The sequence below is a fragment of the Modestobacter sp. I12A-02662 genome (assembly GCF_041028325.1).
Taxonomy (GTDB): Bacteria; Actinomycetota; Actinomycetes; order Mycobacteriales; family Geodermatophilaceae; genus Modestobacter.
Map to the genome: position 1 here is coordinate 167280 of NZ_JABGDE010000005.1, position 57671 is coordinate 224950.

Genomic DNA, 57671 nt, shown 5'->3' on the forward strand with positions numbered 1-57671 from the left:
CAGGGTGGCCGCCGCCCGCCACGGCCGCTCCTCCAGGCGCACCATCAGCTCCCCGGTGCGGGCGGTGGCGCGCCAGTGCACCAGCCGCAGGTCGTCGCCGTGCCGGTACTCGCGGGTGCTGACGTCGTCCTCCCCGTGGACGGCGATCGACCGGCGGGCGCCCTCGCCGTCGTTGCCCCCGCTGCCGGCCAGCGGGCCGCTGCCCACCAGCGGCCGCACCCGCGGCACGACCAGGAGGGTGCCGGTGTCGCTGCCGGCCGCGGTCCGCAGCACGAGCCCGAACGGGTCGACCAGCCGCAGCCGCAGCGGGCCCAGGGGGGAGCGCCCGCGCCGGCTGCCGTGCACCCGGTAGCGGAAGGCCGCCGAGGCGCCGGGCGCCAGCCGTTCCACCACGAACCGGGGCCGCACCCCGACGTGCGCGGGCACCTGCTCGCTGAGCAGCCAGAGCCCACCGGACCGGGTGTCGGTGTTGGCGATCTCCAGGAGCACCTCGGCGTCCGCGCCGCGGGGCACCCGGGCCGGGGTGACGGTGCGGCGGGTGGCGATGCGGAAGCGCTGCCGGGCCACGCCGACCGCGGACAGGACGGGCAGCGCCAGCACGAACACCGCCAGCTGGATCAGCGACCGCTCACCGAGCAGCGCGCCGAGCACGCCCAGCGTGAGACCGGCGGCGACGAGGCAGCGGCCGCGGAGGGTGAGCGAGGACGCGGCGTCGGTGAGCCGGTTGTGCGCCATCGGGAGCCTGCCGGGACCGGTCAGCGCCCGCCGTGCACCGGGACGGTGTCGAGCAGGTCGGTGACCACCCGCTGCGCGTCCCGCCGGGCGAGCGTGGCGTCGGGGGTGAGCAGCAGCCGGTGGGCGAGCACCGGGACGGCCATGGCCTGGACGTCGTCGGGCAGCACGTGGTCCCGGCCGGCCAGCGCCGCGGTCGCCCGGGCCGAGCGCAGCAGCTGCAGCCCGGCCCGCGGCGAGGCGCCCAGGCGCAGGTCGGGGGAGCGGCGGGTGGCCTCCACCAGCGAGACGACGTAGCGGCGCAGCGGCTCGGCGACGTGCAGCCGGGCCGTGGCGGCGACCAGGGCGCGCACCCCCGCGGCGTCCAGGACCGGCGACAGGTCGGTGAGCGGGTCGGAGGTCGCCCGCTCGTCGAGCATCGCGAGCTCGGCCTCCCGGTCGGGGTAGCCCATGGAGACCCGCGCGGTGAACCGGTCGCGCTGGGCCTCGGGGAGGGGGTAGGTGCCCTCCATCTCCAACGGGTTCTGCGTCGCGACCACCATGAACGGCCGGGCCAGCTCGTAGGTGACGCCGTCGACGGTGACCTGGCGCTCCTCCATGCACTCCAGCAGCGCCGACTGCGTCTTCGGCGAGGCGCGGTTGATCTCGTCGGCGACCACGACGTTGGCGAACACCGCGCCCGGCTTGAACTCGAAGGCCCGGGTCTCCTGGTCGTAGACGGCCACGCCGGTGACGTCGCTGGGCAGCAGGTCCGGGGTGAACTGGATGCGGCGCACGGTGCCGTCGATCGACCGGGCCAGGGCCTTGGCCAGCGTGGTCTTGCCGACCCCGGGCACGTCCTCGATGAGCAGGTGCCCTTCGGCGAGCAGTACGACCAGGGCGAGCCGGACCACGTCGGGCTTGCCCTCCACCACCCGGCTGATCGCGGCGGCCAGCCGCGCTCCCTCGGCCGCGACGTCGACCTCGCCCGCCGGGTCGCCGGCTCCGCTGACGAGGCCCGACCTCCCGTGCTCCGACCGCAGCTCCGCCGTGCCCTCCGTCACCCGGCCCACGGTACGTGCTGCGCGCCACCTCGCGGTCGGCTCCCGCGCTGGTCACCGCCGCACCGGCCGCACCAGGCCGGAGGCGTGCGGACCGGGCGCCGGGTGCGCCGGTGGGGCGTGGTGGGGACCGGGGACGGGTACGGCGTGGAGTGGTGTCCAGTGGGGGCCGGTGGGTTACTGTGTCGCCCAATGGGGAGGTCGGGGCCACGTCGGGGCCCGGCATAGCCACAGGAGGCGGCCAGGTGCGGGGGGTGATCCGGTGTTCGTCGGGAGCTACCCCCTACGCCTCGACGAGAAGGGCCGGCTCGCGCTCCCCGTCCGCTACCGCGAGCTCGTGGCCGGCGGCATGGTGATCAAGAAGGGCCAGGAGCGCTGCGTCTACGGCCTCACCATGGCCCGGGTCGCCGAGCAGAGCGCCGCGCTGAAGTCCATGGCGCCCGCCGACACCAACGCCGCACGCATGCACGCCCGGATGAGCTTCGGCTCGATGGTCGAGGTCGAGCCGGACAAGACCGGCCGCATCACCATCCCCGCCAACCTGCGCGAGTACGCCGGCCTGGACCGCGACGTCGTCGTGGTCGGGGTCGACACCCGGTTCGAGATCTGGGACGCCGCCACCTGGGACGCCTACGTGGCCGAGCAGGAGGCCGTCTACGCCGCGATGGAGAGCGAGGGGATGCCCACGCTGTCCTGACCCCAGGCAGCCGCCCTCCCAGCCCCCACCGCAGACCTCCGGTCGAGCCGACTTCCCCGCGGCTCGACCAGCACCGGGTCGCGAGCCGACTTCCCCCCGGCTCGGGCCTCCCGCCGCACCCAGGACGGCGAGCCGGCTTCCCCCCGGCTCGGCGACCGCCCGGACGGCGAGCCGACTCCCCCTCGGCTCGGCGCCCACAGCGCGACCGCTCCACCGCCCCGCCCGCCCAGCCGCCCCACCCGGGCTCCTCCTGGTACCGCTTCCCCGGCGCCAGGCGGGCCCGACGGGGCGGCGGGCCGAGGCAGCGCCCCACCGGCGCGCCACCTCGCCCCACGGTCCCCACTGCTCCCCACTTCCCTGGAGCGCCCGACCCCAGAGCCCCGGAGGAGAGTCGATGAGCAGCACCGAGCCCGCCGGGCCCGCGCTGCACGTCCCCGTCCTCCTCGACCGGGTCACCGAGCTGCTCGCCCTCCCGCTGAGCGCTCCCGGCGCCGTCCTCGTCGACTGCACCCTCGGCCTGGCCGGCCACTCGCTGGCCCTGCTCGGCGCCCACCCCCAGGTGCGGCTGATCGGGCTCGACCGCGACCCCGACGCCCGCGCCGAGGCCACCGCCCGGATCGCGGCCGCCGGCCACGCCGACCGGGCCACCGTGGTGCCCGCCGTCTTCGACGAGCTGCCCGACGTCCTGGACCGGCTGGGCGTGGCGGAGGTGCAGGGCGTGCTGTTCGACCTCGGCGTCTCCTCCCTGCAGCTGGACCGCCCCACCCGGGGCTTCAGCTACTCCGCCGACGCCCCCCTGGACATGCGGATGGACCCGTCCGGGCCCCGGACCGCGGCGGACGTGGTGAACACCTACTCGCGCACCGAGCTGGCCCGGGTGCTGCGGGTCTACGGCGAGGAGCGGTTCGCCGCCCGCATCGCCGCCGCCATCGAGCGCGAGCGGACCCGGGAGCCGTTCACCGGCACCGGCCGGCTCGCCGAGGTGGTGCGCGCCGCCATCCCGGCCGCCACCCGGCGCACCGGCGGCCATCCGGCCAAGCGGACGTTCCAGGCGCTCCGGATCGAGGTCAACGACGAGCTCGGGGCCCTCACCCGCGCCCTGCCGGCCGCCATCGACGCGCTGGCCGTCGGCGGGCGGGTCGTGGTGATCACCTTCCACTCGCTCGAGGACCGCATCGTGAAGCAGACCCTGGCCGCCGAGGCGACCGATCGCACCCCACCGGAGATGCCCGTGCCGATGCCCGAGCACGCCCCCGTCCTGCGGTTGGTCACCCGCGGCGGTGAGGCGCCCGGCGAGGACGAGGTCGCGGTGAACCCGAGGGCCGCATCGGCACGGGTGCGGGCCGCCGAGCGCATCCGGCGGGCGGCGTGAGCGCTCCCGCCCGCACCCCCACCCGCCCGCACGGCCGCGGCACCGCGACCGGCCCGGTCCACGTTCCCGTCCGCCGCACGGCCCCGGTGCACGGCAGGCCGCAGCTGCGGCTGGTGCCCGACCGCCCCGGCACCGGCCGCGCCCGCCGGACCCGGCTGCGGTCGCGGCGCGGCCCGTTCGTCGTCCTCGTGGTCGGCCTGCTGGTCGCCACCACCGTGGGCCTGCTGCTGCTCAACACCGCCATCGCCGTCGACTCCCTCGAGGTCACCCGGCAACGCGCCGCCAACGCCGAGCAGGCCGAGGAGGTGGCTCGGCTGGAGCAGCAGGTGGTCGCTGCCGACACTGCGGCTGAGCTCGCCCGCGCCGCCACCGCGGCCGGGCTGGTCCCGCCGGGGGCAGCGGCCCACCTGGTGCTGCAGCCCGACGGCACGTCGGTGCTGCTCGGCACCGCCGTGCCGGCGCCCGCGCCGGGGCCGGCCCCCGCACCACAACCCGCACCGGCACCGGCACCGGCACCCGCACCGGAACCCGCACCCGCACCCGCACCCGCACCGACCGACTCGACCCCGGGGAACTGAACCCGTGCCACCTGCAGGAGACCTCCCGCCGCTCCGCCCGGGCGCGCTGCGCCCCCGGCGCGAGCCGGGACGTCGCCGCCGCGAGCCGCTGGGCCTGGCCCAGCGGGACCTCCGCAACCGCTGGGGCCTGGTCTTCATGGTCCTGCTGCTGGTCGTGGTCGTCGGCCGGCTGGTGTTCCTGCAGGGCGTGGACGGGGCGGCGCTGGCCCAGGCGGCCGAGGACTCCCGGATGCGCACCTACCCGATCGAGGCCGTGCGCGGGCAGATCACCGACCGCAACGGCCAGGTGCTCGCCTACTCCGTCGACGCCGAGCGGGTGGTGGCCGACCCGCAGGTCGTCGAGGACCCCGCCCGCACCGCGCTGGCCCTGACCACGCTGCTGGGCGTGCCGGCCGAGGAGCTGACCGAGAAGCTGTCCCGCGACACCCGGTACGTGATCCTGGCCGAGGAGGTCGCCCCGGACGTCGCCGACCAGGTGCGGGAGCTCGGGCTCGGCGGCCTGGTGTACGAGTACGACCCGGTGCGGCTGTACCCGGCCGGCGCCGTCGGCGGGCAGATCGTCGGCTTCGTCGGCGTCGACGGCCAGGGCCTGGCGGGCATCGAGCAGACCTTCGAGGAGGAGCTCGCCGGCACCGACGGCGAGGAGCGGGTCGAGGTCGACGGCAGCGGCAACCCCATCCCCTCGGGCATCGACGACACCACCGCGGCGACCGACGGCGACTCCGTGCAGCTCACCCTGGACGAGGACCTGCAGTACGTGGTGCAGCAGCGCCTGGACACCGCCTGCGCGGACGGCGCGACGACGTCGGCCTCCGCCGTGGTGCTCGACGTGCAGACCGGCGAGGTCGCCGCGATGGCCGCCTGCCCCGGCTACGACCCGGGCAGCTACTCGCAGACCGACCCGGACCTGCTCGGCAACCCGGTGGTCTCCGACGTCTACGAGCCGGGCTCGGTGATGAAGGCGGTCACCCTGGCCGCCGCCATCGAGGAGGGCAAGGCCACCCCGGAGACCGTGCTCACCGTCAACGGCCACATCCAGGCCGGCGACGCCGTCGTCACCGACGCCCACGACCACGCGCCGATCGACTTCACGGTGACCGGGGTCCTCGCCAAGTCCAGCAACGTCGGCACGATCATGCTGGCCCGCGAGATCGGGGACGGCACGCTGGAGCGGTACCTGCGCGCGTTCGGGCTCGGCTCGAAGACCGGGGTCGAGCTGCCGGGCGAGAGCGCGGGCATCCTGGAGGACTCGACCGAGTGGACGGCCAGCCGCGCGGCCAACGTGCCGATCGGCCAGGGCATCTCGGTGACCACCCTGCAGATGGCCTCGGTCTACCAGGCGCTGGCCAACGACGGCGTCCGCATCCCGCCGCGGGTCGTGTCCTCCGTCACCGCCCCCGACGGCACGGTCACCGATGCGCCGCGCCCGGAGGGCACCCGGGTGGTCAGCGAGTCCACCGCGGAGGCGATGACCCACATGCTCGAGGCCGTGGTCGGCCCCGGCGGCACCGCGCCGCTCGGGGAGGTCGACGGGTTCCGGGTCGTGGGCAAGACCGGCACCGCGCAGCGGGCGAACCCCGAGTGCGGCTGCTACGCCGGCGGCGGCTACTTCACGACCTTCGTCGGGTACGCGCCCGCCGACGATCCCCAGTACGTGGTCGCCGTCGACCTCGAGCGGCCCACCAGCTCGGCGGAGGGCGGCCAGGTCGCCGCCCCGGTGTTCAGCGACGTCATGCGCTACGCCCTGACCGCCGGCGGGGTCGTCCCCTCCGGCGCGCCGCGCCCGGACTTCACCCTGACCGTCCCCTGAGCCCGGACCGTCCCGCGAGCCCTGGCCGTCCCCCGAGCCGCCGGCCCGGGCGGGGCCGGTGGACGGGGAGACGGGTGTGCACAGGCAGCGTCGGCGGGTACCGCCGGTAGATTGGAGCGTCGTGAGCCCGACCGCGTCCGGGGCGGTGCCCCGGCCCTCCGGGACCCGCCCCCTGCCCCTCGCCGACCTCGCCGACCTCGTCGGCCCGCCGGTGCAGGGCGACCCCGGCACCGCGGTCACCGGCGCCAGCCTGGCCTCCGGGGACGTCCGCCCCGGCGACGTGTACGCGGCGCTGCCGGGAGCGCGCACCCACGGCGCCCGGTACGCCGCCGACGCCGCGGCCCGCGGGGCCGTCGCCGTCCTCACCGACGCGGCGGGGGAGGCCCAGGCGCGCGCGACCGGGCTGGCGGTGTGCGTCGTCGAGGACCCGCGCGGCGTGCTCGGCGCGGTCGCCGCGCGGGTGTACGGCCGGCCCAGCGAGCGGCTGACCGTCGTGGGCATCACCGGCACCAACGGCAAGACGACGACGAGCTACCTGGTCGAGGCCGGTCTCGCGGCGGCCGGGCTGCCCAGCGGGCTGATCGGCACCGTGCAGACCCGCACCCGCGGCCGGGACGCCGACGGCAACCCGACGACCACCACCCTGCCCAGCGCCCGCACCACCCCGGAGGCGCCCGACCTGCACGCCCGGCTGGCCACCATGGTCGAGTCCGGGGTGCGCGCGGTGGTCATGGAGGTGTCCAGCCACGCGCTGGTGATGGGCCGGGTCAACGGCGTGCGTTTCGCCGCCGCCGGGTTCACCAACCTCTCCCGCGACCACCTGGACTTCCACGGCGACGTCGAGAGCTACTTCCGGGCCAAGGCCCTGCTCTTCGACGGCCGCGCCGCCGTCGAGGTGGTCGACGTCGACGACCCCGCCGGACGGCGGCTCGTCCGCCCCGGCACGGTCACCGTCTCCACCGCCGACCCGGCCGCCGCCGACTGGTCGGCCACCGAGGTCGTCGCCGAGCCCGCCGGTGGCTCCCGGTTCACCCTGCGGGGCCCGGGCGGGCGGAGCTGGGCGGGCCGGCTGCGCCTGCCCGGCAGCTTCAACGTGGCCAACGCCGTCCTCGCCGTCGCCCTGCTCGACGCGGTCGGCGTGCCGGTCGAAGCGGCCCTCGCCGGGATCGCGGAGACCGTCGTCCCCGGCCGGATGGAGCCGGTGGACGCCGGCCAGCCGTTCGTCGCCGTCGTCGACTACGCCCACACCCCCGACGCGGTGAGCACCGCGCTCACCGCGCTGCGCACGGCCACCCGCGGGCGGTTGGTCACGGTGCTGGGCTGCGGCGGTGACCGGGACGCCGGCAAGCGCCCGGCCATGGGGGCCGCGGCCGCCGCGGGCAGCGACGTGCTGGTGATCACCGACGACAACCCCCGGTCGGAGGACCCGGCGGCGATCCGGGCGGCGGTGCGCGCCGGCGCCGAGGGCGTCCCGGCCGCATCGCGGGCCGAGGTGCTGGAGCTCGGCGACCGGCGGGCCGCGCTGGCGGCGGCGGTCGCCCTGGCCCGGCCGGGTGACACCCTGCTGGTGGCCGGCAAGGGCCACGAGACAGGGCAGGAGGTGGGAGGCGAGGTGCTGCCCTTCGACGACCGCGAGGTGCTGCGCGAGGTCCTCGCCGCCCGGCAGGTCGACGCGTGATCCCCCTGACGCTGGCCGAGGTGGCCGCCGCGGTCGACGGGCAGCTCGTCGGCGACGGGGCGACGGTGGTGAGCGGGGCGGTCGTCGCCGACACCCGGCTGCTCGCCGCCGGCGACCTGTTCGTCGCGCTCCCGGGGGAGCGGGTCGACGGTGCCGACTTCGTCGCCGCGGCCGCGGCGGCCGGGGCCGTCGGGGCGCTGACCACCCGGCCGGACCCGGCGCTGCCCGGCGTCGTCGTGGCCGACCCGGTGGTCGCGCTCGGCCGGCTCGCCGCGGAGGTGCACCGCCGGCTGGTCGCCGGCGGGCTGGTGACCGTCGGCATCACCGGCTCGTCGGGCAAGACCTCCACCAAGGACCTGCTCGGCCAGGTGCTGGCCGCGGCCGGACCGACGGTGAGCCCGCAGGGCTCGTTCAACAACGACATCGGCCTGCCGCTGACCGTGCTCTCCGCGGACGAGGCGACCCGGTACCTGGTGCTGGAGATGGGGTCCCGCGGACCGGGGCACATCGCCCGGCTGTGCCGGGTGGCCAGGCCGCTGGTCGGCGTGGTCCTCAACGTCGGCTCGGCGCACCTGGGCGAGTTCGGCAGCGCCGAGGTCATCGCGACCAGCAAGGGCGAGCTGGTGGAGGCGCTGCCCGCCGAGGGCACCGCGGTGCTCAACGCCGACGACCCCCGGGTGGCCGGCATGGCGCCGCGCACCGCGGCGCGCGTGGTCACCACCGGCGTCGACGCCGCCGCCGACGTGCGCGCCGCCGACGTCGGGTTCGACGACCAGGCGCGCGCCCGGTTCACCCTGCTCGCCGGCGGCGAGGCGCACCCGGTGGCCCTGCAGGTCGTCGGCGCGCACCAGGTGCCGAACGCGCTGTCCGCGGCCGCGGCCGCGCTCGCCGCCGGCATGGCGCCCGCCGACGTCGCCGCGGCGCTGTCCGCGGCCGGGTCGCGCAGCCGCTGGCGGATGGAGGTCGACCGCCGCGCCGACGGCGTCACCGTGGTCAACGACGCCTACAACGCCAACCCCGAGTCGATGCGCGCCGCCCTGGCCGCGCTGGTGCGCCTGCCCGCCCGGCGGCGGATCGCGGTGCTGGGCGCGATGGGGGAGCTGGGCCCCGGCGCGGACGCCGCGCACGCCCGGCTCGGCCGGGACGTCGTGCGGGCCGGCATCGACGTGGTCGTGTCGGTCGGGCCGGACGCCGTGGCGGTACACACAGGAGCCCTCGCCGAACGGTCGGCGGGGAGCGGGGGAGAGCGGGAGGACGGACCCCTGGACAGCCCATCGAACCAGCGGGCGGTGCACGTGCCGGACCGGGAGGCGGCCCGCGAGCTGCTGGCGGGAGAGCTGAGGCCGGGGGACGTCGTCCTGGTGAAGGCCTCGCGCGCCTACGGGCTCGAGCAGCTGGCCGCCGCCCTGCTCGCCGACGGGGCCGCCTCGTGAAGTCGGTCCTCATCGCGGCCGCGTTCGGCCTGGCGATCTCCATCCTGCTGACCCCGCTGGCGATCAAGGCGTTCCGCCGGCACGGGTTCGGGCAGGAGATCCGGGACGACGGGCCCGAGACGCACCTGGCCAAGAAGGGCACGCCCACCATGGGCGGCACGGTCATGGTGCTGGCCACCGTCGGCGGCTACCTCATCGCGCACCTGTTCCTCATCGACCAGGAGGGGCGCGGGGTCACCAAGACCGGGCTGCTGCTGCTCCTGCTGCTCGTCGGCCTGGGCACCGTCGGCTTCCTCGACGACTACCTGAAGATCCGGCACCGCCGCAGCCTCGGGCTGAACAAGACCGCGAAGCTGGTCGGCCAGCTGGTGGTCGGCCTCGCCTTCGCGGTGCTGGCCGTGCTGGAGGAGGACGGCCGCACCCCGGTGGCCACGCCCGTGGTGTCCTTCGTCCGCGACATCGCGCCGTTCGCGCTGCCGACGGTGGCCTTCGTGGCGTTCGCGTACCTGTTCATCGCCGGCTTCTCCAACGCGGTCAACCTCACCGACGGGCTCGACGGCCTGGCCGCCGGCTGCTCGGCGATGGTGTTCGGCTCCTACGTGATCATCTCGTTCTGGCAGTTCGGCCACGACTGCGCCGCGGCGCTCGTCGACGGCTGCTACACCGTGCGCGACCCGCTGGACGTCACCCTGGTCGCCGCCGCCGCGATGGGGGCATGCCTCGGGTTCCTCTGGTGGAACACCTCGCCGGCGCGCATCTTCATGGGCGACACCGGTTCGCTCGCCCTCGGGGGTCTGATGTCCGGCCTCGCGATCGTCACCCGCACCGAGCTGCTGCTCGTCGTCCTCGGCGGGCTGTTCGTCGCGGTCACCCTGTCGGTGGTCATCCAGGTCGGCTTCTTCCGGGCCACCCGCCGGCGGGTGTTCCGGATGGCGCCGCTGCACCACCACTTCGAGCTGGCCGGCTGGGCGGAGAACACGGTCATCGTGCGCTTCTGGCTGGTCACCGGGATGGCGGTCGCCTTCGGGCTCGGGCTGTTCTACGCCGACTGGCTGTCGTTCTCGGGGTTGTGAGGGGTGACGGCGGCGTGAGCCCGATGACCGGGGAGGACGTTCCGCAGCGGGTCCTGGTCGCCGGCCTGGGGGTGTCCGGCGTGGCGGCCGCGCGGGTGCTGCTCGCCCGCGGGCACGACGTCGCCCTCTCCGACGCCGCCGAGCCCGCCGCCGTGGCGGAGCTGGTCGGGGCCGGCGCCCGGTGGCTCGGTGCGCTGGCGACCCCGCCCGACGACGTCGACCTGGTGGTCACCTCCCCGGGGTGGCGGCCGGACCACCCGCTGCTGCTGGCCGCCGCCGGGCAGGGGCTGGAGGTGGTGGGCGAGCCGGAGCTGGCCTGGCGGCTGCGGATCGCCCCCGAGGGCGGCGAGCCCGCCCCCTGGTACGCGGTCACCGGCACCAACGGCAAGACCACGACCGTGACCATGCTGGAGGCGGTCCTGCAGGCCGGTGGACGGCGGGCGGTGGCCGCCGGCAACGTCGGGCGTCCGCTGGTCGAGGTGGTCACCGCCCGGGACGCCGACGGGACGCCGAGCTTCGACGCGCTCGCGGTGGAGCTGTCCAGCTTCCAGCTGCACTGGTCGTCGTCCATCGCGCCGGCCGGCGCGTGCGTGCTCAACGTCGCCGACGACCACGTCGACTGGCACGGCAGCTTCGCCGCGTACCGGGACGCCAAGGCCCGGGTGCTCCGCCGGGCGCCGGTCGCGGTCGCCGACGCCGGGGACCCGGTCGCCGCCGAGCTGGTGGCCCGGCACCGGCACGCGGTCACCGTGACCCTCCAGGAGCCCGGCAGCGGGCAGCTGGGCGTGCGCGCCGGCGCGCTGGTCGACCGGGCCTTCAGCGCCGAGCCCGCCGGCGAGGTGCTGGTGGAGCTCGACTCCCTCCAGGTGCGGGGCCCGCACAACACGGTGAACGCGCTGGCCGCGGCGGCGCTCGGCCGGGTGGCCGGGGTCGACGCGGACGCGATCGGCCGGGGGCTGGCCGGGTTCCGCGGCGGCGCGCACCGCAACGTGCTGATCGGCACCGTCGACGGCGTCGACTACGTCGACGACAGCAAGGCGACCAACCCGCACGCGGCGGCCGCGTCGCTGGCCGCCTACCCGCGGGTGGTGTGGATCGCCGGCGGCCTGCTCAAGGGAGCCGACGTCGAGCCGCTGGTCGCCGCGGTGGCGGCGCGGCTGGCCGGGGTCGTCCTGCTGGGCCGGGACCGGGAGGAGCTGGCCCGATCGCTGGCGCGACACGCCCCGGCGGTCCCACGGATCGTGGTCCCCAGCGGTGATCATGGGGCCGTGGTGAAGGACGGGGACCGTGTGATGAGCGAGGTGGTGGCGGCGGCCCGGCGGCTGGCCCGCCCGGGCGACACGGTGCTGCTCGCCCCCGCGGCCGCCTCCATGGACGTCTTCCGCGACTACGCCCACCGGGGTCGCGCGTTCGCCGACGCCGTGCGCGCGCTCGGATGACCGGGCGGTGAGCACCAGCACCCGGGAGCGCGCCGGGACCCGAGGGCAGTCCGGTGCGCCGCGCGCCCCCCGGGCCCCCGGCGGGCTGCGCGGGCCCGCCTGGCTCGACGGGCCGATGACCAGCTCCCACCTGGTCCTCGGGTCGGCCGGCATGCTGCTGGTCGTCGGCCTGGTGATGGTCTTCTCCGCCTCCTCGATCGAGGCGGCCCTCGACGACCAGCCGGCCTGGCTGCCCGGCGTCCGGCAGATCGTCTTCGCGGCCATCGGCGTGGTCGGCATGGTCGCCGCGATGCGGCTGCCGGTCAGCCGGATCCGCCAGTGGTCGGGCCGGGCGATGCTCGCCGTCTTCCTTCTCCTGCTGCTCGTGCTGGTCCCCGGCCTCGGTGTCGAGCTCAACGGCTCGCGTGCCTGGTTCGACCTGGGCATCACGAACCTCCAGCCCTCCGAGCTGGGCAAGCTGGTGTTCGCGCTGTGGGGCGCGCACGTCATCGCCCTGCGGGAGAAGTACCTGACGACGCAGTCGCTGCTCGTGCCGGTCCTCCCGGTGTTCGTCCTCATGTCGCTGCTGCTGCTGGCCGAGCCGGACATGGGCGCGGTGGTCAGCCTGGGCCTGGTGGTCGCCGGGCTGATGTGGGCCGGCGGGATCGCCTGGCGCCACATCGGCGCCGGCGTGGTCGTCGTCGCCGGCCTGGTCTGGCTGATGATCGCGGTGGCCCCGTACCGGATGGCGCGGATCACCTCGTTCATCGACCCGTGCTCCGACGCCGCCGACGGCGGCTACCAGGCCTGCCACGGCCTGTACGCCCTGGCCACCGGCGGGTTCTGGGGAGTGGGCCTGGGCAACAGCGCGATGAAGTGGAACCTGCTGCCGCACGCGGAGTCCGACTACATCTTCGCGATCATCGGCGAGGAGCTGGGCTTCCTCGGCTGCCTGGTGGTCGTCGCCCTCTACGCGATCCTCACCTACGCCGGGTTCCGGATCGCCCACCGCGCCACCGACCGGTTCATCCAGCTGGCCAGCGTCGCGATCACCGTCTGGCTGATCGGCCAGGCGACGATGAACATGGGCTACGTCGTCGGACTGCTCCCGGTGACCGGCGTCCAGCTGCCGCTGATCTCCGCCGGCGGGACGTCGCTGGTCCTCACCCTCTTCATCGTCGGCCTGCTCGCCCGGTTCGCCCGGGCGGAGCCCGCGGCGATCGCCCACCAGCGCGCCCAGCGGCGCAACCGGCTGCTGCGCCTGCTGCTGCCGGTGCCGGCGGCCTCCGTGGAGCCGGTCCCCTCCCGCCGTCGCCGGTCGAGCACGCGGGAGGCAGCGCCCCGGACGAGGGCGCGCGCCTCCGCCCGCACCGTCACCCGGGTTCCCGGCCGCCTCCGCGTCGACCTCGAGCCCACACCGCAGCGGCGGGCCGGCGGGAGCCCGGCGCGCCGGCCGAACACGGTCGCGCGGCTCGGCCGCGACGCGTGGGACCCCGCCGACGGGCGGTCGGCGCCGACCCCGGACGAGCGCCGTCCCGGGAGTCAGCGGCAGACTGTGCGGAGCCGGCCCAGCGCCGGTGACCGCCCGACCGACCACCCCCGGCGCAGCCCCGTTGCCGGGCCGGCGCCGGTCCGCCACCCCGCGGGCCCCGGAGAGCCGCCCGGTGCCCGGGTCCGGACGGCCCCGCGGTCCCACCTCTCCCGAACGGAACGGCCAGGACGACCGCAGTGACCTCCCCCCAGCCCGCGCCGGGCACCCCCGGAGCGGCTGAGCCGGCCACCGGGGCACCCCCCGCCGCCCCCGTTCCGCGTCCGCCGTCCGTCGTGCTCGCCGGCGGCGGCACCGGCGGCCACATCGAGCCCATGCTCGCGCTGGCCGACGCGCTGGCCCGCCGGGCCACCGGTCCCGCCGGCGCTCCCCGGGTGACGTGCCTGGGCACCTCGCGCGGCATGGAGACGCGGCTGGTGCCCGCCCGCGGGTACGACCTGCGGCTCATCCCGCCGGTCCCGCTGCCGAGGCGGCCGACCCCCGACCTGCTCCGGGTGCCCGGCCGGGTCCGCCGCGCCGTCGCCGAGACCCGCGCCCTGCTGACCGAGCTGGGCGCCGACGTCGTCGTCGGTTTCGGCGGCTACGTCGCGCTGCCGGCCTACCTGGCCGCGCGGCGGGCCGGCATCCCGGTGGTGGTGCACGAGCAGAACGCGCTGCCGGGGCTGGCCAACCGGATCGGCGCGCGGCTGGCCGCCCGGGTCGCGGTGACCGTCCCGGGCACGCCGCTGCACCGCGGCGAGCACGTCGGCATGCCGCTGCGCACCGGGATCTCCGGGCTGGACCGCGCAGCGCGCCGCACCGAGGCGCGCACGCACTTCGGGCTGGACGACGACCGGCCGACGTTGCTGGTCTTCGGCGGCTCGCAGGGCGCGGCCTCGCTCAACCGGGCCGCGATCGCCGCCGCCGACGCGCTGACCGCGGCGGGCGTGCAGGTGCTGCACGCCCGCGGCCCGAAGAACACCGACGTCGCCGTCCCGCCCCGGCCGGCCGGCACCGCGCCCTACGTGGTGGTCGACTACCTGGAGCGGATGGACCTCGCCTACGCGGCGGCGGACCTCGCGCTGTGCCGGTCCGGGGCGGTGACCGTCGCGGAGCTGTCCGCGGTGGGGCTGCCCGCCGTGTTCGTGCCGCTGCCGATCGGCAACGGCGAGCAGCGGCTCAACGCCCTGCCCGTGGTCGAGGCCGGGGGAGGGCTGCTGGTCGCCGACGCCGACCTGTCGCCGTCGTGGATCGCACGGGAGGTCGTCCCCCTGCTCACCGACCCGCGGCGGCTGTCGGACCTGGCCGCGCACGCGGCCGCGGCCGGCGCGCGCGACGCCGACGAGAGGTTGGCCGACATGGTGCTGGAGGTGGCTGCGCAGTGAGCGCCGCGAGGACGACGGGCGAGCGAGCATCGCAGCGAGGAACGAGCGAGGAGCGGAACGAGCCCGGGGTCGAGCAGTGAGCGCCGCGGACGTCGCCGCCTGGCGGGACCCGATCCCGGCCCTGGACTCCCTGGGCGTGGTGCACTTCGTCGGGATCGGCGGCGCCGGGATGAGCGGCATCGCCCGGATCATGCTGGCCCGCGGGCTGCGGGTGTCCGGCACCGACCGGCGGGACTCCCCGGGGCTGCGCGCGCTGGCCGCGCTGGGCGCCCGGGTCGAGGTCGGCCACGAGGCGGGCCACCTCGGGGACGCCGACACGGTCGTCGTCTCGACCGCCATCCGGCCGGAGAACCCCGAGCTCGCCGCCGCCCGCGAGCGTGGCCTGCGGGTGCTGCCGCGGGCCGTGGCGCTGGCGTCGGTGATGGCCGGCCGGCGGAGCGTCGCGGTCGCCGGCACGCACGGCAAGACCTCGACCACCTCGATGCTCACGGTCGCGGTGCAGGCCTGCGGCGCCGACCCGTCCTTCGCGATCGGCGGCACGCTCAACGAGTCGGGCTCCAACGCGCACGCCGGGGAGGGCGACGTCTTCGTCGCCGAGGCCGACGAGAGCGACCGCTCGTTCCTGCTGCTGGACCCGCAGGCGGCGATCGTCACCAACGTCGAGGCCGACCACCTGGACAACTACGGCGACCTGGCCGCGGTCGAGGCGGCGTTCGACACCTTCGTCCGCGCCCTGCCCGCCGAGGGCTTCCTGGTGCTGTGCGTCGACGACCCGGGCGCCGCCCGGCTGGCCACCGTCGGCCCGCCCGCCCGGGTGCGCACCTACGGCACCGCGGAGTCCGCGGACCTGCGGCTGCTGGACCTGCGCGTCGGGCCGGACGGCACCCGGTACCGGGCGGTGCTCGACGGCCGGGACCTCGGTGAGGTGCACATCCGGCTGCCCGGCGAGCACATGGCCCTCAACAGCGCGGCGGCCCTGCTCGCCGGCCTCGAGCTGGGCCTGCCCGCCGCCGACCTGGTCGCGGGCCTCGGCCGCTTCGGCGGCGTGCACCGGCGGTTCGAGCTCAAGGGCACCGCCGCGGGTGTGCGCGTGTACGACGACTACGCCCACCACCCGACCGAGGTCGCCGCGCAGCTGCGCGCGGCCCGGGCGGTCACCGGGTCCGGCCGGCTGCTGGTCCTCTTCCAGCCGCACCTCTACAGCCGGACCGCGGAGTTCGCCGCCGGCTTCGGCGAGGCCCTCGGGCTGGCCGACGAGGTCGTCGTCATGGAGGTCTACGGCGCCCGCGAGGACCCCGTGCCCGGTGTCACCGGCGCCCTGGTGGCCGACGCGGTGCCGCTGCCGGCCGCGCAGGTGGCGTTCGAGCCCTCCTGGTCGGCCGCCGCGCCGGCCCTCGCAGCGCGGGCCCGCCCCGGGGACGTGGTGGTCACCATGGGCGCCGGGGACGTCTCGATGGTGGGACCGGAGGTGCTCAGCGCGCTCGCCGCGCCGGAGGAGCAGGACGAGCCCGACCAGGCGGGGACGGCCGGGGGAGGACCGCTGCAGTGAGCCGCGCCGGGTCGACGACCCGGGACCGGGCGCGCGCCCGCCGTGGCAGCACACCGGACCGGGGCACCGCGGTCACCCCGCTGCGCGCCCGCCGGCGGACCCGGCGGCGGACGCACCCCCGCCGCCGGCTGCTGGCGGTCCTGGGAGCCGTGCTGGTGCTGGCCGGGCTGGTGGCCTGGGCCGTGCTGGGCAGCTCGCTGCTGGCCGTGGGCACCGTGCAGGTCGACGGCACCGAGCTGCTTGCCGAGGAGGCGGTGGTCCAGGCGGCCGGCATCCCGGCCGGGACGCCGCTGGCCAGGGTGGACACGGAGGGGGCGGCGGCCCGCGTCGCCGCGCTGCCGCAGGTCGCCGCCGTGGAGGTCACCCGCGGTTGGCCGGACACGGTGGTGGTCACGGTCACCGAGCGGGTCGCCGTCGCCGTGGTCGAGCGGGACGGCACCCGGCAGCTCATCGACGCCGACGGCGTCCTGTTCGACACCATCACCGGCGACCCGCCCTCCGGTGCGGTCCCGCTCGCGGTGACCGACCCCGGGCCCGAGGACCCCGCCACGGCCGCCGCGCTGGCGGCGCTGACCTCCCTGCCCGCCGACGTGGCCGAGGAGGTCGCCGGAGCGGCCGCGCTGAGCGCCGACGACGTGCGGCTCGCGTTCACCGACGGCCGGGAGGTGGTCTGGGGGAGCGCGGAGCAGGCCGACCGGAAGGCGCGCGTGCTGGAGGCGCTGCTGGAGCAGATCGACGCGGGCACCCTCGAGCCGGCCCGGACGCTGGACGTGAGCACCCCGGATGCCGTCGTCCTGCGCTGACGACGCGCTCGACGCGCGCGACACGCCCGACCTGAGAAACTCCCGAGGAGTTCTCGGCACCGGGCGCGCCGGGGGGCAGCCGCATCGTCTGCAGCGGAGGATGAGACGCTGACCAGGCGGGTCGTCACAACGGGTGAGAGTCCTGTGACTGACGGGTCGGCCGAGACTCGTGTGTCCGGACGTCGTGGACACGCCGACCCCGGAGGGGTGCTTGAAGCACTGATCCAGCCCACCTAGCTTCGTGCCCACTGCCCGAAGTTGACATAACTATAAGGCTTAACCTGAGGATGAGGGTCCAGTTGGGGAGCGCGGCATGACACCTCCGCACAACTACCTCGCGGTCATCAAGGTCGTCGGCATCGGCGGCGGCGGGGTGAACGCGGTCAATCGCATGATCGAGGTCGGCCTCAAGGGGGTCGAGTTCATCGCGATCAACACCGACGCGCAGGCGCTGCTCATGAGCGACGCCGACGTCAAGCTCGACGTCGGCCGCGAGCTCACGCGCGGCCTGGGCGCCGGGGCGCAGCCCGACGTGGGCCGGCAGGCCGCCGAGGACCACCGGGAGGAGATCGAGGAGGTCCTCAAGGGGGCCGACATGGTCTTCGTGACCGCCGGCGAAGGGGGTGGCACCGGGACCGGTGGCGCGCCCGTCGTCGCCTCGATCGCCCGGAAGCTCGGCGCGCTGACCATCGGCGTGGTCACCCGCCCGTTCTCCTTCGAGGGGAAGCGGCGCGCGGTGCAGGCCGAGTCGGGGATCGAGGAGCTGCGCAACGAGTGCGACACGCTCATCGTGATCCCGAACGACCGGCTGCTGCAGCTCGGCGACCGGAACGTCAGCGTCATGGACGCCTTCCGGACCGCCGACCAGGTGCTGCTCTCCGGTGTGCAGGGCATCACCGACCTGATCACCACGCCGGGCCTGATCAACCTGGACTTCGCCGACGTCAAGTCGGTCATGTCCGGTGCCGGGTCGGCGCTGATGGGCATCGGTAGCGCGCGCGGGGACAACCGGGCGCTGCTGGCCGCCGAGCAGGCGATCGCCAGCCCGCTGCTGGAGGCCTCGATGGAAGGCGCCCACGGCGTGCTGCTGTCGATCTCCGGTGGCTCGGACCTGGGCCTGTTCGAGATCAACGAGGCGGCCTCGCTGGTGAGCGACGCGGCGCACCCGGACGCCAACATCATCTTCGGTGCCGTCATCGACGACGCCCTGGGTGACGAGGTGCGGGTCACCGTGATCGCGGCCGGGTTCGACGGCGGCAAGCCCAGCACCCGCAAGGAGCCCGCGGCGACGACCCCCGCGCCGCCGCCCGCGGCGTCCACCGCCCCGCCGGCTGCCGCGCGGCCGAGCGCGCCGCCGCAGACCGGTGAGCGGCTCGTCGCCCAGCCGCCGGTGGCCACCCCGCCGGCCTCGTCGTTCGCCTCGCCGGCCGCGCCGCGTCCCGGGCAGCCGGGCGCCGCGCCGCACGGCGGCGGGATCACCGTCCCGCCGCTGCCGCCGATCCCGAACTCCGGCAACGGCAGCCGTCGTCCGCTGGCGTCCGAGGACTTCGAGGAGGAGCTGGACATCCCCGAGTTCCTCCGTAGTCAGTGAAAGGACCCCACTGCCCCCCGGGACTCGCATGCTCGCCCCGGGTCCCTGCAGTGGGGCCGTTCCAGCAATGACCTGAGAGGTGTCGTTGCGTTGAGTTCCGGCCCCCCGGCCGCTCCGTCGGCGGTGCGCCCGAGACGGGTGGTCACCGACCGGCGGGGCGGCCGTTCCGCGCCCCCGTACGAGTCGTTCAACCTCGGCGGGCACGTCGGCGACGACCCGGCGAGCGTGGCGGCGAACCGGCAGCGGCTGGCCCGGGAGATCGGCGTCCCGGAGGAGCGGCTGGTCTGGATGACGCAGGTCCACGGGACCGGCGTCGCCATCGTCGAGGACGCCGGGGAGAACCCGGTGGCCGACGTGGACGCGCTGGTCACCGCGACGCCGGGGCTGGTGCTCTGCGTGCTCGTTGCCGACTGCGTGCCGGTCCTGCTCACCGACCCGGTGGCCGGGGTCGTGGCGGCCGTGCACGCCGGCCGGGAGGGGGTCCGGCGCGGGGTGGTGCCCGCCGCGCTCGCCGCGATGACCCGGCTGGGCGCGCACCCGCGGGACGTCGAGGCGCTGCTCGGCCCGGCCGTCTGTGGCGCCGACTACGAGGTGCCGCCGGCGATGCAGGCGGAGGTCGCGCAGGTGGCGCCGGCGAGCGCCGTGCGCACCCGTCGGGGGACGACCGGCCTGGACCTGCGTGCGGGGCTGGCCGAGGTGCTCCGCGGCGCCGGTGTCGGCCAGGTGGTGCACGACCCCCGCTGCACCGTGGAGGACCGCCAGCTGTTCAGCCACCGCCGCGACGGCGTGACCGGCCGGCACGCCGGCCTGGTCTGGCTCGGATGATGAAGGACCCCTTCGCCCCCCACCACTCGCAGGCTCGCGGTGGGCCCCTGCGGAGGGGCCGGGCGTGAGCACGCTGGCCGAGAACCTGCGCGCGGTCCGCGCGCGGATCGACGCGGCCGCCCGCGCGGCCGGCCGGCGCCCGGAGGACGTGCGGCTGCTGGCCGTGAGCAAGACCTTCCCCGCGGCCGACGTGCGTGCCCTCGCCGCCCTCGGCCAGCGCGAATTCGCCGAGAACCGGGTCCAGGAGCTCGTCGGCAAGGCGGCCGAGCTGACCGACCTGGACCTGGCCTGGCACCTGGTGGGGCAGCTGCAGCGCAACAAGGCGGCGTCCGTGGTGCGGCTCGGGGCCACCGTGCACTCGGTCGACCGCCCCGCCCTGGTCGACACCCTCGCCGGAGCCGCCGAACGCGCGCAGCGGGTGGTCGACGTCTACGTCCAGGTCGACCTCGGCGGGCCGGAGGGCGAGATCGGCACGCGCGGCGGCGCCGAGCCCGAGGAGGTGCCCGCCCTGGCCGACGCCGTCGCCCGGCGCCCCGAGCTCCGCTTGCGAGGCCTGATGGCGGTGGCGCCCCGGGGCGAGGACCCCGGACCGGCCTTCGCCCGGCTCGCCGCCCTCGCCGCGCGCGTCCGCGACGACCACCCCACCGCATCGGAGCTATCGGCAGGCATGAGCGCGGACCTGGAGGCTGCTGTGACGGCTGGTGCCACAGTGGTGCGTGTCGGTACCGCGTTGTTCGGGACGCGGCCCCTAGCCTCCGGGGGAGGGGGCGGTGCGGCACCCGTGCGCCCGTCCGAGTCCCACCAGCACCACCCGTGACACCCAGCACCACCTGTGACACCCAGCACCACCCGCAGGATCGACAGCAGAGTCAGGCGCCGCGCGCTGCACGAGAGCAAGGGAGTCGCCCGATGGCCGGAGCCATGCGCAGGATGGGGGTCTACCTGGGCCTCGTGGAGGACGACGACGCGCGCACCGGGTACGACCGGTACGACGCGCGGCAGACCGATCTCGAGCAGGACGACCGCCGGTACGACCGCTACCCGCGGGACGACCGCTACGAGGACGGCTACGACCCCGAGGGCGACTACCCGGCCACCGACTACGGCTACGAATACACCGACGCGCCGTACGCCCCGGAGTCCGCGCTGCCGAGCGAGGTCCACGACCCCGCGCCCCAGCCCGAGGTCTCGCTCGGCCGCCGCCCCGCCGTGCGCTCGCTCGGCCTGGCCGGGTCCGCCGGGACGTCGACCGGCAGCACCGCCGTGCGGCACGGTGGTGGACTGAGCTCGGTCGGCGCCGCCCCGGCCGCGTCCGGCCGCAGCGGCGTGTCCGCGGGCGGGTCCGGCTCGGCGGGTGCCGGTCTGCCCGCCGGCTCGGTACGCAGTGGCCTGGTCACCGGGGGGTCCGGTTCCGCCGCCCTGGCGCGCAGCGAGCCGGTCGCGGTCGCCCCCGAGCCCCCGCCGGCGCCCACCCCGGCCCCCGCGCCCGCCCAGAAGCCGTACCGGATTACCACGGTGCACCCCGCGTCCTACAACGAGGCGCGCACCATCGGCGAGCGGTTCCGCGAGGGGATGCCGGTGATCATGAACCTCACGGAGATGGAGCACGCCGACGCCAAGCGGCTCGTCGACTTCGCCATCGGTCTCACCTTCGGGCTGCACGGTAGTATCGAGCGGGTCACGGCGAAGGTCTTCCTGCTCAGCCCGCAGGACGTCGACGTGACCGCGGAGGACAAGGCCCGCATCCGCGAGGGCGGGTTCTTCAACCAGCCCTGACCACCGCACTCCGTGAGGGCCCACGGAGTGTCCTGAACGAGCGAGGACCGTGGCTCTACTCCTGCAGATCGTGTCGTCGGTGCTGCTCGTCTTCCTGATCCTGCTCTTCGCCCGGTTCGTCGTGGACTGGGTGATGGTGCTGGCGCGGGGCTGGCGACCGCAGGGCCTGGTCGCCGCCGGGCTGGAGGTCGTCTACTCGACGACCGACCCGCCCCTGAAGGCGGTGCGCAAGGTCATCCCGCCGCTGAACCTCGGCAGCATCCGCTTGGACCTGGGGTTTATGGTCCTCCTGATCGCGGTGATCCTGCTGCGGAGCGTGCTGAACAGCCTGGCGCTCTCCGTCGCATGACCCCACCTACCTTGCCGGAGCGGGGAGCGGACCGGATCCGGTCAGCCGCCGGTTCGTCTCCGTCCCCGTTCCTCCCGTCCGACCAGAGGTGAGCCGCATGCCACTGACTCCCGCCGACGTCCACAACGTCGTCTTCAAGAAGCCGCCGATCGGCAAGCGCGGCTACGACGAGGACGAGGTGGACGCCTTCCTCGACGTCGTCGAGGCCGAGCTGGCCCGCCTCATCGAGGAGAACAACGACCTGCGCGCCTCCGGCGGGTCGAACGCGCGGGACGACCGGCCCGAGTCGGCTCCGATGACCGTCGCGGCCCCGGCGCCGCCGCCGCAGACCAACCCGCAGATCCGCGAGGACGAGGCCATCCGCGCCTCCCGGATGCTGGCGCTGGCCACCGAGACCGCCGAGAGGCACGTCAACGAGGCCAAGGCCCAGGCCGACCAGATGGTCACCAGCGCCAAGACCAACAGCGAGCGGATGCTGACCGAGGCTCGCACCAAGAGCGAGCAGATGGTCACCGAGGCCAAGCAGCGGGCCGACGCGATGCTCGGCGACGCCCGCACCCGGGCCGACACGATGGAGCGCGAGGCGCGCGCCAAGGCCGCCGCCCTCCAGCAGGACGCCGAGCGCAAGCACGTCGAGGCGATGGGCTCGATCGAGGAGAAGCGCGCCAGCCTCGAGCGGAAGGTCGACGAGCTGCGCACCTTCGAGCGCGAGTACCGCACCCGGCTGCGGTCCTACCTGGAGTCGCACCTGCGCGACCTGGACAGCCGCGGCTCGGCCGAGCCGACGTCCGGCCGGCAGAACCAGCACGTCAGCGCCTGAAGCACCCAGCACGGCCGAGCCTCCTCCGGATCCGTCCGGAGGGGGCTCGTCTGCTTGCCCGGCCTCCTGCCGGTGCTCCGGTCGGCCGATAGCATCCGGCTGTGATCTTCCTGGCGGGGGCCCTCGTGTTCGTCGCTGTCGGCCTCCTCGCCGGCGGCCTGGCGCAGGGGTCGGCGACACTCCAGTGGGGGTCGTTCGCGGCCAGCGCACTGGCCGCGGTCCTGCTGGGCCTGAGCGAGCTCCGGCGGCGGCAGAAGGCGCGGCGAACGGAGCAGCCTGCTCCGGCCGAGCGCCGGCCGGAGGTGCCGCCCCCCGCGCCGGAGCCGGCGTCCTCACCGGCGCAGACCGCGTTCCCGCCCTCGACCGTCCGGCCGGCCACCGGCGGCAGCAGCTCGCTGGGTCGGCTGGCCGAGCCCGCGGACGACGAGGTGGTCCGGCGGGTCGCCCCGCCCCCGGTGCCGCCGAGCTCGCCGGCGCTGCGTCGGGTGACCGGGCCGCAGAGCGTCGCCCCGGCCCGCCTGCCCGAACCCGAACCCGAGCTGCCGCCCGGCGCCGGTGCCGAGCCGCCGGCGGAGGAGGTCGAGTTCACCGACCTGCTGCTGATCATGGACCTCACCGACGAGGTGCTCGTGGTCGACGAGCACCCCCGCTACCACCTGCCGCGGTGCCCGGCCGTCGCGGGACTGCCGACCATCCCGATCCCGCTGGACCAGGCGCGCGCCGACGGGTTCACCCCGTGCGGCATCTGCACCCCCGACCGCAACCTGGCCGAACGCGAGCGGGCCCGCCGGAGCTGATGGGCCCGCAAGGGCGGGTCAGCCGGCCTTCGCGATCCAGACCCGGGCGCCGGCCGGGCCCTCGACGCCCGCACCGGCTCCGGCCTCCCCGCTGTGCACCCGGGTGGCCAGGACCTCACCGGCCAGCTGCTCGGCGTGCTCGGTGAGGGCCTCGGCCACCTGCCCCTCGCCGGTCCACCACAGCTGGATCCGGTCGCTGACCTCCAGGCCGCTGGACTTCCGGGCCTCCTGCACCAGGCGCACCACCTCACGCACCAGGCCGGCCCGCTCCAGCTCCGGGGTGAGCGTGAGGTCCAGGGCCACGGTGAGCCCGCCGGCGGCGGCGACGGTCCAGCCCTCGCGCGGTGTCTCGGTGACGACCAGGTCGCCCTCGAGCAGCGGCACCAGGGCGCCGTCCACCTCGACCGACGCCGTCCCCGCCCGGTAGTCGGCCACCAGCCCGGCGGCGTCCGCCGCGGCGACGGCCCGGGCGACGGCCTGCACCTGCTTGCCCAGCCGCCGGCCGACGGCGCGGAAGTCGACCTTCACCGAGACGTCGACCAGCTCGCTCCCGACGGCGCCGGCCAGCTCCACCAGCTCCAGCACGTTCAGCTCGTCGGCCACCTCGGCCACCAGGTCGCGGGGGAGGGAATCCCAACCCGGGGCCGAGACCAGGGCGCGGGCCAGCGGCTGGCGGGTGCGCACCTTCGACGCCGTCCGCGCCGACCGGCCCAGCTCGACCAAGCGGCGGACCAGCGTGACCGCCTCGACCAGGGCGTCGTCCCGGGCGTCCTCGTCGACCGTCGGCCAGCCCGCCAGGTGCACCGAGTCGACCGCGTCCGACCGGCCCGGCACGACCACGGTCCGCCACACCCGCTCGGTGACGAACGGGGTGAACGGCGCCATGAGCCGGGTCAGCCCGTCGAGCACCTCGTGCAGCGTGCCCAGCGCGGCCGGGTCGCCGTCCCAGAACCGGCGCCGGCTGCGCCGGACGTACCAGTTGGACAGGTCGTCGACGAACTCGGCCAGCAGGCGCCCGGCCGTCTGGGTGTCGAACGCCTCGAGCGCGTCGGTGACCCCGGCGGTGACCGAGGCGAGCTCGGCCAGCGCCCAGCGGTCCAGCAGCGGCCGCTCGGCGGGCGCCGGCGCGGGCCGCTCGGCCGGGTCCCAGCCGTTGGTGTCGGCGTAGAGGGTGAAGAAGCTGGCGGTGTTCCAGTAGGTGAGCAGCACCTTGCGGACGACCTCGGACAGCGTCTCGTGGCCGACCCGGCGGGCCGACCAGGGCGAGCCCCCGGCCAGCATGAACCACCGGACGGCGTCGGCGCCGTGCCGGTCCATCAGCGGCATCGGCTCGAGGATGTTGCCCAGGTGCTTGCTCATCTTCCGGCCGTCCTCGGCAAGGATGTGCCCCAGGCAGAGCACGTTCTCGTAGGAGCTCCTGCCGAACACCAGCGTGCCGACCGCCATCAGCGTGTAGAACCAGCCGCGGGTCTGGTCGATCGCCTCGCAGATGAACTGCGCCGGGTAGGCGGCCTCGAACTCCGGCTGGTTGCGGTGCGGCGCGCCCCACTGGGCGAACGGCATCGACCCGGAGTCGTACCAGGCGTCGATGACCTGGCGGACCCGCCGGTAGGTGCCCTCCTCCCCGGGGACGGTGAAGGTCACCTCGTCGATGAACGGCCGGTGCGGGTCGAGGTCGGACAGGTCGCGCCCGGTCAGCTCCGACAGCTCGGCGAGGGACCCGACGGCGACCAGCCGGGTGGGGTCCGCGTCGTTGCGCCAGATGGGCAGCGGGGTGCCCCAGAAGCGGTCGCGGGACAGCGCCCAGTCGACGTTGTTGTTCAGCCAGTCGCCGTAGCGGCCCCACTGGATGCTCTCCGGGTGCCAGTTGGTCCGCTCGTTCTGGGCGAGCAGCTGGTCCTTGATCGCGCTGGTCCGGATGTACCAGGACGGCTGCGCGTAGTACATGAGCGGCGTGTGGCAGCGCCAGCAGTGCGGGTAGCTGTGCTCGTAGCGCTGCTCCCGGAACAGCACGCCGCGGTCCTGCAGGTCCTGCACCAGCATGGGGTCGGCGGCCTTGAAGAAGTGGCCGCCCACCCGCCCGACGGCGGGGAGGAAGTGCCCCGACGGGTCGATCGGGTTGACCACCGGCAGCCCGTAGGCGCGGCAGACGGCGAGGTCCTCGGCGCCGAACGCGGGGGACTGGTGGACCAGCCCGGTCCCGTCCTCGGTGGTCACGTAGTCGGCGAGGACGACGTAGTGCGCGTCCCCCTCGGGGAACTCGACCAGCTCGAACGGCCGCTGGTAGCGCACCCGCTCCCAGTCGCGCCCGGTGGTGCGCGCGAGCACCTCGGCGTCCTCGCCGAGGGTGGCGGCCAGCAGCGGCTCGGCGACGACGAACGTGCCGGCGTCGGTGCGGGCGACGACGTAGGTCACCTCGGGGTGGACGGCGACCGCGGTGTTGGACGGCAGCGTCCACGGCGTCGTCGTCCAGATCAGGAGGTCGGCCCTGCCCGCCCACTCGCCGCTGGTGACCGGCAGCCGGACGTAGACCGACGGGTCGACCAGGGTCTCGTAGCCCTGGGCGACCTCGTGGTCGGACAGGCCGGTGCCGCACCGCGGGCAGTAGGGGGCGACCCGGTGGTCCTCGACGAGCAGGCCCTTGTCGAACACCTGCTTGAGCGACCACCAGACGCTCTCGATGTAGGCGGGGTCCATCGTCCAGTAGGCGGTGGACATGTCGACCCAGTAGCCCATCCGGTTGGTGAGTTCGCTGAACGCGTCGACGTGCCGCTCCACCGACTCCCGGCAGCGGGCGTTGAACTCGGCGATGCCGTACCGCTCGATGTCCGGCTTTCCGGCGAAGCCCAGCTCCTGCTCGACCGCGATCTCCACCGGCAGGCCGTGGCAGTCCCAGCCGGCGCGGCGGGGCACGTGCCACCCCTGCATGGTCTTGAACCGAGGGAAGACGTCCTTGAAGGCGCGGGCCTCGATGTGGTGCGTGCCCGGTCGGCCGTTGGCCGTGGGCGGGCCCTCGTAGAAGTTCCACTGCGGCCGGCCGGCCGTGTTCTCCATCGAGCGGACGAAGACCTTGTCGGTCTGCCACTGCTCGAGGACCTCGTGCTCGAGGGCCGGCAGGTCGATCTGCGGGGGAAGGGCCCGGAAGGGTCCGGAGGGGGCACTCACGGGACCAGTTTCGCACCTGGCCCGAGGCGCCCTGCCGACGCTGCGGGAACGGTCGGCGGCGCGCCCGGGCCCGTGCGGGAGACTCCCCTCCATGGGGCCGCGCCGATGAACACCACGGTCACGGTCGGGCTGGCCATCGGCGCGCTCGTCGTGCTCGTGGCCGCGGTGGCGCTGCGCGTGGCCGATCGGATCGGCCTGCCCTCGCTGCTGCTGTACCTGGCCCTGGGCGTGGCGCTGGGGGAGGGCGGCCCCGGCGGCGTCCAGTTCGAGGACGTCGGGCTGACCCAGACCCTCGGGGTGGCGGCACTCGTGGTCATCCTGGCCGAGGGCGGGCTCACCACCCGGTGGTCCGACGTCCGCCGCGCGGTCGGCCCGGGCGTGGCGCTGGCCACGGTGGGGGTGGTCGTCAGCGTCGGCGTGGTGGCCGTGGTCGGCGTCTGGCTGCTCGGCTTCTCCTGGGGCTTCGCGCTGCTGGTGGGCGCCGTCGTCAGCTCCACCGACGCCGCCGCCGTCTTCGCCACGCTGCGCCGGCTGCCCCTACCGCGGCGGATGGCTGCCGCCCTGGAGATGGAGTCCGGGCTCAACGACGCGCCGGTGATCTTGCTGGTCCTCGCCATGTCGGAGCAGCTCACCGGTGGCGTGACGCACCCCTGGTACCTCGTGGTGGCCGAGGTGGTCGGCGAGCTGGCCGGCGGCTCGGTCATCGGCCTGGGGATCGGCGTCGCCGGGGCGTGGCTGCTGCGCAGGGCCGCGCTGCCGCTGGTCGGCTTCTACCCGCTGGCCACCCTGGCGCTGTGCGTGCTGGCCTTCGCCACGGCCGACCTCGCGCACACCTCCGGGTTCGTGGCGGTGTACCTGTGCGGGCTGGTGCTGGGCAACTCCGCGCTGCCCCACCGGGCCGGCACCATCGGCTTCGCCGAGGGGATGGCCTCGCTCGCCCAGATCGGGCTGTTCGTGCTGCTCGGCCTGCTCGTGTCGCCGTCCCGGCTGGGCGACGCGGTGCTGCCGGCCCTGCTGATCGGTCTCGCGCTGCTGCTGGTGGCCCGGCCGCTGTCGGTGGTGGCCAGCCTGGCGTGGTTCCGCATGCCCTGGTCCCAGCAGGCGTTCATCTCCTGGGCCGGGCTGCGCGGCGCGGTGCCGATCGTGTTCGCTACGTTCCCGATCGCCGCCGAGGTGCCGGACGCCACCCGGGTGTTCGACATCGTGTTCGTCGTGGTCGTCGTCTTCACCGTCGTCCAGGGCTGGTCGCTGCCGGCGGTGGCGCGGCTGCTGCGGATCGGCACCCCGATCACGCCACGGGACATCGACGTCGAGTCGGCGCCCCTGGACGAGCTCGGCGCCGAGCTCATGCAGCTGCGGGTGCCGGAGACCTCCCGGTTGCACGGCGTCTACCTGCCCGAGCTGCGGCTGCCGGAGGACGCCGCGGTGGTGCTCGTCGTCCGCGACGGGCGGCCCTTCGTGCCCGACCGGTCCACCCGGCTGATGCGCGGGGACCAGGCGCTGCTGGTGTCCGCCCGCGGGTCGCGCCGGGAGGCCGAGCGCCGGCTGCGGGCGGTGAGCCGGGCCGGCCGGCTCGCCACCTGGCGCGGCGAGCGCGGCGAGCCGTCAGAGGTCGACTGAGCGGCCCTGCTGCAGGGGTTCGACCGCCTCACGCCTGCGCGCCCAGGCGTCGGCTGCTAGCCCTGCAGCTCCAGGGTGCGGGTCGTGTCGTCGCGGACCTCGGCCAGCAGCGCCGCGTCCGCGGACAGCTTCCGGCCGTAGCTGGGGATCGCCTGCTGCAGCCGCGGCCGCCAGGCGTCGATGTGCTGCGGGAAGCAGCGCTCGAGCAGGGTGAGCATCGCCGACGCGGCGGTCGAGGCGCCGGGGGAGGCGCCCAGCAGGCCGGCGATCGTGCCCTCGGCGCCGACCACGAGCTCGGTGCCGAACTGCAGGATCCCGCGGCCGGTCTCGTCCTGCTTGATCACCTGGACGCGCTGGCCGGCGGTGATGAGGTCCCAGTCCCCGGACTCCGCCGTCGGGACGAACTCCTCCAGTGCCCGGAACCGGGCCTTCTCCGACTGCAGCACCTGGCCGATCAGGTACCGGGTGAGCGGGATGTTGGCCAGGCCGGCGCCGAGCATGGACCCGATGTTCGTGGTGCGGACCGAGCGCGGCAGGTCCCAGAAGGACCCGGCCTTGAGGAACTTCGGGGAGAAGCCGGCGTAGGGGCCGAACAGCAGCGCCTGCTCGCCGTCGATCAGCCGCAGGTCCAGGTGCGGCACGGACATCGGCGGGGCACCGACCTTCGCCTGGCCGTAGACCTTGGCCTGGTGCTGGGCGACCAGCTCGGGGTTGCGGGTGCGCAGGAACTGGCCGCTCACCGGGAACCCGCCGAAGCCGCGGATCTCGGGGATGCCCGAGCCCTGCAGCAGCGGCAGCGCGCCGCCTCCGGCGCCGACGAAGAGGAACCGGCTGCGCACGGTGCGCTTCCGGCCGGTGGTCAGGTCCTTGACCGTGGTGGCCCACCGGCCGTCGGTGCCCCGGCGGGTCTTGAGCACCCGGTGGGACAGGTGCAGCCCGACGCCCCGGCCGGCGGCGTCGTCCAGCAGCAGCCGGGTCAGCGCGCCGAAGTTGACGTCGGTGCCGGCCAGCGAGCGGGTCGCGGCGAGGACCTCGCGGTCGCCCCGGTCCCTCATCATCAGCGGCACCCAGGAGTCGAGCTCCGCGTGGTCGTCGGTGAACTCCAGGTCGGCGAACAGCGGCTGCGGCGCCAGGGCCGCGTAGCGGTTCCGCATGTAGCTGTGGCCCTCGCGGCCGGTCACGAAGCTGATGTGCGGCACGGAGGTGATGAAGGCCTTGGGGGAGTCGGTCAGCCCCGCGCGGACCAGGTGCGACCAGAACTGCCGGGACACCTGGAACTGCTCGTTGATGCCCACGGCCTTCGACGCGTCGACCGAGCCGTCCGGCCGGGCCGGCGTGTAGTTCAGCTCGCAGAGCGCGGCGTGCCCGGTGCCGGCGTTGTTCCACGGCCCGGAGCTCTCACCTGCCGCCGCGCTGCCGGACTCGAAGACCTCGATGGTCCAGTCAGGCGCGACGATGCCCAGGAGTGCGGCCAGGGTCGCGCTCATGATGCCGCCGCCGACGAGGACGACGTCGGGGTCCTGCGAACCATCCCTGGTCACGTTCACGCCTTTCCTGGGCTCGGAGCTTCCAGCTCCCCATCGTCGCCCCGTCCCGGCGTCGGCACGCCCGGAGGGGGGTCCTCGCCCCGGGTTGAGGGGATGAGATGGGTCACACGTCGAGGGTGCCCGCCAACCGCGCAGCCTGCACCACGCCCCGCGGCGGAGGGAAGGCCCGTCCCGGTGGTGGCGGCTCGGAGCTGCCGGCGCGCCGGGCTATTGTCGTCCGGGACGTGGCCGCGGGGGCCGCGACGGGAGGACGGCGCCGGTGTCCGAGCAGCCCGACCCGACGGCTCAGGTCACCGCCGGGCCGTCCGCGGCCCCGCCGGCGGGGCGGTCGCGGGCCCGCCTGCTGCTGGCCCTGGCCGCCGCCGTGCTCGCCCTCGACCTGGCCACCAAGCTGCTGGTCGTCGCCACGCTGTCGGACCGGGAGCCGCTGCGGCTGCTCGGCGGAGCGGTCTACCTGACCGAGGCGCGCAACACCGGGGCAGCGTTCTCCCTGGCCGAGGGCGCGACCATCGTCTTCACCCTGATCGCGGTGGTCGTGGCCGTGGTCATCGTGCGCACGGCGCGCCGCCTGTACTCGACGGCGTGGGCCGTGGCGCTGGGCCTGGTGCTCGGCGGGGCCGTCGGGAACCTGGTGGACCGGGTCTTCCGCGACCCGGGCTTCCTGCGGGGCGGCGTCGTCGACTTCGTCTCGCTGTTCGACCCCTACGGCGGGGTCTGGCCGATCTTCAACGTCGCCGACTCGGCGATCGTGTGCGGCGGCGTGCTCGGTGCCGTGCTCGCCTTCCGCGGGATCGAGTTCGACGGCCGGCGGGCTCCCGACCGCGACTGAAGAAGGACCCCTCTGCCCCCCACCACTCGCAGGCTCGCGGCGGGACCCTGCAGAGGGGCCACAATGTGACGGTGACGATCAGTACCGGCCCGAGCACCAGCGGCGGTCCCCGTGGCGAGCTCCGGTCGCTGCCGGTGCCCGACGGTCTCGAGGGTCAGCGGGTCGACCAGGCGCTGTCCCGGCTGTTCGGCCTGTCCCGGGGTGTGGCCGCCGACCTGGCCGACGCCGGCGGCGTGGTCGTCGACGGCCGGGCGCGGGGCAAGGGCGACCGGCTCACCGCCGGCAGCTGGCTGGAGGTGGAGCTCCCGCCGCCTCCGGGTGAGCCGGTCGCGCCCGAGCCGGTGGCCGGGCTGACGGTCGTGCACGACGACGAGGACGTCGTGGTCGTCGACAAGCCCGTCGGCGTGGCCGCCCACCCGAGCCCGGGCTGGGAGGGCCCCACGGTCGTCGGGGGCCTGGCCGCGGCCGGCTACCGGATCTCCACCAGCGGCGCGGCCGAGCGGCAGGGCGTCGTCCACCGGCTGGACGCCGCCACCACGGGCCTGATGGTGGTGGCCAAGAGCGAACGCGCCTACTCGGTGCTGAAGGCGGCGTTCAAGGAGCGCACCGTCGACAAGGGCTACCACGCGCTGGTGCAGGGCCATCCCGACCCGTCCCGCGGCACCATCGACGCGCCGATCGACCGGCACCCCCGGCACGACTGGCGGTTCGCCGTCGTCACCGGCGGCCGCCCGTCGGTGACCCACTACGAGGTCGTCGAGGCGTTCGCGGCGGCGAGCCTGGTCGACATCCACCTGGAGACCGGGCGCACGCACCAGATCCGGGTGCACTTCTCCGCGCTGCGCCACCCGTGCGTCGGCGACGTGACCTACGGGGCCGACCCGACGCTCGCCGCCCGCCTGGGCGTCTCCCGGCAGTGGCTGCACGCCGTCCGGCTGGGGTTCGCCCACCCCGCCGACGGGAGCTGGGTCGAGTTCGTCAGCGACTACCCGGCCGACCTCGCCGGCGCGCTGGCCGTGCTGCGCGCCGAGAGCTGAGCAGCCGCCTTCGTGTCCGCGCCCCCGGAGCTCCCCGCCGACTTCGCCGACTTCGGGCCGGCCCAGATCGCGGCGGCGCTCATCGCCGTCTTCCTGGTGGCGGGGGAGCCGTTCGTCGGGTACGCGCTGCACCGCCGGTTCGAGGGGCGGCTGCGCACCGACCCGCTGGCCCGGCGCTCCTTCTACCGGCGGCTGCTGGTGCTCGAGTGGGGGCTGTCGCTAGTCACGCTGGTGGTGTGGCTCGCCGCGCCGGGCGTGAGCGCGGCTCAGGTGGGGCTGGGCCCGCCCCGGGCGTGGCCCGGGCTGCTCACCGGCCTGGCCGTGCTCGCCGTCGCCGTCCTGGTCGTGGTGTCGGTCCGGGCCCTGCGCTCGGGTGCGCTGGTCGGCCCGCCGCCCGAGGTGGTGCGCCCGCAGGTGCCCGGGGAGCCGCGGCACGCGGAGCCGCCGGGGCAGGCGACGGTGGCCCTGCTGCCGCGCACCCGCTCCGAGCGGCACCTGTTCGCCCTGGTCGGGATCACCGCCGGGATCTGCGAGGAGTGGCTCTACCGCGGCTTCCTCCTCGCCGTGGTCGCCGCGCTAGCCCCCGGGCTGCCCACGGCGGGCCTCGTGGTGCTGGCCGCGGTCGCCTTCGGGCTGGCCCACGCCTACCAGGGCCTGTCCGGCGTGCTCACCACCGGTGTGCTCGGCGGCGTGCTGGCCGCGGTCTACCTGCAGACCGGGTCCCTGCTGCTGCCGGTCCTCCTGCACGCGGTGATCGACCTGCGCTTCCTGCTGGTGCCGTCCTCGGCGCTCCCGGCCGCGGCGCGCTGACCGGGTCCGGCGGGGCGCGCGTGACGGAGTGGTCCGCATCGCGGAGAAACGTTCCTGTCGGTGCTCGCTGGTAGACCTCTGCGGTGCGAGGATCGAAGGCGCCGGTCCCCGTGCCGAGCAGTCGCGCTGAACGGCCTTCCCCGCCGGTCACCCAGCAGGACCCGCCGCCCCTGTGCACCCCCGGTGCCAGGCGGCTGCACGACCCGTGAGGAGCACCCCGCACCGTGAGCACCCCCGCAGCAGACTCGTTCGTGCACCTGCACACGCACACCGAGTACTCGATGCTCGACGGGGCCGCGAAGCTCGGTGAGCTCACCCGGGCCGCCGCCGAGGAGGGCATGCCGGCGCTGGCGATGACCGACCACGGCAACGTGTTCGGCGCCTACGACTTCTACAAGCAGGCCAAGGCCGCCGGCGTGAAGCCGATCGTCGGGATGGAGGGCTATTACACGCCCGGCTCCCGGTTCGACCGGGCGCCGTTCGACTTCGGCGACAACCTCATCGACGAGGACGGCGAGGGTGGGTCCTCGCGCGGCAAGGCCGCGTACACCCACATGACGCTGCTGGCCCGCACCACCGAGGGGATGCACAACCTCTTCCGAATCTCCTCGCTGGCCAGCCTCGAGGGCCAGTACCGCAAGCCGCGCTTCGACCGCGACCTGCTGGAGAAGTACGGCACGGGCCTGATCGCGACCACCGGCTGCCCCTCCGGTGAGGTCAACATGTGGTTGCGGGCCGGCAAGGTCGACCGGGCGCGCCAGGCGGCCGCCGACTTCCAGGACATCTTCGGCAAGGAGAACTTCTACGCCGAGCTGATGGACCACGGGCTGTCGATCGAGAAGAAGACCCGCCCGCAGCTGCTGCAGATCGCCGACGAGCTCGGGATCCCGCTGCTGGCCACCAACGACCTGCACTACACCCGCCGCGAGGACGCCGACGCGCACGACGCGCTGCTGTGCATCCAGACCGGGTCGCGGCTCAACGAGCCCAACCGCTTCAAGTTCAACGGCGACGGCTACTACCTGAAGTCCGCCGCGGAGATGCGCGCGCTGTTCACCGAGCTGCCGCAGGCCTGCGACAACACCCTGCTGATCGCCGAGCAGTGCGAGATCGAGTTCACCGAGGGCGCGGACCTGATGCCCCGCTTCCCGCTGCCCGAGGGCGAGGACGAGACCTCCTGGTTCGTCAAGGAGGTCGAGCGCGGGCTGCACAAGCGCTGGCCGGGCGGCATCCCCGACCACGTGCGCAAGCAGGCCGACTACGAGGTCGGGATCATCACCCAGATGGGCTTCCCGGGGTACTTCCTCGTGGTCGCCGACTTCATCAACTGGGCGAAGGACAACGGCATCCGGGTCGGGCCGGGCCGTGGCTCGGCCGCGGGCTCGCTGGCCGCCTACGCCATGGGCATCACCGACCTCGACCCGCTGGCGCACGGGCTGATCTTCGAGCGGTTCCTCAACCCCGAGCGCGTCTCGATGCCCGACGTCGACATCGACTTCGACGACCGCCGCCGCGGTGAGGTCATCCAGTACGTCTCGCGCAAGTACGGCGAGGAGCGGGTCAGCCAGATCGTCACCTACGGCACGATCAAGGCCAAGGCCGCGATCAAGGACGCCGCCCGGGTGCTGGACCGGCCCTACTCGGTCGGCGACGAGCTGACCAAGCTGATGCCGCCGGGCGTGATGGGCAAGGACATCCCGCTGTCGGGGATCTTCGACCCCAAGCACGACCGCTACAAGGAGGCGGCGGAGTTCCGGGCCCGCTACGAGTCCGACCCGGGCGCGGCCGAGGTCGTCGACCAGGCCCGCAAGCTCGAGGGCCTGAAGCGCCAGTGGGGCGTGCACGCGGCCGGCGTCATCATCGGCCGCTACCCGCTGATCGACAGCATCCCGATCATGCGGCGCGAGGCCGACGGCGCGATCATCACGCAGTTCGACTACCCGACCTGCGAGACGCTCGGCCTGCTCAAGATGGACTTCCTGGGCCTGCGCAACCTCACGGTCATCGACGACGCGCTGCGCAACATCGTGATCAACGGCAAGGCCCCGGTCGACCTCGACGAGATCAGCAAGGACCTCACCGACCCGGCCACCTACGACCTGCTGTCCCGCGGGGAGACCCTGGGTGTCTTCCAGTTCGACGGCGGCCCGATGCGCTCGCTGCTGCGGCTGATGCGCCCGGACAACTTCGAGGACATCTCCGCCGTCGGCGCGCTCTACCGGCCCGGCCCGATGGGCGCCAACTCGCACACCAACTACGCGCTGCGCAAGAACGGCCAGCAGGAGATCACCCCGATCCACCCGGAGCTGGCCGAGCCGCTGGAGGAGATCCTCGGTGGCACCTACGGCCTGATCGTGTACCAGGAGCAGGTCATGGCGATCGCGCAGAAGGTCGCCGGGTACTCCCTCGGCAAGGCCGACCTGCTGCGCCGGGCGATGGGCAAGAAGAAGAAGTCCGTCCTGGACGCCGAGTACGTCGGCTTCGAGGCCGGCATGAAGGCCAACGGCTTCTCCGCCGCGGCGGTGAAGACGCTCTGGGACATCCTGGTGCCCTTCGCCGACTACGCCTTCAACAAGGCGCACTCGGCCGCGTACGGGCTGGTCTCCTACTGGACCGCCTACCTGAAGGCGAACTACCCGGCCGAGTACATGGCCGGGCTGCTGACCAGCGTCGGTGACGACAAGGACCGCCGGCCGGTCTACCTGGCCGAGTGCCGGCGGATGGGCATCAAGGTGCTCCCGCCGGACGTCAACCAGTCCTCCTGGGACTTCACCGCCGTCGGCAACGACATCCGCTTCGGCCTGGCCTCGGTGCGCAACGTCGGGCACAACGTCGTGGAGTCGATCGTCAAGGCGCGCGAGGAGAAGGGCGCGTTCAAGGACTTCGCCGACTTCATGCGCAAGATCGACACGGTGGCCTGCAACAAGAAGGTCATCGAGTCCCTCGCCAAGGCGGGCGGGTTCGACTCCCTGGGCCACTCGCGGCAGGGCATCGCCGCGATCCACGCCCAGGCAGTCGACTCGGCGATGAGCCTCAAGCGGAAGGAGGCCGAGGGGCAGTTCGACCTGTTCGGCGGCTTCGGTGAGGACGACGGCTCCGCGGCCCTCGGCGACCCGCTCAGCGCCGCGCTGGACATCCCGATCCCGACCGCCGACTGGTCGAAGTCCGAGCGGCTGGTCTTCGAGCGCGACATGCTGGGCCTCTACGTGTCCGACCACCCGCTGCACGGCGTGGAGCACGTGCTCACCTCGCACGCCGACACGGCGCTGGCCGAGATCATCGCCGGCGGGGTCGAGGACGGCGCCAACGTCACCGTCGCCGGGATCCTCACCGCGGTCAGCCCGCGCACCAACAAGCAGGGCGCCCCGTGGGCGATCGCGACCATCGAGGACCTCGAGGCCGGCCTGGAGGTGCTCTTCTTCCCCAAGACCTGGGTCCAGGTGTCGGACAAGGTGGTCCGCGACCAGATCGTCGTGGTGAAGGGGCGCATCAGCCGGCGCGACGACACCCCCTCGCTCTTCGGCTCCGAGGTCACCATCCCCGAGCTGACCGAGGGCCCGCGCGGGCCGGTGCTGGTGTCCATGCCCGCCGCCCGGTGCACGCCGCCGGTGGTGGAGCGGCTGCGGGAGGTGCTCGGCAGCCACCCCGGCACGACCGAGGTGCAGCTGAAGCTGCTCAACGGCGGCCGGGAGACGGTGCTGCGGCTCGACCAGGGCCTGCGGGTCCGGCCGAGCACGGCGCTGATGGGCGACATCAAGGCGCTGCTCGGGCCCACCAGCGTCGCCCTGCTGTGAGAGAGGACCCCCTGCCCTCCTGCGGGGGGCCGGCGGGTCGCATGCCGCACAGCGTGCCCAGCGAGAATGGCCACGTGCACTCCTCGACGTCGACCGGGCCGCTGCCCGTGGCCCCCGGAGCCGGGGGCCTGGCCGCCCGGCCGGCGCGCGCTGCCGGCCTGCGGGACGCCCGGGCCGACCTGCGCCCGGCGCTGCTCACCGTCCTGGCGCTGGCCACCTCCGGGCTGCTCGCCGGCGGGCTGTGGCTGTGGCTGGCCCCGCGGGCCGAGTACCGGGTCACCGCGGACGACGTGGTGCCGGTGGACGGCGCGCCCTCGGCGGAGCTGTTCATGGCCGACGACGGCGTCTTCATCTGCGTGCTGGCCGGGCTCGGCCTGGTCGCGGGCGCGGCGGTGTGGCTGGTGCGCCGGTGGCGCGGCCCGCTGGTGCTCACCGCCCTGGCCACCGGGATGCTCGCCGCCGGCGTGGTCGCGTGGCAGCTGGGGGAGTGGCTGGGCGCCGGGCCGACCGAGCAGGAGCTGTCCGAGGTGGGCGCGACCGTCACCACGGGCCTGGGCCTGGGGGCCTCGGCCGCCCTCGCGGTGGGCCCGTTCGTCGCCGTCCTCACCTACCTGGTCGCGGCCTCGCTGACCACCGAGGAGGACCTCGGCCGCCCGGACGAGGCGGAGCCGGTCGCCGAGCGCCCGTCGGCGCTGCCGCTCCCGCCGGTCCCCCCACCGGTCCCCCGAAGCTAGGCCCCCTCCAGGGCACCGCCCCGAGCTGGCGAGCGGTGGGGAGGAGGGGGTCCTTCCTCAGTTCTGGGTCATCGTGGCGCCGAGCTGGGCCAGCGGCACCGGCACCGCGCCGATCGTCTCGAGCAGGGTCAGCTCGCGGCGGAGCAGCCGGGACTCCAGCGCCAGCCGCCGCCGGGTCGCGGACTCGGCGAGCAGCGCCTGGCGGTCCTCGGTGGTGAGCATCGCCGCGGAGGCCACCAGGTAGGACAGACCGCGCGCGTCGTCGCTCACCTCCCGCAGCAGCTCCGCCGTGTCGTCGGCGGCCTGACCGTCGTCGGCGGAGTCCGGTTCCAGCGCCTCCAGGACCTCCTCGGGCAGCGTGCCCGGGTCACCGCCGGTCTGGCGGGCCGCCACCGCGGCGACGTAGCGGGCGAACAGCTCGCGGACGTTGGCGGTGAGCACCTCCAGCGAGGCCCGGGCGACCTCGGTGACGACCTCCTCGGGGACGGTGCCCGCCGCTCCGCCCGCGGGCACCAGCCCGTCGGCGTCCCCGGCGGCCTCCTCGGCCGCCTCCTCGTCGCCGAGCCACTCCACCCGGGCCCGCAGGTACGGCGGGTCCTCCTCCCCGTCGGGCACGAGCACCTCCAGCAGGCGGAACCGGTCGGCGCCCACGGTCACCACCCGGAAGCCGCCGTCGGCGCGCGGCGCCACCACCCGCAGCACGGCGGTGCAGCCGACGTCGTACAGCGCCGCGGCGGGAGCGACCTGCTCGACCTCCCAGCCCTGCCGGATCGCGACCACACCGAAGCGCCGCCCGGGGCCGTCGGGCAGCGCGCAGAGCTCGGCGACCAGGGTGCGGTAGCGCGGCTCGAAGACCTGCAGCGGCAGGACGACGCCGGGGAACAGCGGTGTGCCGAGCGGGAACAGCGGGATGACCTCCGGTGGGTCCTCGGCGTCGGCCACGTCCCGGAGCCTAGGGCCAGCCGACCGTGGCCACCGGGTGCCGGCGGTGCCCCGACTACCCTGGACGGGTCGTCCGTTCCTGGAGGTGCTCCGTGCTCGCCCGCATCGACCTGCGTGGGTCCGCTCTGCCCGGACCGGGTGAGCTGGCCCATCTGCTGCCCCGCGCGGCCACCGACATCGACTCGGTCCTGGCCACGGTGCGGCCGATCTGCGAGGACGTCCGGCTGCGCGGCGCGCAGGCCGTCCGCGAGATCACCGCCCGGCTCGACGGCGTCGACCGGGAGGACTTCGCCGTCCCGCGGTCGGCGCTGGACGAGGCGCTGGCCGGGATCGACCCCCCGCTGCGCGCGGCGCTGGAGGAGTCGATCGCCCGGGTCCGGAAGGTGCACGCCGACCAGCGGCGCACCGACGTCACCACCGACGTGGTGCCCGGGGGCACGGTGACCGAGCGGTGGGTGCCGGTCCGCCGGGTCGGGCTGTACGTGCCCGGTGGTCTGGCGCCGCTGCTGAGCTCGGTGGTGATGAACGTCGTGCCCGCGCAGATCGCCGGTGTGCAGTCGATCGCGGTGGCCACCCCGCCGCAGCGCGACCACGGCGGCCTGCCCGATCCCGGGGTGCTCGCCGCCTGCGCGCTGCTCGGGGTCACCGAGGTCTACGCGGTCGGCGGAGCGCAGGCGATCGCCGTCTTCGGCTACGGCGCCGGTTCCTGCGAGCCGGTGGACCTGGTCACCGGCCCGGGCAACGTCTACACGACCGCGGCGAAGCGGCTGCTGCGCGGGCTGATCGGCATCGACTCCGAGGCGGGCCCCACCGAGGTCGCCGTCCTCGCCGACGACACCGCCGACCCGGTGCACGTCGCGGCCGACCTGGTCAGCCAGGCCGAGCACGACCCGCTGGCCGGGGCGGTGCTGGTCACCACCAGCGAGCGGCTGGCCGACGCCGTCGTCGACCTGCTGCCGGGCCAGGTGGCGGCCACCAAGCACAGCGACCGGATCGCCACCGCCCTGGACGGCAGCCAGTCTGGGATCGTCCTGGTCGACGACCTGGCCGCCGGGCTGGCCGTGGTGGACGCCTACGCCGCCGAGCACCTGGAGATCCAGACCCGGGATGCCCGGGAGGTGGCGATGCGGGTGCGCAACGCCGGTGCGGTTTTCGTCGGCCCGTGGTCCCCGGTCTCGCTGGGCGACTACGCGGCCGGCTCGAACCACGTGCTGCCCACCGGTGGGTGCGCGCGGCACTCGAGCGGGCTCAGCGTGCAGACCTTCCTGCGGGGCATCCACGTGGTGGAGTACGACGAGCGGGCGCTCGCCGAGGTCGCCGGGCACATCGACGCCCTCGCGAACGCCGAGGACCTGCCCGCGCACGCGGCCGCCGTCCGGGCTCGGCAGCCGGCCTCGTGACCGAGGTCGCGAGGTCACGCATGAGCACAGCACGTCTCGGCACGCGACGTCCGAGCGCCAGCGAGGGAGTCGCGTGACGCCCCTGGAGGAGCTCCCGCTGCGGCCGGAGCTGCGCGGGCGCACGCCCTACGGCGCTCCGCAGCTCGCCGTCCGGTACGCGCTCAACACCAACGAGAACCCGCACCCGCTGCCCGAGGCGCTGCTGGCCGACCTGCAGGTGGCGCTCGCCGAGGCCGCCCGGGTGCTGAACCGCTACCCGGACCGGGACGCCACCGCGCTGCGCACCGACCTGGCGGCCTACCTGTCCCGCACCGGCGGCGCGTCGGTGGAGCCGGCGCAGGTGTGGGCGGCCAACGGCTCCAACGAGGTGCTGCAGCAGGTCCTGCAGGCGTTCGGCGGGGCCGGGCGGACGGCGCTGGGCTTCACGCCGTCCTACTCGATGCACCCGATCATCAGCGCGGGCACCGGCGCCGGCTGGGTCGACGGGCACCGCCGGGACGACTTCACCATCGACCCGCAGGCCGCCGTGGCCCAGGTGCGCGCGGTGCAGCCCGACGTCACGTTCGTCACCAGCCCCAACAACCCGACCGGCACGGCCGTCGAGCTGGAGACCATCGCGGCGCTGTACGAGGCCTGCACCGGGGTGCTCGTGGTCGACGAGGCGTACACCGAGTTCGCCCGGACCGGCACGCCGTCGGCGCTCACCCTGCTGCCCGGCCGGCCACGGCTGCTGGTCAGCCGCACCATGAGCAAGGCCTTCGGCATGGCCGGCCTGCGGCTGGGCTACCTGGCCGCGGACCCCGCGGTCGTCGACGCGCTGCAGCTGGTGCGGCTGCCGTACCACCTCAGCGCGCTCACCCAGGCCGCCGCCCGGGCCGCCCTCGCGCACACCGAGCAGCTGCTGGCCACCGTCGAGGCGGTGAAGGCCCAGCGCGACCGGATCGTCGCCGCGCTGCCCGCCATGGGCCTGACCAGCGTCCCGAGCGACGCGAACTTCGTGCTGTTCGGGCACTTCGCCGACTCGGCGGCGGCGTGGCAGGCGCTGCTGGACCGCGACGTCCTCGTGCGCGACGTCGGCCTGCCCGGCTGGCTGCGGGTGACCGCCGGCACCCCGGAGGAGACCGACGCGTTCCTCACCGCCCTGGGTGAGGTGGCCCCGACCCACCGCCTGGGAGACTGAACCCATGAGCCGCACCGCCCGCGTCGAGCGCACGACGAACGAGACCAAGCTGGTGGTCGAACTGGACCTGGACGGCACCGGGAAGTCCGACGTCGCCACCGGGGTCGGGTTCTACGACCACATGCTCACCGCGCTGTCCAAGCACAGCGGCATCGACCTGACGGTGCACGCCGAGGGCGACCTGCACATCGACGCGCACCACACCGTCGAGGACGTCGCGATCGCGCTGGGCGTCGCCTTCGCCGAGGCGCTGGGCGACAAGCGGGGCATCACCCGCTACGGCGACGCCACGATCCCGATGGACGAGGTGCTCGTCCAGGCGGCGGTCGACCTCTCCGGGCGCCCCTACTTCGTGCACGCCGAGCCCGCGGACATGACGCCGATGATCGGGCCGGACTACCCGACCAGCCTGACCAAGCACGTGCTGGAGTCCTTCGCGTTCAACGCGCGGATCACCCTGCACGTCCGGGTGCTCTACGCCGGCCGGGACGCCCACCACATCGTGGAGGGCCAGTTCAAGGCGTTGGCCCGGGCGCTGCGCGCCGCCGTCGCGCTGGACCCGCGGGTGACCGACGTCCCCTCGACCAAGGGCGCGCTGTGACCGGATGACCTTCGGGATCATGCTCCTGGTGGTCGGGGGCTTCCTGCTCGGCGGTGCCTACAGCATCTTCCGGGCCGACTCCGACGTGAAGGGCCGCACCGCCGTGCAGGTGGCGTTCGCCGTCGTCCTCCTGGTCGCCGCCCTGCTGGCGACCGGCGCCGGGATCCTCCGCCTGGTGTAGGGGCTGGCCTCAGCCGAGCCGGCCGGCCAGCCGCTGGTGGTAGTGCCCGGTCGTGTCGGTGAGCCCGGTGATCTCCACGGTCTTCCCGCGGGTGGCGTACTTGTGCTCGATCGCGTCCAGGACGGCGACCGACGAGGCGTCCCAGATGTGCGCGCCGGAGAGGTCCACGACCACGCGGTCGGGGTCCCCGGCGTAGTCGAAATGGCCGAGCATGTCGTTGGTCGAGGCGAAGAACAGCGCGCCGTGGACGGCGTAGACCCGCTCGCCGTCGGGGCCGGCGGTGGGCGTGACGGTGACCAGGTGGGCGACCCGCCGGGCGAACAGCACGCAGGCGACCAGGACGCCGACGCCCACCCCGATCGCCAGGTTGTCCGTGGCCAGCACGACGGCGACGGTGGCGAGCATGACGGCGGTCTCGCTGCGCGGCATCCGGCGCAGGGTGCGCAGGCTGTGCCAGTCGAAGGTCGCGATCGAGACGAAGACCATGACCGCGACGAGCGCCGCCATCGGGATCACCGCGACGACCGGGCCCAGCGCGAGCACGAGGACCAGCAGGAAGACCCCGGCGAGGAAGGTCGACAGCCGGGTCCGCGCGCCCGACCGGACGTTGATCATGGTCTGGCCGATCATCGCGCAGCCGCCCATGCCGCCGGAGAACCCGGTCACCAGGTTCGCGATCCCCTGGCCGACCGACTCCCGGGTCTTGCTGGACGGGGTGTCGGTGATCTCGTCGACGAGCTTGGCCGTCATCAGCGACTCCATCAGCCCCACCAGCGCGATGGCCAGCGCGTAGGGGGCGATCACCGACAGGGTGTCCCAGGTGAACGGCACGTCGGGGAGACCGGGGGTGGGCAGGCTGCCGGGCAGGTCGCCCTGGTCGCCCACGGTCGGGACGGCGATGCCCGCCGTGACCGTCAGGATGGTCAGGACGACGATCGCCACCAGCGGCGCCGGGACGGCGGTGGTGAGCCGGGGCAGCAGGAAGATGATCGCCAGCCCGGCCGCGGCGAGCGGGTAGACGGCCCACGGGACGCCGGTGAGCTGCGGCAACTGGGCGGCGAAGATCAGGATGGCGAGGGCGTTGACGAACCCGACCATCACGCTGCGCGGCACGAAGCGCATGACCTTCGCGACGCCGAGCAGCCCGAGCGCCACCTGGAGGAGCCCGCCCAGGAGCACCGCGGCGATCAGGTGCTGCAGCCCGTGCTCGGCGACCAGCGGCGCGACGACCAGGGCGACCGCGCCGGTGGCGGCGGAGATCATGGCCGGCCGTCCGCCGGTGAAGGCGATGGTGACCGCCATGGTGAAGGAGGCGAACAGCCCGACCCGCGGGTCGACGCCGGCGATGACCGAGAAGGAGATCGCCTCGGGGATGAGGGCCAGGGCGACGACCAGACCGGCGAGCACCTCGGTGCGCGCGGTCCGGGGGCTGAGCCAGGCAGGGCGGGGCAGGGCAGCGGGCATGGCACCGTTCGTCCGGGGAGTTGGGTTCCGACCGCTGCGTCGCGGGCTCGGGGGGTGATCCTACCGTTACGTGAGGTTCCTCCGGCGTCATCGGGAACACAGCCGAGGTCGTGCTGGCTGATGGGTAGCGTGGGCACTGTGAAGAAGGTCGTCGTGCTGGACTACGGGTCGGGCAACCTGCGCTCGGCCGAGCGGGCGCTGTCCCGCGTGGGTGCGGACGTCACGGTGACCGCCGACCCGCACGAGGCGATGGAGGCCGACGGCCTGGTGGTCCCGGGCGTGGGCGCCTTTGCGGCCTGCATGGACGGGCTGCGCGCCGTCGACGGCCCGAAGGTGATCGGCCGGCGGCTGGCCGGAGGACGGCCGGTGCTGGGCATCTGCGTGGGCATGCAGATCCTGTTCGAGCGCGGCGTCGAGCACGGCCAGGACGCCGAGGGCTGCGGGGAGTGGCCCGGTGTGGTGGAGCCCCTGCAGGCGCCGGTCCTGCCGCACATGGGCTGGAACACCGTCGACTCACCGGAGGGGTCCACGCTGTTCGCCGGCCTGGAGGGGCAGCGCTTCTACTTCGTGCACTCCTACGGCGTGCGCCGCTTCCCGCTCACCGAGGTGGGCGGTGTCCCCAGCCGGCTGACCCCGCCGGCGGTCACCTGGGCCGAGCACGGCGACCGGTTCGTCGCCGGGGTCGAGAACGGGCCGCTGTCGGCGACCCAGTTCCACCCGGAGAAGAGCGGCGACGCGGGCGCCCAGCTGCTGACGAACTGGCTGCAGACGCTCGACTGAGTCAACTGCGCAGGTAGCTGGCGCCGTTCACGTCGATGATCGTGCCGGTGGAGAACCGGGCGCCGGGTGAGGCCAGCCAGAGGACGGCGGAGGCCACCTCCTCCGGGCGGGCCACCCGGCCGTAGGGGGACTGCGCCCGGACCGCGTCGCCGGAGGGGCCGTCGAGGACCTCCCGCGCCATCTCGGTCTGCACGAAGCCGGGCGCGACGCTGCCGACGGTGATCCCCTGCGGGGCGAGGGCCTGCGCCATCGACTGGCCGAAGGCGTTGAGCCCGGCCTTGGAGGCGCCGTAGGCCGGGGTGTTCGGCTCCCCGCGGAAGGCGCCCCGGCTCGTGACGTTGACCACCGCGCCGCCACCGGCGGCGACCAGGTGCGGCACGGCCCGGAAGGTGGCGTGCATCGCGCCCACCAGGTTGACCGCGAGCGTGCGGGTCACGAGCTCCTGCCAGTCCTCCCACGACGTGGTCAGCGGCGGGTGGGCGGTGAAGACCCCGGCGTTGTTCACCAGCACCTGCAGCCCGCCCAGCGCGGCCGCGGCGTCGTCGACCATGCGGCCCACCGCCTCGGCGTCGGCCATGTCCGCCTGGACGACGACGTGCCCGTCGCCCGCCAGCTCGGCGACCACCCGCTCGGCGGCGTCCCGGGAGCTGCCGTGGTGGACGGCGACCCGGTCGCCCTGGGCCGCGAAGGCGCGCGCGATGGCGCGGCCGATGCCGCGGGAGGCTCCGGTCACCAGGACGGCGCGGGACTCGGTCTGCTCGGTCACGGCGGGAGTCAACCAGTCGCGCCCCAGGCGCCGCGGTGGACCACCTCGTCCACCCCGCGCCGGCCGCGCCGCAGCGAGGGCGACCGCCGGTCCTCGGTGCCGGCGTAGCCGACCGAGACGCAGCCGACGGGGCGGTACTGCGCGGGTACGCCGAACGCCTCGCGGACCGCCGGGATGCGCTCCGGGGGCACGCCGGAGAAGCAGGCGCCCAGCCCCTCGTCGACCGCGGTCAGCAGCATGAGCAGTGCCGCCATGCCGGCGTCGACGTCCCAGTACGGCACCGGCCAGCGGGCCTCGTCGCGGTCGGTCCACCCCTTGTCCGGCTCGGCGTAGCGGTCGAGGTAGGCGTCCTTGCTGCTGAACGGCAGCACGAGCAGCGGAGCGCGGCGCATGCGGGTGAGCCAGCCGTCGGGCGTGCCGTCGCCGGTGGTCGCCGTCCAGAAGCGGTCCCGCTCCTCCGCCGTCTCCAGGACGAGGAACGCCCACCCCTGGCTGAAGCCGGCCGACGGGGCGCGGATCGCGTGCTCGAGCAGCCGCTCGCGCACCTCGGGCGGAACCGGTCGGTCGGGGTCGTAGTCGCGCACCATGCGCCGCCGGCGCACCACCTCACGGAACTCCACGCGGCCCACCCTGCCGCAGCGGTCCGACAGGACCGTCCGGGGGCATCCCTACGCTGTGCACGTGCCGAAGCTGCAGCTGCTCCCCGCCGTCGACGTCGCCGACGGCCTCGCCGTCCGTCTCGTGCAGGGGGAGGCGGGCAGCGAGACCTCCTACGGCGACCCGCTCGAGGCCGCCCTGCAGTGGCAGCGCGACGGGGCGGAGTGGGTGCACCTGGTCGACCTGGACGCGGCCTTCGGCCGCGGCTCCAACCGGGAGCTGCTGGCGCAGGTCGTCGGGGAGCTCGACGTCGACGTGGAGCTCTCCGGCGGCATCCGGGACGACGCGTCGCTGGCCGCCGCGCTGGCCACCGGCTGCCGGCGGGTGAACCTGGGCACCGCGGCGCTGGAGTCGCCGGAGTGGTGCGCCCGGGCCATCGCCGAGCACGGCGACCGGATCGCCGTCGGGCTCGACGTGCGGGGCACCCGGCTGGCCGCCCGCGGCTGGACCCGCGAGGGCGGCGAGCTGTACGAGACGCTGGCGCGCCTGGACGCCGAGGGCTGCGCCCGCTACGTGGTCACCGACATCACCAAGGACGGCACGCTGCGCGGCCCGAACCTGGACCTGCTGCGGGAGGTCTGCGCCGCGACCGCGCGGCCGGTCGTCGCGTCGGGCGGGGTGAGCTCCCTGGATGACATCCGGGCGCTGGCCGGGCTGAGCGCGGTCGGGGTCGAGGGCGCGATCGTCGGGAAGGCGCTGTACGCGGGCGCGTTCACGCTGCCGCAGGCGCTCGCGGTCACCGAGGAGGTCGCTGCCGGATGAGCGCTCAGCGCATCGGTTCCGGCGCTCCCTGGGAGGACGTCGTCGGCTACAGCCGGGTCGTCGTGCACGGGGACAACGCCTGGGTGAGCGGGACGACGGCGACCGTCGACGGCGCCGTGGTCCACCCGGGCGACGCCGCCGAGCAGACCCGGGTCGCGCTCACCGGCGTCCGGCGGGCCTTGGAGGCGGCCGGGTTCGCCCTCGGCGACGTCGTCCGCACCCGGGTGTACGTGACCGACATCGGTCGGTGGGAGGAGGTCGGCCGCGTGCACGGCGAGTTCTTCGGCGGGGTCCGGCCGGCGACGGCGATGGTGCAGGTCGCCGCGCTGATCGACCCGGCGATGCTGGTCGAGGTCGAGGCGGACGCCGTGCGGGGTGCGGCATGAGCCTCGCGGTCCGCGTGATCCCGTGCCTGGACGTCGACGCCGGGCGCGTGGTGAAGGGCGTCAACTTCGTCGACCTGGTCGACGCCGGTGACCCGGTGGAGATGGCCCGGGTCTACGACGCCGAGGGCGCCGACGAGCTGACCTTCCTCGACATCACCGCGAGCTCCGGCAACCGGGAGACCACCTACGACGTCGTCCGGCGAACGGCCGAGAGCGTGTTCATCCCGCTGACCGTGGGCGGCGGGGTGCGCAGCGTCGAGGGCGTCGACCGCCTGCTGCGGGCCGGGGCTGACAAGGTCGCGGTGAACACCGCCGCGGTCGCGCGCCCGGAGCTGATCGCCGAGATCGCCGACCGGTTCGGCAACCAGGTCCTCGTGCTGTCGCTGGACGCGCGCCGGGTGCGCGACGGCGCGGTCACCGACTCGGGCTTCGAGATCACCACCCACGGCGGGCGGCGGGGGACCGGGCGGGACGCCGTCGAGTGGGTCGTGCAGGCGGCCGAGCTGGGGGTGGGCGAGGTGCTGCTCAACTCGATGGACGCCGACGGCACCCGCGCCGGGTTCGACACCGAGCTGATCCGCGCGGTGCGCCGCGAGGTGACGGTGCCGCTGATCGCCAGCGGGGGAGCAGGCGCCGTCGAGCACTTCCCGCCGGCGGTCGAGGCGGGGGCGGACGCGGTGCTGGCGGCGAGCGTCTTCCACTTCGGCCAGCTGCGGGTGGGGGACGTGAAGCAGGCGCTGTCCGCCGCGGGCGTGCCGGTGCGGCAGGAGACCGACCACCCGCTGAGCTGAGTCGCCCGCAGCGCTTGCGGCGGTTCTGCACCGTGCTCGTCGTCGCTGACCCCGCTGTCCACAGGCGCTGTTCCCGCTGATCGAGCCGTGGTGACCGAGGCGTCCCGGCGGAGCCGGCGTTCCCGCCAGCGGCGGTAGCCTGCGCGCACTCCTCGCGATCCCGGAGATGCCATGGACGACCGGTCGGCTGTCGGGTCGGCGCCGCGCATCCTCAGGGCGGCCGACGGTGAGGTCCTGGGCGATCCCGCTGGGGTGCGGGACCGCTTCATGGTCGACGGGCTGGCCGCTCCCTTGCACCGGCACCACCTGGAGGACGAGTACACCGTCGTCCTCTCCGGCCGCATCGGCGCGGTCCTCGGGGACGACGAGGTCGTCGCCGAGCCTGGTGACCTGGTCTTCAAGCCGCGGAACCAGTGGCACACGTTCTGGAACGCCGGGGACGAGCCGGCCGCGGTGCTCGAGCTCATCTCACCGGCCGGGCTGGAGCAGTTCTTCCGCTGGCTGGGCCGGCTCCCCGCGCCACCGACGGGGGAGGAGCTGGCGGAGATGGCGGCTCCCTACCGGTGCGACGCAGATCCCGCGGGGACCCGGGCCCTTGTCGAGCGGCACGGGCTGGTGTCCTGACCCGGCGCCGGTCTACTCGACGGTGAGGTCGACGCAGGCGACGTCCTGCCGGCCGCTCACCCAGAGCAGGATCTCCAGCGGTGCCCCGACGACCGTCGTGGTGGGCGTGCCCTTCCGCAGGCGCCGCTCGCTGCCCTCCGCGCCGTCGGGGACGTCGCTCCGCCGCACCAGCAGGCCGCCCTCGGTCTTCGCGGCGTCCTTCCCCCGGGACAGGAGGCGCACCGCCGTCCACAGCTGGTCCTGCACCGACGTGGGCAGCTCCCGCGGCGCCCACCCGGGCTGCGCGCGGCGCGCGTCCTCGTGGTGGACCACCATCTCGACGGTGTTCAGCAGCCGGTCCAGCACCGGCCACGCGGTGAACAACCACGCCGGCGGCCCGGAGCGCACCTCGGCCACCAGGGTCGGGTAGTCCCGGCCGCCGCGGGCGCGCTGGTGCACCTGCTCCGTCCACCTCGCCAGCGGGCCACCGAGCGCGAACCCGGGCATCGCGTCCGGCCGCCGGTCCCGCACCACGAGGTGGGCCGCCAGGTCCCTGGTCGTCCACCCCTCGCAGCAGGTCGGCGCGTCGGGCCCGAGCTCGGCGAGCAGCTCGGCCAGCGCGGCCCGTTCCGACTGGGAGACGGGGACGGTGGAGGTGGGCATCCACCGAGGCTATGCCAGCCCGGACCCCGGCGAGCGCGCACCGGACGGAAATTCCGTTAGGCCAGGTAATGAGCGCGGGTACGCTCGCGACACCGCCCGCCCCCGACAGGAGGACCCCGTGCCGCGCCGCTCCGACGCCGTGGTCCGGCGCGGCCTCCGCCACGTCGGCCGGGCCATCGCCGAGCAACCGGGCATCTTCGCCCTCGCCCTCCTCGGCAGCAGCCTGTACGGCGGCATGACCGTGGCCAGCGCCTACGTCATCGGCGGCGTCACCGACCGGGTGATCCTCCCCGCCTTCGACGAGGGCGCCACCACCGCCGCCGCACTCACCCTGGCCGCGGTGGTCATCCTCGCCGTGGCCGTCCTCAAGATCGTCGGGATCCTGGGTCGGCGGCTGTTCGCCGGCATCATGAGCTTCCGGCTCCAGGCCGACTACCGCCGCCGGGTCACCGGCCAGTACCTGCGGCTCCCGCTGTCCTGGCACCAGCGCCACCCCACCGGCCAGCTGCTCTCCAACGCGAACTCCGACGTCGAGTCCGCCTGGTTCTTCGTCTCGCCGCTGCCCTTCGCCTGCGGCGCCGTGGTGATGATCGGCATGACCGTGGTCGCCCTGCTGCTTACCGACCCGCTGCTCGCCGTCGTCGGTTTCGTCGTGTTCCCGCTGGTCTTCGTGCTCAACGCCGTCTACAGCCGCGCCATGTCGCCGCGGATGGCCCGCGCCCAGCAGCTCCGCGCCGAGGTCAGCGAGATCGCGCACGAGAGCTTCGACGCCGCCCTGGTCGTCAAGACCCTGGGCCGGGAGGCCGACGAGACCGCGCGCTTCGCCGCTCGCGCCACCGAGCTGCGCGACGGCCTCGTCGCCGTCGGGCGCCTCCGCGGCCTGTTCGACCCGCTCATGGAGGCGCTGCCCAGCCTGGGCACCCTCGCCGTCCTCCTGGTCGGCGCCGAGCGCGTCGTCGCCGGCACCACCGCCGCCGGCGAGCTCGTGTCCATCGCCTACCTGTTCACCCTGCTCGCGCTGCCCATCCGCGCCATCGGCTGGGTGCTGGCCGACCTGCCCCGCGCCCTGGCCGGGTTCGACCGGGTCACCCCGGTGCTCGAGGCGACCGGCCGGACGGCGCACGGCCCCGACCCCGCCCCCGGCGGGCAGCGCGGCGCCGCGCTCGGGCTCCGGGACGTCGGCTTCGGCTACGACGGCGCCGCCAGGTCGATCCTGCAGGGCGTCACGTTCGAGGTCGCCGCGGGGCGCACCCTCGCCGTCGTCGGCCCCACCGGCGCCGGGAAGTCCACCCTCGCCGGCCTGCTGGTCCGGCTGGTCGACCCCCGGACCGGCGAGGTGCTGCTGGACGGCGTCGACCTGCGCAGGCTGCGCGAGGGCGAGGTCAGCAGCGAGGTCGCCTTCGTGGCCCAGTCGACGTTCCTCTTCGACGACACCGTCCGCGACAACGTCACCCTCGGCGCCCCCTACGACGACGAGCAGGTCCACGCGGCGCTGCGCATCGCCGCGGCCGAGGACTTCGTCGCCCGCCTGCCCGCAGGCCTGGACACCCGCGTCGGCGAGCGCGGGGCGAGCCTCTCCGGTGGCCAGCGGCAACGCCTGGCCCTCGCGCGCGCCGTCGTCCGCCGTCCCCGGCTGCTGGTGCTCGACGACGCCACCAGCGCCGTCGACCCGGCGGTCGAGGCCCGCATCCTCGACGCGCTCCGCGCCGCCGACCGCCCGGTCACGGTGGTGGTCGTCGCCTACCGGCAGGCCACCATCGCCCTCGCCGACGAGGTGGTGTGGCTGGCGGACGGCCGGCTGGTCGACCGGGGCAGCCACGCCGAGCTGCTGGCCCGCGTCCCCGGCTACGCGCAGCTGGTCCGCGCCTACCAGCCGCCCGAGCCCGACGCGCCGGACCGGCAGCCGGCGGAGGCCCGGGCGTGAGCCGCGCCGAGGAGCCGCTGCTCGCCGCCGACCGCCGGCCCGAGGGCGCGTTCGCCACCCTGCGCCGCGGGCTGCGCATGATGCCCGAGTTCCGCTCCGGCCTCCCGGTGACCTTCTTGCTCGCCCTCGTCGCCACCGCCGGCCGGGTGGTGGTGCCGGTCGCCGTGCAGCAGACCCTCGACCGCGGGCTCGCCGGGCCGGGTGGGCCGGACCTCCCGCTCGTCCGCGAGCTCGTGCTCGGCTCCGCGCTGGTCGTGGTCCTCACCGGCGTCGCGGTCCACCGGATGAACGTGCGGCTGTTCCGCACCACCGAGACCGCGCTCGCCGGGCTGCGGGTGCGGGCCTTCCGGCACGTGCACGACCTGTCGGTGCTGCACCAGCAGGGCCAGCGCCGTGGCTCGCTCGTCAGCCGGGTCACCAGCGACGTCGACCAGCTCTCGGTCTTCATGCAGTGGGGCGGCGTGCTCGGCCTGGTCAGCCTCGGCCAGCTCGTCGTCGCCACGGTGGTCATGGCGGTCTACTCCTGGCAGCTGACCCTCCTCGTGCTCGTCTGCTTCCTCCCGCTCGGGGTGGCGGTCCGCTTCTTCGCCCGCCGGCTGGCGCACGCCTACGGGATCGTCCGCGAGCGGGTCGGTGACGTGCTGGCCGCGGTCGGGGAGTCCGTCGTCGGCGCGCCGACCGTGCGGGCCTACGGCATCCGCGCCCGGACGGCGGCCCGCATCGACCGCGCCATCGACCGGCACTACCGGGCCTCCGTCGACGCCCAGAAGGTCACCGCCGGCGTCTACGTCAGCGGTGAGCTCGTCGCCGCGATCGCCAACGCCGCGGTGGTCGTGGTCGGTGTGCTCCTCGGCGTCGGCGGCCAGATCAGCGCCGGCACCCTGGTGGCCTTCCTGTTCCTGGTCACCCTGTTCGTCGCGCCGGTGCAGACCGCCAGCGAGGTGCTCAACGAGGCGCAGAACGCGATCGCCGGGTTCCGCCGCGTCCTCGACGTGCTCGACACCGAACCCGACGTCCGCGACCCCGCGGCCGGCCGCAGCCTGCCGCCCGGGCCGCTCGACGTCCGCTTCGAGCACGTCGGGTTCAGCTACGTCCCCGGCGGCCGGAAGGCCCTCGACGACGTTGACCTCACCGTCCCGGCCCGGACCCGGGTCGCGATCGTCGGCGAGACCGGCTCGGGGAAGACGACGTTCGCCAAGCTGGTCACCCGGCTGATGGACCCCACGGAGGGCCGGGTCCTGCTGGGCGGGGTCCCGCTGGCCGAGGTGGCGTTCGCCTCGCTGCGGGAGCGGGTCGTGATGGTGCCGCAGGACGGCTTCCTGTTCGACGCCTCGGTGGCCGACAACGTCCGCTACGGCCGCCCCGGGCTCACCGACGACCAGGTCGTCGCGGCCTTCGCGGAGCTCGGGCTCGAGGCGTGGGTCGAGGGACTGCCCGCGGGCGTGGCCACCCCGGTAGGGCAGCGCGGCGAGTCGCTGTCGGCGGGGGAGCGGCAGCTCGTCGCGGTGGCCCGCGCCTACGTCGCCGATCCGGACCTGCTGGTCCTCGACGAGGCCACCAGCGCCGTCGACCCGGCCACCGAGATGCGGCTGGCCTCCGCGCTGGACACCCTCACCGACGGCCGGACCACGCTCACCATCGCCCACCGCCTGTCCACGGCCGAGCGGGCCGACGAGGTGCTCGTCGTCGACGCCGGCCGCGTCGTCCAGCGCGGCCCGCACGCCGCCCTGGTCGACGCGCCCGGCCCGTACGCGCGGCTGCACGCCTCCTGGCGGCGCAGCTCCGGGCGGCAGCCGGAGCCTGACCCGGTCGGCTGACGGCGGCGGGAGCATCGCAGCGAGCGCCAGCGAGCGAGGAGCGGACCGGCGCGCGGAAGCCGACGGAGCGACGGGGTCGGCTGACGGCGCGTCGAGGGCCCGCCCGCGCGGGGCGGCCCTAGCGTGCCCGGCGTGTCCGCCCCCAGCGTCCCCGTCCGTCGCCGCCCTCCGTGGCCGGCGCTGCTGGCCGCCCCCCTCGCGGTCCTCAGCGCGCTGGCGGTCGCCTTCTTCGGGTTGATCGCCCTGGCGTTCTCCAACGGCCAGCTGGACGACGGTGCCTGGCTGTTCATCGCCGTGCCCGCACTCCTCGCGCTGTGGCTGCTGGTCGGCGCGCTGCTGCTGGTGCTGGGCCGGTCGTGGCTGGCGCTGTTCCTGCCGGCCGCGGCGCTGGCGCTGGTCGTCGTCTGGGGGATCCTCGACGGCACCCTCGGCGAGGACAACGGGGCGTTCCTCATCCTGGTCTGGGCGCTGCCCATCGTCACCGCGCTGCTCGCCGTCCTGCCCCCGGTCCGGCGCTGGGTGGCCGGGCGCCGGCAGCTGCGCCGCCCGGCGCGGCGCGCCCGCTAGCGTCCGGGCGTGGGCATCGACGCGGACGTGATCGTGGTGGGGGCGGGGCTGGCCGGACTGGTCGCCACCGCCGAGCTCGCCGACGCCGGCCGGACGGTGCTGCTCCTGGACCAGGAGCCGGCCGCCTCCCTCGGCGGGCAGGCGCACTGGTCGTTCGGCGGCCTGTTCCTCGTCGACACCCCCGAGCAGCGCCGGCTGCGGGTCCGCGACTCCCTCGAGCTCGCCCGGCAGGACTGGTTCGGCACCGCCGGCTTCGACCGGGCGGAGGACCACTGGCCGGGGCGGTGGGCCGAGGCCTACCTGCAGTTCGCCGCCGGGGAGAAGCGCGCCTGGCTGCACGCCCAGGGCGTCCGGTTCTTCCCGGTCGTCGGGTGGGCCGAGCGCGGCGGCTACACCGCCACCGGCCACGGCAACTCGGTGCCGCGCTTCCACGTCACCTGGGGCACCGGGCCGGGCGTCGTCGCGCCGTTCGCCCGGCGGGTCTCCGACGCCGCGGCTCGGGGGCTGGTCGACGTCCGGCACCGGCACCGGGTCGACGGGCTGGTCGTCACCGACGGCGTGGTGACCGGTGTGCGCGGTGCGGTCCTCGAGCCCAGCGACGCCGAACGGGGGACGGCGAGCTCCCGGGTCGAGGCCGGCGGGTTCGAGCTGTCGGCACAGGCCGTCGTCGTCACCTCCGGCGGCATCGGCGGCAACCCCGACCTGGTCCGCGCCAACTGGCCCGCGCGGCTCGGCCCGGTGCCGGAGCGGCTGCTCTCCGGCGTCCCCGCGCACGTCGACGGCCGGATGCTGGAGATCACCCGCAACGCCGGCGGCAACGTGATCAACCCGGACCGGATGTGGCACTACACCGAGGGCATCGCCAACCACAGCCCGGTGTGGGACCGGCACGGCATCCGGATCCTGCCCGGGCCCAGCTCGCTGTGGCTCGACGCCACCGGCACCCGGCTGCCCGTGCCGCTGTTCCCCGGCTTCGACACCCTCGGCACGCTCGCCCACATCGGCACGACCGGGTACGCGCACACCTGGTTCGTGCTCACCCGGAGGATCGTGGAGAAGGAGTTCACCCTCTCCGGGTCGGAGCAGAACCCCGACCTCACCGGCAAGGACCTCCGGCTCCTGCTCACCCGGGTGCGCAGCGGCGCGGCCGCCCCGGTGCAGGCCTTCCTCGACCGCGGGGAGGACTTCGTCGTCGCCCGGACGCTGCCCGAGCTGGTCGCCGGGATGAACCGGCTCACCGGGGATGCCCCCCGCCTGGACCCGGCGACCGTCGAGCGGGAGGTCGTGGCCCGCGACCGGGAGATCGCCAACCCGTTCACCAAGGACCTGCAGCTCACCGCGATCCGCCAGGCCCGCTCGTTCCTCGGCGACAGGCTCATCCGGGTGGCCCGGCCGCACCGGCTGCTGGACCCCGAGGCCGGGTCGCTCATCGCCGTCCGGCTCAACCTGCTCACCCGCAAGACGCTCGGCGGCCTGGAGACCGACCTCGATGCCCGGGTGCTGCGCCCCGGCGGTGAGCCGTTCCCCGGCCTGTACGCCGCCGGGGAGGTCGCCGGGTTCGGCGGTGGGGGCATGCACGGCTACCGGTCGCTGGAGGGCACCTTCCTCGGCGGCTGCCTGTTCTCCGGCCGGACGGCCGGCCGCGCGCTGGCGGCGGCGCTGTGAACGGCCCCGACTGGGACGCCGTCCCGCCCTACACCGGACCGCCGCGGTGGCAGCCACCGCCACCGCCGCAGCAGCAGTGGCCCGCGCCGCCCTGGCCGCCGGCATCTGGCTGGCCGCCGGCATCCGTTTGGCCGCCGGTCCCCGGCTGGCCGCCGGCGGGCTGGGTCCGGCTCCCGCCCCGCCGCCCCGGCGTGGTGATCGCCGCGGCGGTGCTGGCCTTCGCCTCCGCCGGCTTCGTCGCGCTGGGCACCGTCTACGCCATGGTGTTCAGCGCCCTGCTGGCCGTGGTCGAGGGCCCGGCCGCCGGGCTGGGGCCGTGGATCGCGCTGGTGCAGCTCGCCGTCGTCGGCGCGCTGGTGACCGGGGGCGTGCAGCAGCTGCGCGGGCGGCCCCGCTGGCTCCGGGGCGCAGCCGCCGCGCAGGTGGCGCTGTCGATCTACTGGGCCGTCGTCCTCGGGGACGTGACCGCGGTGCCGGTGTCCGACGCCGCGCTGTCGGTGCCGGTCGTCTTCGCCGCCCTGGCGCTGGCGGCTGCCGGCTGCACCGTCCTGCCCGAGGCCCGCGCGTGGGCGGCGCGGGCCCCGGGACGCCGGGGGACGACCGGCGCGGTCTGACCGGGTGGGACGATCGCGGCATGCCCGCCCCCGCCCCCGACACCGCGCTCGACCCCGCGGTCGCCGCCCTCCTGCGCCGCGACCCGGCCGGGCTGGTCGCCGCCGTCGCCCAGCAGCACGACACCGGTGAGGTGCTGATGGTCGCCTGGATGGACGACGAGGCACTGCACCGCACACTCACCACCGGCCGGGCCACCTACTGGTCGCGCAGCCGCCGGGAGTACTGGGTGAAGGGCGAGACGTCCGGCCACCGGCAGTGGGTGCGCGACGTGCGGCTGGACTGCGACGGGGACGCGCTGCTCCTGCTCGTCGACCAGGAGGGCCCGGCCTGCCACACCGGCGAGCGCAGCTGCTTCCACCGCGACCTGGAGGTCGGCCGTGCGGCTCGGTGACACCACGCCCTCCCGCGCGGAGTTCACCGAGCGGACCGCACCGGTCGTCCCGGTCACCCGCCGGCTGCTCGCCGACAGCGAGACCGCCGTCGGGATCTACCGCAAGCTGGCCGGCGGTCGCCCCGGCACGGTGCTGCTGGAGTCGGCCGAGCAGGGCAAGCAGTGGTCGCGGTACAGCTTCGTCGGCGTCCGCAGCGCCGGGGTGCTCACCGAGCGGGACGGGACGGCGCAGTGGCTCGGGGACCCGCTGCCCGGGCTCACCGACGGCCTGCCCGCCGACCCGCTGGCCGCCGTCCGCACCCTGGCCCGGCGGCTGCGCTCCCCGCGCACGCCCGGCCTCCCGCCGCTGACCGGCGGGCTGGTCGGCTACCTGGGCTACGACGTCGTCCGGCGGCTCGAGCGGCTGCCGCAGACCGCCACCGACGACCTCGGCATGCCCGAGCTCTCGCTGATGCTGGTCACCGACCTCGCGGTCCTGGACCACACCGACGGCACGGTGCTGCTCATCGCCAACGTGGTGGGCGGCTCGACCGACGCCTACGACGACGCCGTCACCCGGCTCGACGCGATGGCCGCGGACCTGACCAAGGCGGTGCCGCCGGGCGTGGCCATGCTCGCCACCGCGGACGCGCCGCCGGTCGCCAGCAACATGGCCCCGGGCGTGTACGAGGCCGGGGTGGAGCGGATCCGCGAGCACGTCCGCGCGGGCGACGTCTTCCAGACGGTGCTCAGCCAGCGGTTCGAGCTGGAGACCGACGTCGACGCGCTGGACCTCTACCGGGTGCTGCGGGCGACCAACCCCTCGCCGTACATGTACCTGCTGCGCTTCGCCGGGCGCGAGTCGCCGTTCGACGTCGTCGGCTCCTCGCCGGAGGCGCTGGTCACCGTCACCGGCTCCCGCGCGGTCGTGCACCCGCCGGCCGGCACCCGCCCGCGCGGGGCCACCCCCGAGGAGGACGTCCGGCTCACCGAGGAGCTGCTGGCCGACCCGAAGGAGCGGGCCGAGCACGTGATGCTGGTCGACCTGGCCCGCAACGACCTGGGCCGGGTCAGCGTGCCGGGCACCGTCGAGGTCGCGGACTTCATGCGGGTCGAGCGGTACAGCCACGTCATGCACCTGGTGTCCACCGTCGCCGGGCAGGTCGACCCCGACCGGGACGCGCTGGACGTCTTCGACGCCACCTTCCCGGCGGGCACCGTCTCCGGTGCGCCCAAGCCGCGGGCGATGGAGGTCATCGAGTCGCTGGAGCCCACCCGGCGGGCGCTGTACGCGGGCACGGTCGGCTACGTGGACGCCAGCGGCGACATGGACATGGCGATCGCCATCCGCACCGCGGTGCTGCACGCCGGCCGGGCGTACGTCCAGGCCGGCGCGGGGATCGTCGCCGACAGCGTGCCGGCCACCGAGGAGGCCGAGACCCGGCACAAGGCGCGGGCGGTGCTGTCGGCGATCGCGACGGCGGAGGGGCTCCGGGAGGTCCGGTGAGCGGACAGGGGCGTGAGCATCGCAGCGCCGGAAGCCGACAGCGAGTGAGCATCGCAGCGAGGAACGAGCGAGGAGCGGAGCGAGCGCGGAGGCGACCAGGGGGCTCGGGACGAGCGAGGAGCGGAGCGCCCCACGGGAGCGAACCAGTGGGCCAGGTGAGGGAGCGCCGCGAGCTCACGCTCGCCGTCCTCGGCTGCGCGGTGGCCGGGGGGCTGGCGCTGTCCTCGTCGTCCCAGCCGTGGGCCGAGGTCACCGTCGCCCGGCAGCCGCCGCTGCCGCCCACGGCCGAGACGCTGACCGGGGCCACGGCGGCGCCGCTGGTGACCGCCTGCGGGCTGCTGCTGCTCGCCGCCGCGGTGGCCGTGGTCGCCGTCCGGGGTGCCGGCCGGCTGGTCGTCGGGCTCCTCGTCGCCCTGGCCGGCGGGACGCTGGCCTGGTCGGGGCTGCGCGGCGTCACCGGCTCGCTCGACGTGGCGGCCGCGGACCTCGGCGCCGGGGTGGGGCTCGGCTCCGCCGAGGTGCTCAGCGACCCGGTGCGGACCTGGCCCGCCGTCGTCCTCGTAGCGGGGGTGGTCGCGGTGCTGGCCGGGGTGCTGGTGGTGCTGCGCGGCCGCGCGTGGCCGGGGATGGGACGCCGGTACGAGCGGACGGGAGCGGCTCCCGGAGCCGCTCCCGCGACGGCTGCCGCGACCACCCGGCCGCAGTCCGACGAGGACCGCCACCAGGCCGCCTGGAAGGCGTTGGACCGGGGCGAGGACCCGACCGACTGAGGCCCGGGTGCAGGGCCGCGCGGTCCCGCGTGCCCGCCGCGGGTCTTCTACACCGGAGCCGGTCCAGCACGTCACCCGGCCCCCGGGCAGGGGAGGCGAGCAGCGTCACTACAGTGAACTGACGAGTCCAGGTGGTGGGAAGTCGCCGCGTGGCACATCCTGAGGGGTCCCCGAGGAGGGTCATGAGCGTCCTCGACGACATCGTCGCCGGCGTCCGCGAGGACGTCGAGGCGCGGCAGGCCGCCAACCCGCTGACCGAGGTGCAGGCGAGGGCCCGCGACGCGCGCCCGGCGCTCGACGCGCTGGCCGCCCTGCGGGCTCCGGGGGTCGGCGTGATCGCCGAGGTCAAGCGCCGCAGCCCGAGCAAGGGCGCGCTGGCCGACATCAGCGACCCGGCCGCGCTCGCCGCCCAGTACGCCGCCGGCGGCGCCCGGGTGATCAGCGTGCTCACCGAGGGGCGCCGGTTCGGT

The 57671-nt window shown here is 75.2% G+C and carries 52 protein-coding genes (2 of these 52 cut by a window edge); 43 read left to right on the forward strand and 9 right to left on the reverse strand.

The window, feature by feature from the left end; all coding sequences use genetic code 11:
- Both HL189_RS08355 and HL189_RS08360 read right to left on the reverse strand, forming a co-directional pair.
- Positions 1-735 carry the 5' portion of a DUF58 domain-containing protein gene (locus tag HL189_RS08355; protein ID WP_369133234.1) on the reverse strand. The gene continues 630 nt to the left of window position 1, outside the view, so only the first 735 of its 1365 coding nucleotides appear in the window; its start codon is at positions 733-735; its stop codon lies off the left edge, out of view.
- 20 nt (positions 736-755) lie between these two features.
- Entirely contained in the window at positions 756-1754 is a 999-nt protein-coding gene (locus HL189_RS08360; protein WP_369133444.1) for an AAA family ATPase, read from the reverse strand.
- Positions 1755-2034: 280 nt separating this feature from the next.
- Between HL189_RS08360 and mraZ the strand changes: the two genes are divergently transcribed.
- The 19 genes from mraZ to HL189_RS08455 all read left to right on the forward strand — a co-directional run bounded on the left by mraZ (position 2035) and on the right by HL189_RS08455 (position 23254).
- The gene (gene mraZ, locus HL189_RS08365; RefSeq protein WP_369133235.1) at positions 2035-2469 is read left to right on the forward strand and encodes a division/cell wall cluster transcriptional repressor MraZ; all 435 of its coding nucleotides are present in this window, start codon (positions 2035-2037) and stop codon (positions 2467-2469) included.
- Between the two features lie 394 nt (positions 2470-2863).
- A complete protein-coding gene (gene rsmH / locus HL189_RS08370; RefSeq protein ID WP_369133236.1) occupies positions 2864-3841 on the forward strand; it encodes a 16S rRNA (cytosine(1402)-N(4))-methyltransferase RsmH in 978 nt (325 codons plus the stop codon).
- Positions 3838-4419, forward strand: a complete 582-nt coding sequence (locus HL189_RS08375; RefSeq protein WP_369133237.1) for a hypothetical protein — start codon at positions 3838-3840, stop codon at positions 4417-4419. The genes rsmH and HL189_RS08375 overlap by 4 nt, the downstream gene beginning before the upstream one ends.
- 4 nt (positions 4420-4423) lie before the next feature.
- Entirely contained in the window at positions 4424-6229 is a 1806-nt protein-coding gene (locus tag HL189_RS08380; protein ID WP_369133238.1) for a peptidoglycan D,D-transpeptidase FtsI family protein, read from the forward strand.
- A gap of 121 nt (positions 6230-6350) precedes the next feature.
- Positions 6351-7907: a UDP-N-acetylmuramoyl-L-alanyl-D-glutamate--2,6-diaminopimelate ligase gene (locus HL189_RS08385; RefSeq protein WP_369133239.1), complete on the forward strand. Its 1557-nt coding sequence runs from the start codon at positions 6351-6353 to the stop codon at positions 7905-7907.
- Positions 7904-9340 (forward strand): UDP-N-acetylmuramoyl-tripeptide--D-alanyl-D-alanine ligase, encoded by a 1437-nt coding sequence (murF, locus tag HL189_RS08390; RefSeq protein WP_369133240.1) that lies wholly within the window; start codon positions 7904-7906, stop codon positions 9338-9340. The genes HL189_RS08385 and murF overlap by 4 nt, the downstream gene beginning before the upstream one ends.
- A complete protein-coding gene (gene mraY / locus HL189_RS08395) occupies positions 9337-10413 on the forward strand; it encodes a phospho-N-acetylmuramoyl-pentapeptide-transferase (protein WP_369133241.1) in 1077 nt (358 codons plus the stop codon). The genes murF and mraY overlap by 4 nt, the downstream gene beginning before the upstream one ends.
- A 23-nt stretch (positions 10414-10436) precedes the next feature.
- Positions 10437-11852, forward strand: a complete 1416-nt coding sequence (murD, locus tag HL189_RS08400; protein WP_369133445.1) for a UDP-N-acetylmuramoyl-L-alanine--D-glutamate ligase — start codon at positions 10437-10439, stop codon at positions 11850-11852.
- A gap of 7 nt (positions 11853-11859) precedes the next feature.
- Positions 11860-13563 (forward strand): putative lipid II flippase FtsW, encoded by a 1704-nt coding sequence (gene ftsW / locus HL189_RS08405; protein WP_369133242.1) that lies wholly within the window; start codon positions 11860-11862, stop codon positions 13561-13563.
- Positions 13564-13655: 92 nt separating this feature from the next.
- On the forward strand, positions 13656-14744 hold the full coding sequence (gene murG / locus HL189_RS08410) for an undecaprenyldiphospho-muramoylpentapeptide beta-N-acetylglucosaminyltransferase (RefSeq protein ID WP_369133446.1): 1089 nt from the start codon (positions 13656-13658) through the stop codon (positions 14742-14744).
- Positions 14745-14820: 76 nt separating this feature from the next.
- Positions 14821-16293: a UDP-N-acetylmuramate--L-alanine ligase gene (gene murC, locus HL189_RS08415; protein WP_369133243.1), complete on the forward strand. Its 1473-nt coding sequence runs from the start codon at positions 14821-14823 to the stop codon at positions 16291-16293.
- Positions 16290-17096 (forward strand): cell division protein FtsQ/DivIB, encoded by an 807-nt coding sequence (locus tag HL189_RS08420; protein ID WP_369133244.1) that lies wholly within the window; start codon positions 16290-16292, stop codon positions 17094-17096. Before murC ends, HL189_RS08420 begins: the two co-directional genes overlap by 4 nt.
- A gap of 313 nt (positions 17097-17409) precedes the next feature.
- On the forward strand, positions 17410-18687 hold the full coding sequence (gene ftsZ / locus HL189_RS08425; RefSeq protein ID WP_369133245.1) for a cell division protein FtsZ: 1278 nt from the start codon (positions 17410-17412) through the stop codon (positions 18685-18687).
- Positions 18688-18777: 90 nt separating this feature from the next.
- Entirely contained in the window at positions 18778-19512 is a 735-nt protein-coding gene (pgeF, locus tag HL189_RS08430) for a peptidoglycan editing factor PgeF (RefSeq protein ID WP_369133246.1), read from the forward strand.
- Between the two features lie 64 nt (positions 19513-19576).
- Positions 19577-20329 (forward strand): YggS family pyridoxal phosphate-dependent enzyme, encoded by a 753-nt coding sequence (locus HL189_RS08435; protein ID WP_369133247.1) that lies wholly within the window; start codon positions 19577-19579, stop codon positions 20327-20329.
- 92 nt (positions 20330-20421) lie between these two features.
- Complete coding sequence (locus HL189_RS08440) at positions 20422-21288, forward strand: cell division protein SepF (RefSeq protein WP_369133248.1); 867 nt, start codon at positions 20422-20424, stop codon at positions 21286-21288.
- Positions 21289-21337: 49 nt separating this feature from the next.
- Entirely contained in the window at positions 21338-21637 is a 300-nt protein-coding gene (locus tag HL189_RS08445) for a YggT family protein (protein WP_222263801.1), read from the forward strand.
- A 97-nt stretch (positions 21638-21734) separates the two neighbouring features.
- A complete protein-coding gene (locus tag HL189_RS08450) occupies positions 21735-22457 on the forward strand; it encodes a DivIVA domain-containing protein (RefSeq protein WP_369133249.1) in 723 nt (240 codons plus the stop codon).
- Between the two features lie 101 nt (positions 22458-22558).
- Entirely contained in the window at positions 22559-23254 is a 696-nt protein-coding gene (locus HL189_RS08455; RefSeq protein WP_369133250.1) for a hypothetical protein, read from the forward strand.
- An 18-nt stretch (positions 23255-23272) separates the two neighbouring features.
- On the opposite strand, the gene ileS is transcribed toward HL189_RS08455, so the two are convergent.
- Positions 23273-26419 carry an isoleucine--tRNA ligase gene (gene ileS / locus HL189_RS08460; RefSeq protein ID WP_369133251.1) on the reverse strand — a complete coding sequence of 1049 codons (3147 nt, stop codon included), beginning with the start codon at positions 26417-26419 and terminating at the stop codon, positions 23273-23275.
- 105 nt (positions 26420-26524) lie between these two features.
- Here ileS and HL189_RS08465 point away from each other — a divergent pair, with 105 nt between their 5' ends.
- Positions 26525-28039 carry a potassium/proton antiporter gene (locus HL189_RS08465; RefSeq protein WP_369133252.1) on the forward strand — a complete coding sequence of 505 codons (1515 nt, stop codon included), beginning with the start codon at positions 26525-26527 and terminating at the stop codon, positions 28037-28039.
- Positions 28040-28095: 56 nt separating this feature from the next.
- On the opposite strand, the gene mqo is transcribed toward HL189_RS08465, so the two are convergent.
- Entirely contained in the window at positions 28096-29580 is a 1485-nt protein-coding gene (gene mqo, locus HL189_RS08470) for a malate dehydrogenase (quinone) (protein ID WP_369133253.1), read from the reverse strand.
- Between the two features lie 265 nt (positions 29581-29845).
- Here mqo and lspA point away from each other — a divergent pair, with 265 nt between their 5' ends.
- The 5 genes from lspA (at position 29846) to HL189_RS08495 (ending at position 36790) form a co-directional block, all read left to right on the forward strand.
- A complete protein-coding gene (lspA, locus tag HL189_RS08475) occupies positions 29846-30415 on the forward strand; it encodes a signal peptidase II (protein ID WP_369133254.1) in 570 nt (189 codons plus the stop codon).
- A gap of 71 nt (positions 30416-30486) precedes the next feature.
- On the forward strand, positions 30487-31452 hold the full coding sequence (locus HL189_RS08480) for an RluA family pseudouridine synthase (RefSeq protein WP_369133255.1): 966 nt from the start codon (positions 30487-30489) through the stop codon (positions 31450-31452).
- A gap of 12 nt (positions 31453-31464) precedes the next feature.
- Complete coding sequence (locus HL189_RS08485) at positions 31465-32262, forward strand: CPBP family intramembrane glutamic endopeptidase (protein WP_369133256.1); 798 nt, start codon at positions 31465-31467, stop codon at positions 32260-32262.
- A 224-nt stretch (positions 32263-32486) separates the two neighbouring features.
- Positions 32487-36056 (forward strand): DNA polymerase III subunit alpha, encoded by a 3570-nt coding sequence (gene dnaE, locus HL189_RS08490; protein WP_369133257.1) that lies wholly within the window; start codon positions 32487-32489, stop codon positions 36054-36056.
- Between the two features lie 74 nt (positions 36057-36130).
- A complete protein-coding gene (locus tag HL189_RS08495) occupies positions 36131-36790 on the forward strand; it encodes a DUF2567 domain-containing protein (RefSeq protein ID WP_369133258.1) in 660 nt (219 codons plus the stop codon).
- A gap of 57 nt (positions 36791-36847) precedes the next feature.
- On the opposite strand, the gene HL189_RS08500 is transcribed toward HL189_RS08495, so the two are convergent.
- Positions 36848-37732 carry an LON peptidase substrate-binding domain-containing protein gene (locus HL189_RS08500; RefSeq protein WP_369133259.1) on the reverse strand — a complete coding sequence of 295 codons (885 nt, stop codon included), beginning with the start codon at positions 37730-37732 and terminating at the stop codon, positions 36848-36850.
- A gap of 92 nt (positions 37733-37824) precedes the next feature.
- Here HL189_RS08500 and hisD point away from each other — a divergent pair, with 92 nt between their 5' ends.
- The 4 genes from hisD to HL189_RS08520 all read left to right on the forward strand — a co-directional run bounded on the left by hisD (position 37825) and on the right by HL189_RS08520 (position 41094).
- Entirely contained in the window at positions 37825-39132 is a 1308-nt protein-coding gene (gene hisD / locus HL189_RS08505; RefSeq protein ID WP_369133260.1) for a histidinol dehydrogenase, read from the forward strand.
- Between the two features lie 73 nt (positions 39133-39205).
- Positions 39206-40312: a histidinol-phosphate transaminase gene (locus HL189_RS08510; RefSeq protein WP_369133261.1), complete on the forward strand. Its 1107-nt coding sequence runs from the start codon at positions 39206-39208 to the stop codon at positions 40310-40312.
- Positions 40313-40316: 4 nt separating this feature from the next.
- Complete coding sequence (gene hisB, locus HL189_RS08515) at positions 40317-40913, forward strand: imidazoleglycerol-phosphate dehydratase HisB (protein WP_369133262.1); 597 nt, start codon at positions 40317-40319, stop codon at positions 40911-40913.
- A gap of 4 nt (positions 40914-40917) precedes the next feature.
- Positions 40918-41094: a hypothetical protein gene (locus HL189_RS08520; protein WP_369133263.1), complete on the forward strand. Its 177-nt coding sequence runs from the start codon at positions 40918-40920 to the stop codon at positions 41092-41094.
- A 9-nt stretch (positions 41095-41103) separates the two neighbouring features.
- Here HL189_RS08520 and HL189_RS08525 read toward each other — a convergent pair whose 3' ends face one another.
- Positions 41104-42558: a SulP family inorganic anion transporter gene (locus HL189_RS08525; protein ID WP_369133264.1), complete on the reverse strand. Its 1455-nt coding sequence runs from the start codon at positions 42556-42558 to the stop codon at positions 41104-41106.
- A gap of 138 nt (positions 42559-42696) precedes the next feature.
- Here HL189_RS08525 and hisH point away from each other — a divergent pair, with 138 nt between their 5' ends.
- Positions 42697-43338, forward strand: coding sequence for an imidazole glycerol phosphate synthase subunit HisH (gene hisH / locus HL189_RS08530; RefSeq protein ID WP_369133265.1), 642 nt, complete (start codon positions 42697-42699; stop codon positions 43336-43338).
- Position 43339: 1 nt separating this feature from the next.
- Here the strand turns inward: hisH and HL189_RS08535 are convergent, their stop codons facing one another.
- Positions 43340-44104: an SDR family NAD(P)-dependent oxidoreductase gene (locus tag HL189_RS08535; RefSeq protein WP_369133266.1), complete on the reverse strand. Its 765-nt coding sequence runs from the start codon at positions 44102-44104 to the stop codon at positions 43340-43342.
- 8 nt (positions 44105-44112) lie between these two features.
- Positions 44113-44724, reverse strand: a complete 612-nt coding sequence (locus HL189_RS08540; RefSeq protein ID WP_369133267.1) for a nitroreductase family protein — start codon at positions 44722-44724, stop codon at positions 44113-44115.
- Between the two features lie 61 nt (positions 44725-44785).
- On the opposite strand from HL189_RS08540, the gene priA reads away from it, so the two are divergent.
- The 4 genes from priA to HL189_RS08560 all read left to right on the forward strand — a co-directional run bounded on the left by priA (position 44786) and on the right by HL189_RS08560 (position 47324).
- Positions 44786-45523 (forward strand): bifunctional 1-(5-phosphoribosyl)-5-((5-phosphoribosylamino)methylideneamino)imidazole-4-carboxamide isomerase/phosphoribosylanthranilate isomerase PriA, encoded by a 738-nt coding sequence (priA, locus tag HL189_RS08545; protein ID WP_369133268.1) that lies wholly within the window; start codon positions 44786-44788, stop codon positions 45521-45523.
- Complete coding sequence (locus tag HL189_RS08550; protein ID WP_369133269.1) at positions 45520-45909, forward strand: RidA family protein; 390 nt, start codon at positions 45520-45522, stop codon at positions 45907-45909. Before priA ends, HL189_RS08550 begins: the two co-directional genes overlap by 4 nt.
- Positions 45906-46700: an imidazole glycerol phosphate synthase subunit HisF gene (gene hisF / locus HL189_RS08555; RefSeq protein ID WP_369133270.1), complete on the forward strand. Its 795-nt coding sequence runs from the start codon at positions 45906-45908 to the stop codon at positions 46698-46700. Before HL189_RS08550 ends, hisF begins: the two co-directional genes overlap by 4 nt.
- A gap of 171 nt (positions 46701-46871) precedes the next feature.
- A complete protein-coding gene (locus HL189_RS08560) occupies positions 46872-47324 on the forward strand; it encodes a cupin domain-containing protein (RefSeq protein WP_369133271.1) in 453 nt (150 codons plus the stop codon).
- Positions 47325-47336: 12 nt separating this feature from the next.
- Here the strand turns inward: HL189_RS08560 and HL189_RS08565 are convergent, their stop codons facing one another.
- A complete protein-coding gene (locus tag HL189_RS08565) occupies positions 47337-47966 on the reverse strand; it encodes a TIGR03085 family metal-binding protein (RefSeq protein WP_369133272.1) in 630 nt (209 codons plus the stop codon).
- Positions 47967-48084: 118 nt separating this feature from the next.
- On the opposite strand from HL189_RS08565, the gene HL189_RS08570 reads away from it, so the two are divergent.
- The 9 genes from HL189_RS08570 to trpC all read left to right on the forward strand — a co-directional run.
- Positions 48085-49890, forward strand: a complete 1806-nt coding sequence (locus tag HL189_RS08570) for an ABC transporter ATP-binding protein (protein ID WP_369133273.1) — start codon at positions 48085-48087, stop codon at positions 49888-49890.
- Complete coding sequence (locus HL189_RS08575) at positions 49887-51707, forward strand: ABC transporter ATP-binding protein (protein ID WP_369133274.1); 1821 nt, start codon at positions 49887-49889, stop codon at positions 51705-51707. The genes HL189_RS08570 and HL189_RS08575 overlap by 4 nt, the downstream gene beginning before the upstream one ends.
- 132 nt (positions 51708-51839) lie before the next feature.
- The gene (locus tag HL189_RS08580; protein WP_369133275.1) at positions 51840-52274 is read left to right on the forward strand and encodes a hypothetical protein; all 435 of its coding nucleotides are present in this window, start codon (positions 51840-51842) and stop codon (positions 52272-52274) included.
- Positions 52275-52283: 9 nt separating this feature from the next.
- Complete coding sequence (locus HL189_RS08585; protein WP_369133276.1) at positions 52284-53939, forward strand: FAD-binding dehydrogenase; 1656 nt, start codon at positions 52284-52286, stop codon at positions 53937-53939.
- 191 nt (positions 53940-54130) lie between these two features.
- Complete coding sequence (locus HL189_RS08590; RefSeq protein WP_369133277.1) at positions 54131-54553, forward strand: hypothetical protein; 423 nt, start codon at positions 54131-54133, stop codon at positions 54551-54553.
- A 20-nt stretch (positions 54554-54573) separates the two neighbouring features.
- Entirely contained in the window at positions 54574-54945 is a 372-nt protein-coding gene (gene hisI, locus HL189_RS08595; protein WP_369133278.1) for a phosphoribosyl-AMP cyclohydrolase, read from the forward strand.
- Positions 54932-56431 (forward strand): anthranilate synthase component I, encoded by a 1500-nt coding sequence (locus HL189_RS08600; RefSeq protein ID WP_369133279.1) that lies wholly within the window; start codon positions 54932-54934, stop codon positions 56429-56431. Before hisI ends, HL189_RS08600 begins: the two co-directional genes overlap by 14 nt.
- Before the next feature lie 146 nt (positions 56432-56577).
- Positions 56578-57201: a TIGR02234 family membrane protein gene (locus tag HL189_RS08605; protein WP_369133280.1), complete on the forward strand. Its 624-nt coding sequence runs from the start codon at positions 56578-56580 to the stop codon at positions 57199-57201.
- A gap of 182 nt (positions 57202-57383) precedes the next feature.
- On the forward strand, positions 57384-57671 hold the beginning of the coding sequence (trpC, locus tag HL189_RS08610; protein WP_369133281.1) for an indole-3-glycerol phosphate synthase TrpC. The gene runs 522 nt beyond the window's last position; only the first 288 of its 810 coding nucleotides appear in the window; it begins with the start codon at positions 57384-57386; its stop codon lies off the right edge, out of view.

Coding starts and splice junctions, on each gene's coding strand:
- rsmH (WP_369133236.1), top strand. CDS start 2,864: ATGAGCAGCACCGAGCCCGCCGGGCCCGCGCTGCACGTCCCCGTCCTC.
- murD (WP_369133445.1), top strand. CDS start 10,437: ATGACCGGGGAGGACGTTCCGCAGCGGGTCCTGGTCGCCGGCCTGGGG.
- ftsZ (WP_369133245.1), top strand. CDS start 17,410: ATGACACCTCCGCACAACTACCTCGCGGTCATCAAGGTCGTCGGCATC.
- HL189_RS08440 (WP_369133248.1), top strand. CDS start 20,422: ATGGCCGGAGCCATGCGCAGGATGGGGGTCTACCTGGGCCTCGTGGAG.
- HL189_RS08450 (WP_369133249.1), top strand. CDS start 21,735: ATGCCACTGACTCCCGCCGACGTCCACAACGTCGTCTTCAAGAAGCCG.
- HL189_RS08465 (WP_369133252.1), top strand. CDS start 26,525: ATGAACACCACGGTCACGGTCGGGCTGGCCATCGGCGCGCTCGTCGTG.
- hisB (WP_369133262.1), top strand. CDS start 40,317: ATGAGCCGCACCGCCCGCGTCGAGCGCACGACGAACGAGACCAAGCTG.
- HL189_RS08520 (WP_369133263.1), top strand. CDS start 40,918: ATGACCTTCGGGATCATGCTCCTGGTGGTCGGGGGCTTCCTGCTCGGC.
- HL189_RS08525 (WP_369133264.1), bottom strand. CDS start 42,558: ATGCCCGCTGCCCTGCCCCGCCCTGCCTGGCTCAGCCCCCGGACCGCG.
- HL189_RS08550 (WP_369133269.1), top strand. CDS start 45,520: ATGAGCGCTCAGCGCATCGGTTCCGGCGCTCCCTGGGAGGACGTCGTC.
- hisF (WP_369133270.1), top strand. CDS start 45,906: ATGAGCCTCGCGGTCCGCGTGATCCCGTGCCTGGACGTCGACGCCGGG.
- HL189_RS08560 (WP_369133271.1), top strand. CDS start 46,872: ATGGACGACCGGTCGGCTGTCGGGTCGGCGCCGCGCATCCTCAGGGCG.
- HL189_RS08565 (WP_369133272.1), bottom strand. CDS start 47,966: ATGCCCACCTCCACCGTCCCCGTCTCCCAGTCGGAACGGGCCGCGCTG.
- hisI (WP_369133278.1), top strand. CDS start 54,574: ATGCCCGCCCCCGCCCCCGACACCGCGCTCGACCCCGCGGTCGCCGCC.